General features: G+C 71.2%; 53 protein-coding genes and 2 pseudogenes (2 of these 55 only partly in view). 20 read left to right on the top strand and 35 right to left on the bottom strand.

Annotated elements, in window-relative coordinates:
• The 4 genes and pseudogenes from ACH4SI_RS18425 to ACH4SI_RS18410 all read right to left on the bottom strand — a co-directional run.
• On the bottom strand, positions 1-968 hold the 5' portion of the coding sequence (locus ACH4SI_RS18425; protein WP_398296796.1) for an SIS domain-containing protein. Its footprint begins 241 nt before the window's first position; only the first 968 of its 1209 coding nucleotides appear in the window; its start codon is at positions 966-968; its stop codon lies off the left edge, out of view.
• Positions 969-1250: 282 nt separating this feature from the next.
• Positions 1251-1655, bottom strand: coding sequence for a secondary thiamine-phosphate synthase enzyme YjbQ (locus ACH4SI_RS18420; RefSeq protein ID WP_398296795.1), 405 nt, complete (start codon positions 1653-1655; stop codon positions 1251-1253).
• Positions 1656-1668: 13 nt separating this feature from the next.
• Positions 1669-2205, bottom strand: coding sequence for a hypothetical protein (locus ACH4SI_RS18415; protein ID WP_398297136.1), 537 nt, complete (start codon positions 2203-2205; stop codon positions 1669-1671).
• A gap of 158 nt (positions 2206-2363) precedes the next feature.
• Positions 2364-2666, bottom strand: a pseudogene (locus tag ACH4SI_RS18410) (SIS domain-containing protein); the annotation flags it as partial.
• Positions 2667-2882: 216 nt separating this feature from the next.
• Between ACH4SI_RS18410 and ACH4SI_RS18405 the strand changes: the two are divergent.
• From ACH4SI_RS18405 to fxsT, 4 genes are all read left to right on the top strand, one after another.
• Positions 2883-3986, top strand: a complete 1104-nt coding sequence (locus ACH4SI_RS18405; protein WP_398296794.1) for a hypothetical protein — start codon at positions 2883-2885, stop codon at positions 3984-3986.
• A 199-nt stretch (positions 3987-4185) separates the two neighbouring features.
• The gene (locus ACH4SI_RS18400) at positions 4186-5634 is read left to right on the top strand and encodes a hypothetical protein (protein WP_398296793.1); all 1449 of its coding nucleotides are present in this window, start codon (positions 4186-4188) and stop codon (positions 5632-5634) included.
• Positions 5631-6809, top strand: coding sequence for an AAA family ATPase (locus tag ACH4SI_RS18395; RefSeq protein ID WP_398296792.1), 1179 nt, complete (start codon positions 5631-5633; stop codon positions 6807-6809). Before ACH4SI_RS18400 ends, ACH4SI_RS18395 begins: the two co-directional genes overlap by 4 nt.
• Complete coding sequence (gene fxsT / locus ACH4SI_RS18390; RefSeq protein WP_398296791.1) at positions 6806-11158, top strand: FxSxx-COOH system tetratricopeptide repeat protein; 4353 nt, start codon at positions 6806-6808, stop codon at positions 11156-11158. Before ACH4SI_RS18395 ends, fxsT begins: the two co-directional genes overlap by 4 nt.
• A gap of 24 nt (positions 11159-11182) precedes the next feature.
• Here fxsT and ACH4SI_RS18385 read toward each other — a convergent pair whose 3' ends face one another.
• The 5 genes and pseudogenes from ACH4SI_RS18385 to ACH4SI_RS18365 all read right to left on the bottom strand — a co-directional run.
• Entirely contained in the window at positions 11183-12967 is a 1785-nt protein-coding gene (locus tag ACH4SI_RS18385; RefSeq protein WP_398296790.1) for an HEXXH motif domain-containing protein, read from the bottom strand.
• Positions 12964-13140, bottom strand: coding sequence for a hypothetical protein (locus ACH4SI_RS18380; RefSeq protein ID WP_398296789.1), 177 nt, complete (start codon positions 13138-13140; stop codon positions 12964-12966). Before ACH4SI_RS18380 ends, ACH4SI_RS18385 begins: the two co-directional genes overlap by 4 nt.
• A 95-nt stretch (positions 13141-13235) precedes the next feature.
• Entirely contained in the window at positions 13236-13979 is a 744-nt protein-coding gene (locus tag ACH4SI_RS18375) for a DUF4232 domain-containing protein (protein WP_398296788.1), read from the bottom strand.
• A 166-nt stretch (positions 13980-14145) separates the two neighbouring features.
• Entirely contained in the window at positions 14146-14415 is a 270-nt protein-coding gene (locus tag ACH4SI_RS18370; protein WP_398296787.1) for a DUF1876 domain-containing protein, read from the bottom strand.
• A gap of 38 nt (positions 14416-14453) precedes the next feature.
• Positions 14454-15095: pseudogene (locus tag ACH4SI_RS18365) on the bottom strand (phosphoribosyltransferase); the annotation flags it as partial.
• Positions 15096-15185: 90 nt separating this feature from the next.
• On the opposite strand from ACH4SI_RS18365, the gene ACH4SI_RS18360 reads away from it, so the two are divergent.
• Together ACH4SI_RS18360 and ACH4SI_RS18355 are read left to right on the top strand one after the other, a co-directional pair.
• Positions 15186-15425: a hypothetical protein gene (locus ACH4SI_RS18360; RefSeq protein ID WP_398296786.1), complete on the top strand. Its 240-nt coding sequence runs from the start codon at positions 15186-15188 to the stop codon at positions 15423-15425.
• A gap of 6 nt (positions 15426-15431) precedes the next feature.
• A complete protein-coding gene (locus ACH4SI_RS18355; RefSeq protein ID WP_398296785.1) occupies positions 15432-16190 on the top strand; it encodes a DUF72 domain-containing protein in 759 nt (252 codons plus the stop codon).
• 17 nt (positions 16191-16207) lie between these two features.
• Here ACH4SI_RS18355 and ACH4SI_RS18350 read toward each other — a convergent pair whose 3' ends face one another.
• The 4 genes from ACH4SI_RS18350 to ACH4SI_RS18335 form a co-directional block, all read right to left on the bottom strand.
• A complete protein-coding gene (locus tag ACH4SI_RS18350) occupies positions 16208-17032 on the bottom strand; it encodes a carbohydrate ABC transporter permease (protein ID WP_398296784.1) in 825 nt (274 codons plus the stop codon).
• Positions 17029-17937: a carbohydrate ABC transporter permease gene (locus tag ACH4SI_RS18345; RefSeq protein ID WP_398296783.1), complete on the bottom strand. Its 909-nt coding sequence runs from the start codon at positions 17935-17937 to the stop codon at positions 17029-17031. Before ACH4SI_RS18345 ends, ACH4SI_RS18350 begins: the two co-directional genes overlap by 4 nt.
• Positions 17934-19349, bottom strand: a complete 1416-nt coding sequence (locus ACH4SI_RS18340; protein ID WP_398296782.1) for an extracellular solute-binding protein — start codon at positions 19347-19349, stop codon at positions 17934-17936. Before ACH4SI_RS18340 ends, ACH4SI_RS18345 begins: the two co-directional genes overlap by 4 nt.
• 119 nt (positions 19350-19468) lie before the next feature.
• Positions 19469-20578 carry a carbohydrate kinase family protein gene (locus ACH4SI_RS18335; RefSeq protein ID WP_398296781.1) on the bottom strand — a complete coding sequence of 370 codons (1110 nt, stop codon included), beginning with the start codon at positions 20576-20578 and terminating at the stop codon, positions 19469-19471.
• A gap of 121 nt (positions 20579-20699) precedes the next feature.
• Between ACH4SI_RS18335 and ACH4SI_RS18330 the strand changes: the two genes are divergently transcribed.
• From ACH4SI_RS18330 to ACH4SI_RS18300, 7 genes are all read left to right on the top strand, one after another.
• Positions 20700-21461, top strand: coding sequence for a DeoR/GlpR family DNA-binding transcription regulator (locus tag ACH4SI_RS18330; protein ID WP_398296780.1), 762 nt, complete (start codon positions 20700-20702; stop codon positions 21459-21461).
• The gene (locus tag ACH4SI_RS18325; protein ID WP_398296779.1) at positions 21458-22840 is read left to right on the top strand and encodes a 6-phospho-beta-glucosidase; all 1383 of its coding nucleotides are present in this window, start codon (positions 21458-21460) and stop codon (positions 22838-22840) included. The genes ACH4SI_RS18330 and ACH4SI_RS18325 overlap by 4 nt, the downstream gene beginning before the upstream one ends.
• Positions 22841-23116: 276 nt before the next feature.
• Complete coding sequence (locus ACH4SI_RS18320; protein WP_398296778.1) at positions 23117-23878, top strand: DeoR/GlpR family DNA-binding transcription regulator; 762 nt, start codon at positions 23117-23119, stop codon at positions 23876-23878.
• A gap of 65 nt (positions 23879-23943) precedes the next feature.
• Positions 23944-25299, top strand: coding sequence for an ABC transporter substrate-binding protein (locus ACH4SI_RS18315; protein ID WP_398296777.1), 1356 nt, complete (start codon positions 23944-23946; stop codon positions 25297-25299).
• The gene (locus ACH4SI_RS18310) at positions 25292-26257 is read left to right on the top strand and encodes a carbohydrate ABC transporter permease (protein ID WP_398296776.1); all 966 of its coding nucleotides are present in this window, start codon (positions 25292-25294) and stop codon (positions 26255-26257) included. The genes ACH4SI_RS18315 and ACH4SI_RS18310 overlap by 8 nt, the downstream gene beginning before the upstream one ends.
• Positions 26254-27129 carry a carbohydrate ABC transporter permease gene (locus ACH4SI_RS18305; protein WP_398296775.1) on the top strand — a complete coding sequence of 292 codons (876 nt, stop codon included), beginning with the start codon at positions 26254-26256 and terminating at the stop codon, positions 27127-27129. The genes ACH4SI_RS18310 and ACH4SI_RS18305 overlap by 4 nt, the downstream gene beginning before the upstream one ends.
• Complete coding sequence (locus ACH4SI_RS18300; protein WP_398296774.1) at positions 27126-28115, top strand: zinc-dependent alcohol dehydrogenase family protein; 990 nt, start codon at positions 27126-27128, stop codon at positions 28113-28115. Before ACH4SI_RS18305 ends, ACH4SI_RS18300 begins: the two co-directional genes overlap by 4 nt.
• Positions 28116-28349: 234 nt before the next feature.
• Here the strand turns inward: ACH4SI_RS18300 and ACH4SI_RS18295 are convergent, their stop codons facing one another.
• From ACH4SI_RS18295 to ACH4SI_RS18285, 3 genes are read right to left on the bottom strand one after another with little or no spacing between them, the layout of a single operon-like run.
• Entirely contained in the window at positions 28350-29117 is a 768-nt protein-coding gene (locus ACH4SI_RS18295; protein WP_398296773.1) for an HpcH/HpaI aldolase/citrate lyase family protein, read from the bottom strand.
• 57 nt (positions 29118-29174) lie between these two features.
• Positions 29175-30125 (bottom strand): phosphoglycerate dehydrogenase, encoded by a 951-nt coding sequence (locus ACH4SI_RS18290; protein ID WP_398296772.1) that lies wholly within the window; start codon positions 30123-30125, stop codon positions 29175-29177.
• 8 nt (positions 30126-30133) lie between these two features.
• Positions 30134-31570, bottom strand: a complete 1437-nt coding sequence (locus ACH4SI_RS18285; RefSeq protein WP_398296771.1) for an Nramp family divalent metal transporter — start codon at positions 31568-31570, stop codon at positions 30134-30136.
• Between the two features lie 162 nt (positions 31571-31732).
• On the opposite strand from ACH4SI_RS18285, the gene ACH4SI_RS18280 reads away from it, so the two are divergent.
• Positions 31733-32524, top strand: a complete 792-nt coding sequence (locus ACH4SI_RS18280; protein WP_398296770.1) for a DeoR/GlpR family DNA-binding transcription regulator — start codon at positions 31733-31735, stop codon at positions 32522-32524.
• Positions 32525-32597: 73 nt separating this feature from the next.
• On the opposite strand, the gene ACH4SI_RS18275 is transcribed toward ACH4SI_RS18280, so the two are convergent.
• Positions 32598-33143 carry a snapalysin family zinc-dependent metalloprotease gene (locus ACH4SI_RS18275; RefSeq protein WP_398296769.1) on the bottom strand — a complete coding sequence of 182 codons (546 nt, stop codon included), beginning with the start codon at positions 33141-33143 and terminating at the stop codon, positions 32598-32600.
• A 233-nt stretch (positions 33144-33376) separates the two neighbouring features.
• On the opposite strand from ACH4SI_RS18275, the gene ACH4SI_RS18270 reads away from it, so the two are divergent.
• Both ACH4SI_RS18270 and recQ read left to right on the top strand, forming a co-directional pair.
• The gene (locus ACH4SI_RS18270) at positions 33377-33922 is read left to right on the top strand and encodes a YceI family protein (protein WP_398297122.1); all 546 of its coding nucleotides are present in this window, start codon (positions 33377-33379) and stop codon (positions 33920-33922) included.
• A 34-nt stretch (positions 33923-33956) separates the two neighbouring features.
• Complete coding sequence (gene recQ, locus ACH4SI_RS18265) at positions 33957-35828, top strand: DNA helicase RecQ (protein ID WP_398296768.1); 1872 nt, start codon at positions 33957-33959, stop codon at positions 35826-35828.
• 148 nt (positions 35829-35976) lie between these two features.
• On the opposite strand, the gene ACH4SI_RS18260 is transcribed toward recQ, so the two are convergent.
• Together ACH4SI_RS18260 and ACH4SI_RS18255 are read right to left on the bottom strand one after the other, a co-directional pair.
• The gene (locus ACH4SI_RS18260) at positions 35977-38136 is read right to left on the bottom strand and encodes an OmpL47-type beta-barrel domain-containing protein (protein ID WP_398297120.1); all 2160 of its coding nucleotides are present in this window, start codon (positions 38134-38136) and stop codon (positions 35977-35979) included.
• Positions 38137-38195: 59 nt separating this feature from the next.
• On the bottom strand, positions 38196-40586 hold the full coding sequence (locus ACH4SI_RS18255; RefSeq protein ID WP_398297118.1) for a ThuA domain-containing protein: 2391 nt from the start codon (positions 40584-40586) through the stop codon (positions 38196-38198).
• A gap of 316 nt (positions 40587-40902) precedes the next feature.
• On the opposite strand from ACH4SI_RS18255, the gene ACH4SI_RS18250 reads away from it, so the two are divergent.
• Entirely contained in the window at positions 40903-41916 is a 1014-nt protein-coding gene (locus ACH4SI_RS18250) for a multicopper oxidase domain-containing protein (protein ID WP_398296767.1), read from the top strand.
• A 9-nt stretch (positions 41917-41925) separates the two neighbouring features.
• Here the strand turns inward: ACH4SI_RS18250 and ACH4SI_RS18245 are convergent, their stop codons facing one another.
• Complete coding sequence (locus ACH4SI_RS18245; RefSeq protein WP_398296766.1) at positions 41926-42636, bottom strand: FadR/GntR family transcriptional regulator; 711 nt, start codon at positions 42634-42636, stop codon at positions 41926-41928.
• A gap of 173 nt (positions 42637-42809) precedes the next feature.
• Here ACH4SI_RS18245 and ACH4SI_RS18240 point away from each other — a divergent pair, with 173 nt between their 5' ends.
• Positions 42810-44063 (top strand): SLC13 family permease, encoded by a 1254-nt coding sequence (locus tag ACH4SI_RS18240; protein ID WP_398296765.1) that lies wholly within the window; start codon positions 42810-42812, stop codon positions 44061-44063.
• A gap of 23 nt (positions 44064-44086) precedes the next feature.
• On the opposite strand, the gene ACH4SI_RS18235 is transcribed toward ACH4SI_RS18240, so the two are convergent.
• Positions 44087-44542: a lamin tail domain-containing protein gene (locus ACH4SI_RS18235; protein WP_398296764.1), complete on the bottom strand. Its 456-nt coding sequence runs from the start codon at positions 44540-44542 to the stop codon at positions 44087-44089.
• Between the two features lie 239 nt (positions 44543-44781).
• Complete coding sequence (locus ACH4SI_RS18230; protein ID WP_398296763.1) at positions 44782-45525, bottom strand: SDR family NAD(P)-dependent oxidoreductase; 744 nt, start codon at positions 45523-45525, stop codon at positions 44782-44784.
• A gap of 178 nt (positions 45526-45703) precedes the next feature.
• Between ACH4SI_RS18230 and ACH4SI_RS18225 the strand changes: the two genes are divergently transcribed.
• Positions 45704-48322: a PA14 domain-containing protein gene (locus ACH4SI_RS18225; RefSeq protein WP_398296762.1), complete on the top strand. Its 2619-nt coding sequence runs from the start codon at positions 45704-45706 to the stop codon at positions 48320-48322.
• Here the strand turns inward: ACH4SI_RS18225 and ACH4SI_RS18220 are convergent.
• The 13 genes from ACH4SI_RS18220 to ACH4SI_RS18160 form a co-directional block, all read right to left on the bottom strand.
• Entirely contained in the window at positions 48217-49290 is a 1074-nt protein-coding gene (locus ACH4SI_RS18220) for a DUF5937 family protein (protein ID WP_398296761.1), read from the bottom strand. The two genes, ACH4SI_RS18225 and ACH4SI_RS18220, sit on opposite strands and share 106 nt — an antisense overlap.
• A gap of 4 nt (positions 49291-49294) precedes the next feature.
• Entirely contained in the window at positions 49295-49543 is a 249-nt protein-coding gene (locus ACH4SI_RS18215) for a hypothetical protein (RefSeq protein ID WP_398296760.1), read from the bottom strand.
• Positions 49544-49608: 65 nt separating this feature from the next.
• Positions 49609-49740, bottom strand: a complete 132-nt coding sequence (locus ACH4SI_RS18210) for a DUF5937 family protein (protein ID WP_398296759.1) — start codon at positions 49738-49740, stop codon at positions 49609-49611.
• Positions 49741-49778: 38 nt separating this feature from the next.
• Complete coding sequence (locus ACH4SI_RS18205) at positions 49779-50093, bottom strand: gas vesicle protein K (protein ID WP_398296758.1); 315 nt, start codon at positions 50091-50093, stop codon at positions 49779-49781.
• The gene (locus ACH4SI_RS18200; RefSeq protein WP_361484548.1) at positions 50071-50271 is read right to left on the bottom strand and encodes a gas vesicle protein; all 201 of its coding nucleotides are present in this window, start codon (positions 50269-50271) and stop codon (positions 50071-50073) included. The genes ACH4SI_RS18205 and ACH4SI_RS18200 overlap by 23 nt, the downstream gene beginning before the upstream one ends.
• A complete protein-coding gene (locus ACH4SI_RS18195; protein WP_398296757.1) occupies positions 50268-51062 on the bottom strand; it encodes a GvpL/GvpF family gas vesicle protein in 795 nt (264 codons plus the stop codon). The genes ACH4SI_RS18200 and ACH4SI_RS18195 overlap by 4 nt, the downstream gene beginning before the upstream one ends.
• On the bottom strand, positions 51059-51448 hold the full coding sequence (locus tag ACH4SI_RS18190; protein WP_398296756.1) for a gas vesicle protein: 390 nt from the start codon (positions 51446-51448) through the stop codon (positions 51059-51061). The genes ACH4SI_RS18195 and ACH4SI_RS18190 overlap by 4 nt, the downstream gene beginning before the upstream one ends.
• On the bottom strand, positions 51445-51861 hold the full coding sequence (gene gvpO / locus ACH4SI_RS18185) for a gas vesicle protein GvpO (RefSeq protein WP_398296755.1): 417 nt from the start codon (positions 51859-51861) through the stop codon (positions 51445-51447). Before gvpO ends, ACH4SI_RS18190 begins: the two co-directional genes overlap by 4 nt.
• Positions 51862-51864: 3 nt before the next feature.
• The gene (locus ACH4SI_RS18180; RefSeq protein ID WP_398296754.1) at positions 51865-52116 is read right to left on the bottom strand and encodes a gas vesicle protein GvpG; all 252 of its coding nucleotides are present in this window, start codon (positions 52114-52116) and stop codon (positions 51865-51867) included.
• Positions 52117-52118: 2 nt separating this feature from the next.
• Positions 52119-52901, bottom strand: coding sequence for a GvpL/GvpF family gas vesicle protein (locus tag ACH4SI_RS18175; RefSeq protein WP_398296753.1), 783 nt, complete (start codon positions 52899-52901; stop codon positions 52119-52121).
• Positions 52901-53374 carry a gas vesicle protein GvpJ gene (gvpJ, locus tag ACH4SI_RS18170; RefSeq protein WP_398296752.1) on the bottom strand — a complete coding sequence of 158 codons (474 nt, stop codon included), beginning with the start codon at positions 53372-53374 and terminating at the stop codon, positions 52901-52903. The genes ACH4SI_RS18175 and gvpJ overlap by 1 nt, the downstream gene beginning before the upstream one ends.
• Before the next feature lie 30 nt (positions 53375-53404).
• Positions 53405-54334 carry an SRPBCC family protein gene (locus ACH4SI_RS18165; RefSeq protein WP_398296751.1) on the bottom strand — a complete coding sequence of 310 codons (930 nt, stop codon included), beginning with the start codon at positions 54332-54334 and terminating at the stop codon, positions 53405-53407.
• Positions 54334-54855 carry a hypothetical protein gene (locus ACH4SI_RS18160; RefSeq protein WP_398296750.1) on the bottom strand — a complete coding sequence of 174 codons (522 nt, stop codon included), beginning with the start codon at positions 54853-54855 and terminating at the stop codon, positions 54334-54336. Before ACH4SI_RS18160 ends, ACH4SI_RS18165 begins: the two co-directional genes overlap by 1 nt.
• Before the next feature lie 185 nt (positions 54856-55040).
• Here ACH4SI_RS18160 and ACH4SI_RS18155 point away from each other — a divergent pair, with 185 nt between their 5' ends.
• Positions 55041-55396 carry the 5' portion of a LacI family DNA-binding transcriptional regulator gene (locus ACH4SI_RS18155; protein ID WP_398296749.1) on the top strand. It continues 631 nt past the right edge of the window, so the window shows 356 of its 987 coding nt (coding positions 1-356); its start codon is at positions 55041-55043; the stop codon falls past the right edge of the window.

The raw sequence follows: 55396 nt of genomic DNA, 5'->3' as shown, positions 1-55396 counted from the left end.
CGTCCGGTGGCGCCGACGAGATGGATGGCGCAGTGCGGCTCGGGGCCGATGAAGTAGTCGACGTGGCCGCTCTCCTCGAGTGCCACGGCGCGGGTGGCGACGCCGGTGGCCTCGATGAGCTTGAGCATCCAGAAGTCACCGGCGCTGCGGAGGTCTGGCAGGGTCAGGACCGAGAGGGCGGACGGGGCCGCGTCGGGCCAGGGCAGCGGCTCGCGCTCGTAGGCCCGGGCGAAGGAGGTCAGCAGTGTGCCCACCTGGTGGCCGGAGCCCTCCGTATCGCGGGCGCACAGGTGGAGCACTCCGGCCGCGAGGGTGATGTATCCGCCGGCCGGGATGGTTTCCCGGACCGGTGGCAGCGGGACGGTGACTGTCCGGTGGGCCTCGCGTGCCAGGGGGGATGTGCCGTCGGTGGTGAGGGCGATGGTGTGACGGCCCGCCGCGCGGGCCGCCCGGAGCGCGAGGACGGTCGCCGCGGTGCCACCGGACTGGGAGACGCCGACCACGGTGTCGCACCGGGACGGGATCTCGCCGGTCCAGGCGATCTCGCCGGTCCAGGCGATGTCGCCGGCGGAGCGGGCCCGGTGGCCGAAGCGTTCCGCGAGGAGCGCGGCAGCCAGCGAGTCGCCCGAGCCCACGAACACCGCGTTGCCGAGGTCGGCGGTGCCGGAAGGATGGCGCGGGGAGTTCAGCTCGGGGGCGGATCGGGCGAGGGCGAGCACGACGAGCGGATCGGCGGCGGCCGGCCAGGACGGTGGCACGTACGCGGCCGTCATGCCCTCGTCGCGTACGACGCCGGAGGCGATCACGAGGTCGCCGGGGCGGATCCCGGGGTGCATGCCGCCCGATCCTCCCACCCGCAGATAGGTGGTCACCCCGGTGTTCTCCAGGAGTTCGTGCAGGACGAGTTCCGCCTCGGGCGACCCGGAACCCGCCGGAGACCACGCTGACGGACGCGCCGCCGTAGCCACCGCTGAAGGTGCTGAACATGCCGGACCGGCCGACGGGCCGTGGGGCGTCGAGCTTCGCCGCGATCTGCTCGGCCGGGTCCTGGTCGTAGCCGCACAGCGGATCACGGACGGTGAGGATGACGTACTCGCCGACCTCGGCCGGATCGACGCGGGTGAGCGCGGGCACCCCGTCGGTGTAGAGCCCGCGCAGCGGCACATGTGCCGCGTGGCGGTAGTCCTCGAGGATCTCGCGGCGGAGCGGGTCGAGGTGCGACAGGTCGTCGGGCGGCTGTCCGGGCATCGCTACCGTCCCACGATCTGCACGTGGAACTGCCGGTTGCGGGGGCCGTCGTGCTCCATGAAGTACACCTTCTGCGAGTGGCCGAGGAGTAGCGCGCCATCGGTGACGATGAGCGACAGCGACGTCCCGAACAGGGTGGATTTGATGTGACCGGCCGCGTCCTGCGGTGTGTCGTGCTGGTGCTTGAAGTCGATCCGGGTGGGGATCAGCCGGTTGACCTCGTCCATCACGTCGATCAGGCCGAGCGGATCGGGGAAGGAGATGATTCCCAGGCTCGCGGTCGTGCGCGGAAGCGCCACCACCGCGATCCCCTCGCTGATTCCGCTGTCGGCCACCGCGCCCGCGATCTCGTCGGTGATGTCGACGGCGCGGTTGCCGTCGGTGCGGAGCTGGAACGTCGCGACCATGGCAGGGCCCCTTTCAGATGTGGGCGGAAGGGATGGTGATCCGGCTCGAGCGGGTGGTGGAACCGTCGGCCGAGTCCGCCCAGTTGGCCCGGCCGCCGCGGCCGGGCCGCTCGCCGCGCAGCCGCATCAGTTCGTCGGCGAGCAGGGCGAGCGGAACGATGTGCACCAGCGGTTGCCACAGCTCGCGCACGCCCGTCGAGTACGGGACGTGGACGCCGGTCAGCGGCCGGTCGGAGACGGTGGCGGCGGGACGGCCGAGGCTCCGCAGCAGGGGAACCAGCTCCTCGGCCCTCGACCACTCCGCGCCGCCACCCGGGGCGGTGAGAACGACGGGGACCGAGGTGTCGGCGGTGAAGTACTCCAGGTGGACGAACTCCTCGACGTCCTGGTCCCGGGCGGCAATCCCCGCCGCCTCGAGGACCTTCGCCGCGCCGTAGCCGGCGGATCCCCGGGACGGCCCGGAGCCGAGGTACTGGATCTGCTCGTGGTCGGCCCACTCCTCGGCGAGGCGGGCGACCACGGGCGCGGCCAGGCCGACGGTCTCCTCCACCTGTCCGCGAGCGCGGCGAGTTCCTTGCGGAAGAGGCCCGCCTCGTCCATCGTGTAGCGGCCGCGTACCTCGCCGCTGCGGATGGCGAGGTGGTACAGGCCGAGCAGGCTCATGGCGTACGACCGGACGCCCGGCGCCGCCGCAAACGGCGGCGCGGCGACCGGCAGCACCCGGTCGGCGTCCGCACCGAGCCTGCTGCCGTCGCCCGCGGTGACCGCGACCACGAACTGCCCCTGGGCGCGGGCGGTCCGGGCCGCCTCGACGACGCGGGCCACCTCGCCCGAGTGGGAGACGGCCACGACCATGGGCTCGAACCTCCGGCCGCCGGAGAGGCCGGGAAGCCGGTGCCGCGCGGCAGTGAGGGCGTCGTCGGCGAAGCACGGTACGCCGGTCAGCCGTGCCCACGCGAACTGGGCCGCGCGGGCCGCGAAGAACGAGTCCCCGCAGCCGGTGAGGAGCACGAACCGCAGCGCGTGGTGGTCCGGCGTGCCGAGGGTGCGGCGGGCGTGATCCTCCACCTGCCAGGTGGTGTCGCGGATCAACTGGCCGAGTTCCGACCATCCAGGTGGCCGCCGACGCCGACTTCCCGCGCTTCCTCGATCGTCTCGTCACGACCCTTTCGTAGGCCAGTAGGGTTTTCGGCACGGTCGTGTTCATGTCGTTTCGAGGGGGGAACCGTGGGGGCTGGCGACACCGGGGGCGCGGGGCGGGCGGACGTCGTCGTCCTGACCGCGCTGGAGATCGAGTACCGGGCCGTACGGGCGCATCTGGACGACCCGCGCCCCGTCCGGGCGGAACGCGGCTCCCTGTTCGAGACGGGCGTCTTCCGCTCGGGGGCCCGGCCCGGCGGCCGGCAGGTGGCGATCCACATGACGGGGCCCGGAAACCCGGGCGCGGCGGCGCTGGTCGAGCGGGCGGCGGCGCTCTTCGCGCCGCGGGCCGTGCTGTTCGTCGGGGTGGCGGGTGGCGTCAAGGATGTCGCGCTCGGCGATGTGGTGGCCGCCGACGCCGTGTACGACTACGAGACCGGCAAGGACACCGAGTGCGGGTTCCTTCCCCGGCAGAAGACCCATCAGCCCGCCTACGGACTGGTGCAGCTGGCCCGTAACGTCGCGGCGTCCGGTGACTGGCAGCGGCAGATCTTACCCGGCGGCGCCACCACGCCGCTCCCGCGCGCCCACGTCAAACCGATCGCGGCGGGCGGCCGGGTCGTGGGGCACGAGCGCTCCGACGTCGGCCTCCGGCTGGCGGCCGTCGCCGGGGACGCGATCGCGGTGGACATGGAGGGCTTCGGCTTCCTCGCGGGCGCGTACGTCAACCAGCAGCTCGACGCGCTGGTCATCCGGGGCATCTCCGACCTGCTGGGCGACAAGGGCGAGGCGCACGACGAGCACTGGCAGCCGGTCGCGTCCCGGCACGCGGCCGCCTTCGCCTTCGAACTGATCGGGCGGCTCCCCGCCGCGGAGGCGGCGCACGGCGCGCCCGCCCGGCGCCGCCGCAAGCTCACCATCCAGCAACTCGGCGGCCTCGCGGACCTGTTGCTGGAGGTCCCCGGCCTGTCCTCCCCCACCCGCTGGCAGCAGCTCCTCGACGAGCTGCCAGCCGTCGGCACCGCGGTCGGCCGGCAGTCGGCGAGCCGCGCGGAGGCCCTGGCCCTGCTGCGCACCTGCGAGGCGCACCGGGCCTTTCGCGAGCTGGTGTCCGTGGTGGACGTCCTCGCCCCCGACACCCCGGCCGCGGCCGAACTCGCCCGCCGCGTCGACGAACTGGGCCTGGACTGACCGGGCCGCCCAGAGGGCGGGAAGTGTGTCACCGGGGGCGTGCGGGGCATACAAGTTGTCCGGAGTCCGCGCGGGCGACGCTCGCCTGTGGCAGGGTCTCCGGCGGGATCATCGGCGGCGGGGACCGGTGATGGGGGTACGGGGGAGGCACGGCATGGCGGCCATGCGGGAAGGCGGCCTCAGATCGGTCCATCATTTGGTGTCGGCCTTGAAGGAGTTCCGCTGTCTGACGGATCCGGATTCGCGCGCGTTATGCCTGGACCTGGTCGCCATGGAGATGGAGCTCACGTCCGTCCCGGTGCGCGGCCATCGCGTCACCGACTACTTCCTGGTGGAACTGGCCCGGGAGTGTCTGGAGAACGTGCGGATGATGCGCGCGCTACGCGCGTCGCTCGCGGTGATGGCGCCGGGCACGGACGCCATGGAGCACCTCGATTCGGTCGTGGAGCAGATGACGGCCCGGCCGGTGCTTCCGGCACCGGCCGCCGGCGGACTGCGGTCGCTGCTGGAAGATCTGGAGTTCGAGCACCTGAGCCAGTTGTGCCGGGCCGCGGCGGGTCCGCTCCAGGACGTTCCGGCGGTCACCGGCCCCTGGCACGCCTTCGAGGAGCTGGGCCGGATGAACGCGCGGCCGGACGGGCTGCCGCCGGGCCTCGCCCTGGTGGAGTATCTGGCGGCGTCGGCCCAGCCGCTGCGGAAGGCCGACGCGCTGCGGGCGTGGGCCGATGAGCAGGCGCGGGAGCTGGACCTGACCTCGCAGTTGAGATCGCTGCGCCAGCAGGTGGGGCATGCCGCCCCGGCCGAGCCGGACGACGCGTATCTGGTGATCCGGCTGCTGCCGCAGGAGGAGCCGGGCCGCTACGAGCTGTCGTCCTGGCACAGTTACGACCCGAGCGGCTGGCATCCGGCCCGCGGCCCGGTCACCCAGGTCACCTCCGCCACCGCCGAACGGGCGGTGCAGGAGCTGGTGTACGCGGCGGAGGAGGAGTGGAAGGACGCCCGGTGCATCCATCTGGAGTTCCTGCTGGGCCCCGATGACCTGAATCTGCCGGTGCATCTGTGGCGCAAGGAGCTGGACAGCACGATGGCCACGCCGCTGTGCATGGACTATCCGGTGGTGGTGCGCAGCCTGGAGCGGAGCCAGACCAGGCGCTGGCACCGCCCGTGGAACCAGCGGTGGCAGCTCTTCACCGGCCGGCCGGAACTCGCCAGACAGCTCATCGTCGAGGACCAGGATCCGGACAGTCCGCGCTCCGGCGACCCGGCCGCGCTGCTGGCCCGGCTCCAGGCGGATCCGCACGTCGTGGCGCTGATCCTCAACTCGCCGCCGGGCGGCGCGGGTGAGGGTTCGCGCGAGGCGCTGGCGGCCTGGCGGGCGGGAATCCCGCTGGTGGCATGGGATCGCCGGCCCACCCGGGATCCGGCGTTCGTCCAGCACTTGAGACAAAAACCGGACGAGGCCAGCGGGGACCTGGCACGGCTCCGCGAAGCCGTGACAAAGTTACGTCTGGACGCCCATACGATCGACTCCGCGGAGCGGGAGCACCACCCGGGGCAGCATGTGGTGCTCGTCTGGGACGACCCGACCCGGCCCGTGGAGACGCAGGGACGCATGACCGGGCCGGACGAGGGGTTGGGCAGTCGATGAGCGACGGAGAGCCTGCACGGCGGCACAACGGACGGATCCCGGGCGGCGAGGGCTCCGCCTCCGGTCCCCTGCCGTCCGGCATACCGCGTCCCTGGTGGATCTACCAGGGCACCGGGCGCCCCCTGCACGACGTCAGTCTGGAGGACATCCTTCCGCCCCCGCCGCCCTGGCGCACCTTCGGCGGGGTCTCGGCCGGCCCGGTGGACGGCGGTGATGCCGACGGCGCGTTATCCGACCCGGACGAGCCGCCGACCGAGCCCCCGGCGCCGCCGGAGGACGTCCAGGACACCGCCCGCCGGCTCGGCGCGACCCCGCTCGGCCTGCGGTCCGACGCCGAGGAGGCGGACGTCGTGAACGCCGCGCTCATCCTGCGGCGCCCGCTGCTGGTGACCGGCCGCCCGGGCACGGGCAAGTCGACGCTGGCGTACCGCATCAGCCGGGAGCTGGGCCTGGGCCGGGTGCTGCGCTGGCCGATCACCACGCGTTCCACCCTGCGGTCCGGTCTCTACGGCTACGATGCGGTCGGCCGTGTGCACGCCGCGGCGGCCGGACAGGCGGCTGAGGAGGACGGACACGAACCCGGACCGGAGGACATCGGCGACTTCCTCCAACTCGGCCCGCTGGGCACGGCGATGCTGCCGCACCGCCTCCCCCGCGTCCTGCTCATCGACGAATTCGACAAGAGCGACATCGATCTACCCAATGACCTCCTCGACATCTTCGAGGCCGGCGAGTACTCCATCCCTGAGCTGGTGCGCATCCGCAGGCGGCGCCCGGCCGTATCGGTCCTCACCGACGACCCCGACCGCAGCACCGTCATCGCGTCGGGCCGGGTGCGCTGCCGCGCCTTCCCCGTGGTCGTCATCACCAGCAACGGGGAACGGGAGTTCCCGCCCGCGTTCCTGCGCCGCTGTCTCCAGCTGCGGCTGCCCGACCCGGACGCCGACCGGCTCGCCGCGATCGTGGCCGCTCATCTGGGCAGAGCGGACGACCCGCGCGCCCGGGAACTCATCGACATGTTCCTGGAGCGCAGCCGCCACGAAGGCGGTCTCGCCGCCGACCAGTTGCTCAACGCGGTGTATCTGGTGACGGCCCGTTCCGAGGCTCCGGGGCCCGAGTGGGAGGAGCTGCTGCGCGCCGTCTGGCACCGGCTGGACGCCGCGGGCTCGACATGACACATGACCCAGGCGGCGGGTCCGGCGAGCACGGCCCACGGGACCTCGACTGGCAGCAGATCGCCGATGCCTTCTGGCTGGCCGTCTGCAAGGCCGAAACCGACCGCGCACCCGGCCGGCCGTCGCCCGGCCCGCTCCCCGCGCCCCCGCGGGGCGACCCCCCGCCGCCCGCCGACCGGTCCCCCGAACCGCCGCCGGAGGACGACGGCGGGCCGCGGCCCGAGCCCGAACCGGCCGTCTCGGCGCCGCAGCCCGTGGAACTGATCGAGGTACCCGAGGCGCCGGAGGACCCGGGCGGGACGGAACCGGCGCTGGTCACCGACGTCATGGTGCCCGCGCCCCGGCCGTCCGCCGCCGGACCACTGGTCGCCGAGCGCGCCGTCTCCCGGGCGCTGCGCCCCCTCAAGCGCACCTCGCCCTCGCCGGTCGAGCTGGAGGTGGACGAGGAGGCCACGGCCGAGCGGGCCGCGCGCGACGGGCTGTGGCTGCCGGAGTGCGCGCCCGTCCAGGAGCGGTGGATGGACGCGGTGCTGGTGCTGGACTGCGGCAGCTCCATGGTGGTGTGGCGGCGTACGGCGGCGCGGCTGGTCACCGTATTGGAGCGGACGGGTGCCTTCCGGGACGTTCGGGTACACCGGATGAACACCGATCACCCACTGCCCGCGGACCCTCACGACTCCCCGGTGGACGGCATGTCACCGCGCGGGAAGCGCGCGGTGCTGGTGCTCACCGACGGCATCGGCGCGGCCTGGGGCGACGAGAGCGCGCAGCGCGCCCTGGGGCGCTGGGCCCGGCGCGCGTCGGTAGCCGTGCTCCATGTGCTGCGTCAGGGCCGCTGGCACCACACGGGGATCGCACCGGAGCGGGTCCGGGTGAAGGTTCCCGAGCCCGGCGCGCCCAACGGGGCCTGGCGGCCGGGCGACGGCGGCTCCTGGCCGGGCGGCGAACCACCGGTGCCGGTGCTGGAGCTGGACGCGCGCTGGCTCGGCAACTGGGCGCGGCTGGTGGGCCGTCCGTCGGACCGGGGCCATGACACCCTGGCGCTGCTGCCCGGGGCGCCGGCCGACCCCTGGGATCCGGAACCGGAGCCCAGCGCCTGGGACCGGGTCTTCCGCTTCCGCTCCACCGCGTCGCCGAGCGCCTTCCGGCTGGCGGCGCGGCTGGCTGCGGCGCCGCTGAACATCCCCGTGATGGAGTTCGTCCAGGGGATCCACCAGCCGGAGGGCAGCCCCGGCGATCTGGCCGAAATCCTGCTGGGCGGCCTGTTACGCAAGCTCGGCACCGCCGATCCGCTGGACGAGACCGGAATTGGCTACGAATTCCACGACGGAGTACGGGAACTGCTGCTGTCCGCCGGGCTGCGGGACGAGTCGCTGTACACCCTGCGCAGCGTCCTGGACCGGCTGGGCCGCCGCTGGAAGCCGCTGCATCTGCTGCGCGATCTGCTCAACCATCCCTCGGGGCCGGTGCGGGATCTGCCCGACACCGAGCGCCTGATGCCGTACATACGCCTCCAGGAAAAGGTCTACCAGGCGCTTTCCGGGCCCTATCTCGAAGGCGCGCGCTCCTTTCGCGCCCTTGTCCTCGCGCGCCAAGCGCTCCCCCGCACGGGCGAAAGCCGCCCGGAGCCCTTTGAAGACGTACCCAACTGGGGAAATGTGGTACCCGAGGTTGCCGTGACTGACTCCAGGACTCCCCGACCCCGTCCGTCGTCCCAAGCCGACGATTCACCATCCCCGCCGGCGCACGGCACGCCGGGTACGGCGGGGGAGCATTCGAGAGGAACCTTCGTGTCCGTGACCGCTGCCCGGTCCCTGCCCGCCGTGGAGGAGCGCCGTGCCGGGGAGCCCCCGGCCATCTGGGGCAATGTGCCGCCCCGGAACAACAACTTCACCGGACGGCGAGCGCTGCTCGACACGCTCCACGAGCGGCTGCGCAGCGAGGGTACGGCCGCCGTGCTCCCCGAAGCACTGCACGGCCTCGGCGGCGTCGGCAAGTCCCAGATCGCGTTGGAGTACGTGCATCAGCACGCCGCGGACTACGACGCGGTGTGGTGGATCCCGGCGGAGCGCCCGGAGCAGATCCGCCAGGCGCTGGTCCAGCTCGCCGACCGGCTGGGCCTCCAGGCGGGCATGGAGGCGAACACGGCCGTGCCCAGCGTGCTCGACGCGCTGCGGACCGGGCGTCCCTGCCGCAACTGGCTGCTGGTCTTCGACAACGCGGAGGAGCTGGAGACGGTCCGGCCGTTCTTCCCCGCGGGCGGGCCCGGCCGGATCCTGGTGACCTCGCGGAACGCCCAGTGGTCGCGGGCCGCCCGTACCGTCGAGGTGGATGTCTTCGAGCGCGAGGAGAGCATCCAACTGCTGCTGCGGCGGGGTCCCGAGCTGCCGAACGAGCAGGCCGACCGGATCGCCGAGACCCTGGGGGACCTGCCGCTGGCGATCGAGCAGGCGGCGGCGTGGCTCAGCGAGACGGGAATGCCGGTCGACGAGTACCTCCAGGTCTTCGAGGACGAGCGGGCCGACGTCAGCACCCGCCGCAACGAGCTGCTGGCCGCCGGGGTCCCGGTCGACTATCCCGAACCGGTCGCCGCCGCCTGGAACATGTCGCTGCGTCGGCTCGCGGAGCACCACCCGGGCGCCCTGCAACTGCTCCAGATGTGCTCCTTCTTCGCCCCCGAGCCCATTTCGCGCCGGCTCTTCTCGGGCATCCGCGGTGTGTCCCTCTCCCCGGAGCTGTCGGAAGTGCTCCAGGATCCGATCAAGCTCGGTCATGCGATCCGGGAGATCAACCGCTACGCCCTGATCAAGATCAATCACCGCAGCAACACCATCGAACTGCACCGGCTGGTACAGGCCGTGCTGATCGGCCAGATGTCCCCGCAGCAGCAGGCCGACATGCGGCACAGCGCCCACGTGCTGCTGGCCTACGGCGACCCCAACGATGTCTCGCCCGCCAGCTGGGGCCGCTACGCGGACCTGCTGTCGCACGTCCGGGCGTCCCGCGCGATGGACTGCGACGACAAATGGGTGCGCCAGATGGTGCGGAACCTGGTCCGGTTCCTCCATGTCTGGGGCGACCACGAGGGCGCCCTCGAACTCGGCAGCCGGGTGCGGGAGAAGTGGCTGGCCTCGCTCGGCGAGGACAACCCGGAGACGCTCGCCCTCTCCCGTACGCTCGGCCATGTCCTCATCCTCCTCGGCCAGTTCGAGCAGGCCCGGGAGCTGAACAGCCGGACGCTCGAACTGACGCGTGCCGGCGACGGCGACGACCACGAGAACACGCTGGTCACCATCGGGGCGGTCGCCAAAGATGCCCGCTTCCAAGGTGATTACGCGCGCGCCGTGGAGCTGGAGGAGGACCGCTGGCGGCGGACCATCCGGCTGTTCGGCGACGAGGACCCGTACACCATCGCCGCTGCGAACGACTACGCCCTGGCGCTGCGCCACGCCGGGGACTACCCCCGCGCCCGCGAGGTGGGCGAGAACGCCCACAACGTCGCCAAGGTCGTCCTGGGCGAGGACTCGCTGCTGACGATCCTGCTGGAGTCCAATCTGTCGATCGACGTCCGGGAGAGCGGCGACTACATCACCGCCCGAACCATGCTGGAGCAGACCTGCGCCCGGGTCCGCCGACTGCTTCCGCAGAACGCGCCGATCGGGGTCATGGCCCTGCGCAACCTCGCCGTGGCCCGCCGCAAGGCGGGCGACCACGAGGGGGCGCTGGAGGTCACCCGGGAGGTGCTGGAGCGGTACCGGCTGCGCTACAGCGAGCCCAGTCTCCATATCTCGGCGACCTCGCTGAACCTGTCCATGGACCTGCGCCAGACCGCCGACCTCGACGGTGCCCGCGAGCTGGGCCACAAGTGCGTGGACGACATGCGGTCCGCGCTCGGGCCACGGCACCCGGTGACACTGAGCGCGGCCATCGACCTGGCCGTCACCCTGCGGCTGCTGGGAGAGACCGAGGCGGCGCTCGCGCTCAACAAGGAGACGCTGCCCCTGCTCGTCGAGGGGCTGGGGGCGGAGCATCCGATCACCCTGGCCTGCGCGATCAATCTGGCCAGCGACCACTACACACTGGCGGACTACCAGGAGGCGCGGGAACTGGACACCGAGACCCTCGCGGCCTGCCGGACACGGCTGGGCGAGGACCACCCCACCACGCTCGCCTGCGCGGTCAATCTGTCCGGGGATCTGCGCGCGCTCGGTGAGGGCCGGTCCGCCGAGGAGCTGCACAACGACTCCCTCGCCCGGATGCGCGCCGTCCTGGGCCCGAATCACCCGGCCACGGTCGCGGCGGCCCGGGGCATCCGCGCCGACTGCGACGTGGAAGCGATCGCCTTCTGACACCGACTGCCCGCGCCCCGATCCTCAGAGGGCCGTCCCGATCCAGGTCGCCAGCGCCACCGGATCGGGCACCGCGCCGCTGGTGCCCCGTAGCGCGCGATGGACGGCGAGGACCACCTCGGGGGCACGGAGCAGCGCCGCCTTGGCCGCGCCGTCCGGCAGAGTGAGGGCCAGCCCCGCCCAGGCCGCGACATCATCCGGGGCCTGGGCCAGTCTGCCGCGGTAGCCGCGCAGTGCGGCCGCCCGGTCGCCCCTGGCCCAGGCGAGGTCGGCCTCGTCAGGGGCGTCGTCACCGCCGCCCTGCCCAGCCCGCAGCCGCTCCGGTGCGCAGAACCGGAGCCTGGCGAGCGCCGTCCGCGGCACCGTCTCCGTCGCGGCGAGCTCGACCGAGGCGGGGGGCAGCTCCCGGGGCGGCGTACCGTGCGTCCGCCAGGCCCGCACCCACCGGGCGAGCCCCTCGGGTTCGGGTCGCAGATGGCGCATGCGGTACACGAGCCGGTGGTCGACGACCAGTTCCGCTGCCAGCCGCCGGGGTACGGACGGGACCGGCTCCGCGAGCCAGTCGGCCAGCCGCTCCGCCACGTGATCGAGAAAGCTCCTGCCCAGGGGCGTCAGTTCGGCGTGGGTGCGCAGCGTCTCCAGCCCGTGGGAGGTCTGCTCCCGGCGGAGGGCGAACTCGAACGCGGCGGTGTCCCTGGCGGGCCCTTCCTCCGTACGGTGCAGGCGGTCCTGCCAGAAGCCGGTCACGCCCAGGAACGCGTACACCCCCTGGAGCATTCCGCGCAGCGGCCTCGGGTCCAGCCGCCAGGGCGCGTGGTGGACCTCCTCCCGTCCCCCTTCGATCAGGGGCACCAGATCCATCAGGGCGCTGAGCTTGATGTGCTGGGCCTCGTGCACCAGCGCGGCGGCCAGCTCCGGTTCGTCCACGGGGCCGTTCATCAGGACGCAGCCGTGCGCCTCGGGGGACGAGGCGCTGAACGGTTCGGGGTGGGCCGCGTACGGTACGGGGACGACGGAGGCGACGCAGGCGGCGACCCCCGACGGGTCCACGTTGCGCTGCTCGGCGACCAGCCGCCAGGCGCCCGCGAAACGTTCCTGCCAGTGCTTCCAGGCGTCATCGGTCAGCCGGTCCGGCGGTCTGCGGCGGAAGAAGTCGCGATAGGGGTCGACATCGTCGAGGAACGGGGAGCAGATGTGCCCCCGGTGGTCGCCGTGCAGCCGTCTGAGCCCGCGCCACCCGGGGGCGTCCTCCGTGAAGCCGGAAGCGGGCAACGGCACCGTGTGCGGCCCGGCCACCACCGCGGCCCCCTCTCCCGTACGCACGACCTCGGCGAGGTGGCCGGGAGGATCCGGCACGAGGGCGAATCCCAGCGCGGGCAGCATCACCCCGCCGTCGCACACCACGACCGTGATACGGAAGTCGATGCCCGCGAGGAGGGCGGCCGAGGCCGCCACCGCGTACAGATAGCCGGTCTCGCCCCACAGCGGCGCGTCCGCCGGTTCCTGGCCGCGCAAGCGCCGCAGGCACCGGCTGAGCCACACCCCCGTCTGCGGATGCAGCAACAGCCGTTCCACTGCGGCCGGGGAGCGGCGCTCGGCGCGTATCAGCAGCCGCCATGCCTCCCCGGCGGGGGGCAGGGGGCCGGGAAGGGCGGGATGCGTGGCGGCCACGTCGACCAGGGCCCGCAACAGCAGCATCGCCCGACTGCGCTGACCGGATCTCAGCTCGGCGACCGAGGACGCGCTTCCCGAACCCGCGGCCAGCTCGGTGAGGCACTCCGCCGATAAGTGGTGGCGGGAGTCCGTCAACTCCCGCAACTCTGCCCCGCATCGGAGGCGCTGGCCGCCGTCGCCGGGTTGCGGACGGCGCCGATCAGCCGCAGTGCCACCGCGGCGATCCCCTCGTCCCGGTCGAGGTCTTCCAGTGTCGCTCCCGAAAGGTCCAGCAGCTCCGTCTCGACCTCGGTCGCGACTCGCTCCATGACACCGCCCTCCTCCGGACGTTCCACACCACTCAGTGAGGCATCCCTATGGTGACCTACCCCTATTGATTGCGAAAGGGTGAACACGGCCAGCGTCAGGCGCCCTTGCCGGAGCGGACCGACTCGACCTCGAACACGCCGCCGCAGACGCGGAAGGAGTGCGCCGGCACCGTCATGGAGGTGAGGGAGTCCGGCGGATAGGCCCGGATCCGGGCGGGGGTGCGCCGGCACGGTTGGTCCGTCGTGCCCTCGTTGAGGGTGTGCAGCGCCGCGGAGGCGCTGCCGCCCGGCGGCAGGGAGACCGAGGAGCGCGCCGCGCCGCGCCGGGTGGCGGGGTCGCCGATCGCGGCGCCCGCGGAGTCCAGCAGAGAGACGCCCGGGAAACCGGTGAGCGTGCAGGACGCGGTGGACTTGTTGGTGAGCACCAGCGGCATGTAGACGTTGCCTGCGCCGACGTCCTTCCGCCCGAGGGAGAGCCCCAGCTGCTCGGTGGAGCATATGCGCCGGGTGCCCGGACGCGACGCGGCGGTGTGCGCCACCGTGGCCGAGGAGGAGCCGGACGGGGGGTGTGTGACGGGGTGCGTCGCGGAGCGCGATGCCCCGGAGTGCGATACGGAGGGTGTCGTGCGCCCGGTGTGCGCTGTCGACTGGGTGACGGACGAGGCGGGCGCGTCACCGCCGTCCGCTGTACCGGACGAGCCGGGCGGCGCGGACCCCTGGCCTCCGGTGTCGGCGCCGCAGGCCGTCACCACGGCCATCGCGCCGACGAGGAGCGCGCATAAGGGCCATGGTCGGGACCGCCGGGGCCTGGGCGTCGTGGTGTCGTTCCGTTGCGCCATGATCGACCTCCCGGGGTCGTATCCGCTCTCTTTTGGCTCCCCCTTCCCCGCATGGACGCCCTTATGTCTGTCAGGAAAATTGATCACATTCCCCGGCAATTCCTCACCGTGATCCGCGCGGCGATCCGCCGCGCCCCGGTGACCCGGGAGCCACCGGGGTCGCCGGTCACATCACCAGGTGTGCCTTGCTGTGGGTGACTTCCTCGATGTCTCCGCCCGCCTTGCCGATCAGCCGGTGGGCCAGGTTGCTCAGTGCCCTCGCCGCCGCGATCTCCTCGCCGACCCGCGGCTGTGCCGGGTCGTCGGGGTTGCGGTTCGCGCGGCCCTGGGCGAGCATCTCGGTGCCGTCGTGCATCCGCAGCCGGACGACCGCTTCGGTCAGCGGACCGATCTCACGGAATTCCATCTCAATGTCGCATCCCACGATCGTCTCCATCACGATCACCTCCTGCGTCACCTTCCAGGATGCGCCTCCCCCCGCTGTCCGGTCGACCTGGTCAGCAGTTCCATCACCTCGGCGTCGCCGGTCTGGGCGAAGTCCTCGTACCACTCGCCGACCGCGGAGAAGTCCGGGGGCGTGGACAGGCACACCACCTCGTCCGCGTCCTCGCGCAGCGACGCGGCCGCGTCCGGCGGTGCCACTGGCACGGCCAGGACGGCCCGGGCCGCCCCCTGGGCCCGCGCGACCCGGCAGGCGGCCCGTGCCGTGGCGCCGGTCGCGATCCCGTCGTCCACGATGATCACCGTACGGCCCTCCACCGGGATCCGCGGCCGGTCGCCGCGGAACCGCCGCGCCTGCCGGACCAGCTCGGCCTGCTCGGTCCGCTCCACCTCGGCGATCTCTTCCTCGTCCGCCCGGCTCATCCGGATGATCGCCTCGTGGACGACCCGTACCCCGCCTTCGCCGATGGCGCCGAAGCCCAGCTCGCGGTGGAAGGGGACGCCGAGCTTACGGACGATGATCACGTCCAGCGGTGCGTTCAGCGCCCGGGCCACCTCGAAGGCCACCGGCACCCCGCCCCGTGGCAGCCCCAGCACCACGGGCTTCTCCTCGGTCAGCGGCCTCAGCCGCTCGGCGAGGCGCCGTCCGGCGTCCACCCGGTCAGTGAAGATCATCGCTCACCCCCGGCACGGGTTCCTCTCCTTCGAATCAAGCGGACAATTCCCCGGGCCGCAAACCGGCGGCGGCTCCGGCACCCTGGAGGTATGGAGCACGCCACAAACCGGGGCGATTCCGGTTACCCCGTCTACGTCGAATCATTCGACTCCGACAGCCGTTACCGGCGGGTGCGGCTCCGGGGTGTGGGGTGCGAACCCCTCGAAAGGGAGGAGTTCGCACCGCGCGTCCGGCAGGTCTTCCCCGGCATCGACCTCGACGACCCGGATCAGGTCCACTGGGCCGACCGGCCCGGACAGTGGCCGCGGTGGCATCCGGGCGAGGCATGAGCGCGCATGGGCGTCCTGGTCGGCACGTCGGGTTGGCAGTACAAGGACTGGCGCGGTGTCCTCTACCCCGTCGGCTGCCCGCAGCGGCTGTGGCTGGAGGAGTACGCCAGGGGCTTCACCACGGTCGAGAGCAATAACGCGTTCTACCGTCTTCCCGATCACGATCAGTTCGCCGCCTGGCGGGATCGCACGCCCGGCGGGTTCGTGATGGCGCTCAAGGCCAGCCGCTATCTCACCCACATCAAGCGGCTGCGCGACCCGAAGGAGCCGGTGGCGCGGCTGATGTCGCACGCGGACGGGCTCGGCGACCGGCTGGGCCCCGTCCTGCTCCAGCTCCCGCCGACCCTGCGGGCCGACCCCGGCCTGCTGGACACGTGTCTGGCCTGCTTCCCGGCCGGTACCCGGGTGGCGGTCGAGCCGCGCCATGACTCGTGGTGGACCGATGAGATCCGGGCGCTGCTGGAGGACCACGGCGCGGCGCTGTGCTGGGCGGACGTGGGCTCGCGCCCGGCCGCCCCGCTGTGGCGGACCGCCGGGTGGGGGTACGTACGGTTCCACGGCGGCCGGGCCGAGCCCGCACCGCGCTACGGCCGCCAGGCGCTCGCCACCTGGGCACGCCGGATCCATGACACCTGGCCCGGCGAGGCCGACGTCTACGCGTACTTCAACAACGACACGGGCGGGGCGGCGGTCCACGACGCCGTCGTCTTCGCCCGTGCCGTCGCCCGGCTGGGCCGCGCGGTCAGCCGTACGCCCGCGCCCTGAACGTCATACCGACACGGCTATTCCTTGACCGCGCCGCCCAGCATGCCCTCGATGAACCGGCGCTGGAGCGCCACGTAGACGACCACCACCGGCAGCGCGATCAGCACCGAGGCCGCCGCGAGCAGCGCCGCGTCCGAGCTGTGCTGTCCCTGGAAGAAGGCGAGGCCGAGGGGAACGGTCCGATGGGCCTCGTCGCTGACCATCACCAGCGCCATCAGGAACTCGTTCCACGTCCACATGAAGGTGATGACGACCATGGTGGAGATCGCCGGACGGCCCATCGGGACCAGCACCCGCCACAGCGTGGTCCAGCTGTTCGCCCCGTCGATCCGGGCCGCCTCGATCACCGCCCGTGCGCTGCCCCGGAAGTACGTCCGCATCCAGAACACGCCGAACGCCAGGGACTGGGCGGTCTGCGGAAGGATCAACGCCCAGTAGGTGTCGGTGAGCCCGGCGTACCGCAGATCGAAGTAGAGCGGGACGACCAGGGCCTCCTGGGGCAGGGTCAGCCCGATCACGAAGAGGTGGAACAGCAGGGTGGAGCCGGGGAAGCGCATCACCCCGAAGGCGTACGCGGCGAGCACGGCCAGCACGGTGGTGGCCGCGACCACGACCGTGGTGACCAGGACCGAGTTGCCGAGGTAGGTGCCGAAGTGGCCACGGCTCCAGGCGTTGGCGAAGTTGCCCCAGTGCGGCGCGCCGTGCGGCAGCGAAAAGCCGGTGTCCAGGGAGCCCTGCGGGCCGAAGGCGGTGGAGAGGATGCCGACGACGGGGACGAGTGAGATCACGGCGAACAGGGTGAGGAGGGCGTACGTGACGCCGCGTTCCAGGCGTGTGGTCATGCCCGCCGCCCTTCCACGAGCCGGGAGACCGTGACGGTCAGGGCGAAGATCAGGGCCGTGAGGGCCACCCCGACGGCGGCGGCCGAGCCGACCTGGCCCGTCTCGAAGGCCCGGTGGTAGACCTCGTAGGCGGGTACGGAGGTGGCGTTCCCGGGGCCGCCGCTGGTCGTGACGTAGATGAGGTCGAAGTTGCGCAGGCCCGCGATGATGGTCAGGGTCAGCGCCACCGCGATATGGGGCCTGAGCCCCGGGAGGGTGACGGCGAGGAACTCCCGGACCGGCCCGGCGCCGTCGATCCGCGCCGCCTCGTACAGCTCGCGCGGAATGCGCTGGACCCCGGCGAGGAAGAGGACCATGCACAGCCCGGTGCCCACCCAGGTGCCGATGACCCCGACGGCGGGCAGCGCCCAGGTGTAGTCGCCGAGCCACGGGCGGGTCAGCGAGCCGAGACCGACCGCGCGCAGGGTGTCGTTGAGCAGCCCGTCGGGGGCGAGGATGGACCGCCAGGCCACGGCGACCACGATGAGCGCCAGGACCTGCGGCAGGAACAGGACCGTGCGGAAGAACGTCATGCCGTGGATCCGGACCCGGGACATCGCGGCCGCCAGCAGCAGCCCGATGGCCACCGGCAGGGCCGAGTAGAACACGAGCAGCAGCAGGGCGTGGGCGAACGGGGCGCGCAGCGCGGGGTCGCCGAACAGGTCGCGGTAGTTGTCGAAACCGGCCGGAGTGGCGGCGGTCAGCCCGTCCCAGTGGAGGGACGACAGCCACACCGACTGCCCGAAGGGATAGAGCAGGAACACCGCGTACACGAGCAGCGCGGGCAGGATGTAGAGGTAGCCGACGGCACGCGGCTCACCGGGCGCCCGGCGACGGTAGCCCCTGGTCAGGGCGGTGGGTCTCATCGCGACCCCGCCGCGTGGCGGCGCCGTTGTTCGCCCATGAAGGCGCCATAGTCCTTCTGCAGGGTGGTGGCCAGCTCGCCCGGGGAGGTCTTGCCGCTGACGACGCCCTGGAGGGCGGCCGAGAGCGTGTCGTAGAAGGTGGGCGTGGCGTAGTCGAGGTACGGGACGAGGCCATCGGCGGCGCTGAGGCGCTTCCAGCCGTCGATCATCTGGCGGTCCACGGTGTCCGGGGCGACCCGGGCCGCGGCCGGGCCGGGGACGGCGGGCAGCACTCCGTGCCGGGTCATGACGTCCGAGGCGTGCGCGCTGGTGAGGAAATCGAGGTAGGCGGCGGCCACTTCGGGGTGGCGGGAGCGGGAGGTGATGGACCAGGCGAGGCCCTGGCCGCCGGTGGTGACGGGGGCGCCGCCGGGCTTCGCGGGCGGCGGGGGCATGAGCCCGAGCCGGTCGCCCATCGACTTCTTGAGATCGGCCAGCAGCCAGGTGCCGGTCATCAGGTACGCGCCGTCGCCGGAGGCGAACTTCTTGGCCGCGTCGTCGTATCCGAGGCCGTTCGCGCCCTTCGGCAGATACCCGCGCTTCATCCAGTCGGTGACGGTCGCGGCGGCGTTCCTGGTGGCCGCGGTGTCGAAGCCGGTACCGCGGCCGAGGACGGTGTCGCGGGTCGCGGCGGCCGCGTACTGGTCCTGGAGCACCCCGAAGGTGTGAATCGCGGGGTACTTGTCGAGGTTGCCGAACTGGACGGGCAGTTCGCCCCGCTCCTTGAGCCGGGCGAGTCCGGCGGTGAACTCGCCCCAGGTCCTCGGCGGATTCAGGCCCGCCTTCCGCAGCAGGTCCTTGTTGTAGAAGAGGCCGACGAACTCGCCGGTCTGGGAGATGCCGTAGAGCCGTCCGCGGCCGAAGTCGGTGCCGTCGACGGAGACCCGGTTGAGGCCCAGGAGGGTGTTCGGGTAGCGGGTGTTCCAGTCGTAGATCCCGGCGTAGTTGTCGAGCGGGGCGAGCAGCCCGGCCCGGACGAAGGAGACCATGTCCGGGTAGCCCTGGTTGGCCTGGATGACGTCGGGCGGGTTGTTGCCGGAGACGGCGAGCTTGAGCGTGGTCTTCAGATCGGTGAAGCTCCGCGCCACCCGCTTGATCCGCACATGGGGGTACTTCTTCTCGAACTCCCGGTTCAGCTGGGTGATTTCACCGTTCGTGCCGCCGCGGATCTCCTGGTCCCACACGGTCAGCGTGGTCCTTCCGGCCGCTCGCGGGTCGGGTACGGCGGTGGCGACTCCGGTCCCGGATCCGGCGGCCCCCGAGCCGTCGGTGCCGGGCACACATCCCGCGGCGAGCAGGGTGGCGCCGAGGGCGAGGACGGCCGATAAGGCTCGTGGGGGCCGGTGGCGCGCCCCGCTGCGGGGACATCCCATGCGGTTCTCCTGTCTGCGGGCGTCGTCGTACGGGCGTCGTCGTACGGGCGTCGTCGTACGGGCGTCGTCGTACGGGCGTCGTGCTGCGGGCTCTCCTGGGACGTGCCGTCGTACGGGCGTCAGGCCCCGCGGGCGCCGGCCGCCCGGAAGCCGACGGTGGGCAGGGCCCGCGGCCGTGGCCAGTCGTGCGCCCCGGCCGGGATCAGGCCGTCCAGGAAGCGGTGGCGCGCCACCAGTTCGCGGTCCGCCGAGCGGGCCGTACGGTCCCACCACGCGGCGACCTCGGCCCAGCCGGGCGCGGCGAGCGCGCCGCCGAAGTGCTGGACGGAGAGGGCGGCGGTGAGGTTGGCGAAGGCGAGCCGGTCGGCCAGCGGCCAGCCCGCGAGCGTTCCGGTCATGAAACCGGCGACGAACACATCGCCCGCCCCGGTGGGGTCGAGCGCTTCCACGGCGAGACCCGGCACCTCAGCGCTCTCCCCGGTGAGGGAGTCGATGCCGACGGCGCCCCCGGCTCCCCGGGTGACCACCGCGATCGGCACCAGCTCGGCCAGGGCGCGCACCGCCCGTTCGGGCGTGTCGGTGCGGGTGTAGCGCTGTGCCTCGGTGGCGTTGGGCAGGAACGCGTGGGTGTACGGCAGGTCGGGGAGGGCGGCCAGGTCCCAGCGGCCGGACTCGTCCCAGCCGACATCGCCGAAGACCTGGGCTCCCTGGGCGTGCGCCTGGCGCACCCAGTCCTCCTGGCGGCCCGGTTCGTAGGCGGTCACACAGGCCCGGGAGCGGGGCGGCGCGAGCCGGGTGGCGGGAGGCGGGGCGGGGTGCTCGTGGGTGACCATGGTGCGCTCGCCCTCGTAGGCCATGGACACGGTGACCGGCGAGTGCCAGCCGGGGACGCGCCGGGAGTGGCTGAGGTCGACGCCCTCGTCGTGCGCCAGGCTCTCCCAGCAGTAGTCCCCGTAGACATCGGCGCCGAAGGCCGCGGCGAGGGTGGTGTGCAGGCCGAGCCGGGCGAGGGCGGTGGCCATGTTGGCGATGCCGCCGGGGCTTGAGCCCATGCCGCGGGCCCAGGACTCGGTGCCGCGCACCGGGGCGTGGTCGAGGCCGGTGAAGATGATGTCCAGGAAGACGGTGCCGGTGAGGTAGACGTCGTGCTCGGGGTCGGCCGGGGTCCGCAGCGCGGCGAGCGGGTCGATCGGCTGTATCGGACCGGAGGCTGCGGACGTGGGGCTCACCTGCGTGCCTTCCCTTGTGCGTCATGACGTCGGATGAGCGACACCATGCACCTCGTCTGGGTTTTGTGCAAGAGGTCGGTCATGGTCGCGCAGAGTCGCTCAGGTGGAGTACGTTGCCATCATGCTGCGAGAGACCCGCCACGAGAAGCTGCTGAGCATCCTCGGCGAGGAGGGCGTGCTGCCGATCGGGGAGATCGCCGCGCGCCTGGAGATCAGCGAGGCCACGGCCCGCCGGGACCTCGCCGAGCTGGGCCGGGCCGGCCGGCTGACCCGGGTCTACGGCGGCGCGGTGGCCGCCTCCACCCCCGACGAGGAGCGCCCGTTCGGCGAGGTGGCGATCGACGAACCGGAGGAGAAGGCGGACGTGGCCCGGCGCGCTGCGGCGCTGGTCACGGACGGCGATGTGCTGCTGCTGGACATCGGCACCACCACGCTCCAGCTCGCCCGGCTGCTGCGCGGCCGTCCGGTCACCATCGTGACCAGCAATCTGGCGATCTACGACGAGCTGCGCGACGACCCCGAGGTGACGCTGATCCTGCTCGGTGGGCAGGTGCGCGCCAACTACCGTTCCGTGGTCGGCTTCCTCACCGAGTCCAACATCCGCCAGCTGCGGGTGGGCCGGCTCTTCCTCGGCGCGAGCGGGGTGCTGTCCGACGGCAGCGTGCTGGACAGCACCCATGTGGAGGTGCCCGTCAAGCGGGCCATGCTCGCCTCGGCCCGGGAGGTGGTGCTGCTGGTCACCGCGGGCAAGTTCCCGGGCGACACCGGGCTGGCCCGGATCTGCGGTCCGCGGGAGATCGACACCCTGATCACCAACAAGACCGCCGATCCGGCGACGCTCGATGTGTTCCGCCAGGCCGATGTGGAGGTAGTGACCGTATGAGGCTGACCGTGCTGGGTGGCGGCGGTTTCCGGATGCCGCTGGTGTACCGGGCCCTGCTGAAGGACACCGGGGACGACGCCGGGCGCTGCACCGAGCTGGTGCTGTACGACACCGACGCCCGCCGGCTGGACGCGATCGGCGCGGTCCTGGCCGAACAGGCGGAGAACCACCCCGCGGACCGCCCCGCCGCCCCCGCGGTGCGGGCCACCACCGACCTGGACGACGCGCTGCGCGGCACCGACTTCGTGTTCTCGGCGATCCGGGTCGGCGGCCTGGAGGGCCGCGCCCACGATGAGCGGATCCCGCTCGGCGAGGGCGTCCTCGGGCAGGAGACCGTCGGCGCGGGCGGGGTGCTGTACGGGCTGCGCACCCTGCCGGTGGCGACCCGGATCGCCGAGCGGATCGCCGCCGTGGCCCCGGACGCCTGGGTCATCAACTTCACCAACCCCGCGGGCATGGTCACCGAGGCGATGCGGCGGGTGCTGGGCGACCGGGTGATCGGCATCTGTGACTCGCCGGTCGGGCTGTGCCGCCGGGCGGCGCGGGCCCTGGGCGCGGACCCGGACCGGGCGTCGTACGACTACGTGGGCCTCAACCACCTCGGCTGGCTGCGGGGTGTGGTGGTGGACGGCCGGGACCGGATGCCCGAGCTGCTGGCCGACGCCGGGGCGCTGGAGTCCTTCGAGGAGGGCAAGCTGTTCGGGGCGGAGTGGCTGCGGGCGCTGGGCGCGCTGCCCAACGAATATCTGCACTATTACTACTTCAACCGCGAGGCGGTGGCCTCCATCCGGCAGGCCCCGGCCACCCGGGGGGAGTTCCTGCGCGAGCAGCAGGCCCGGTTCTACGAGACGGCCCGCACCGCCGGCGGCGGGGTGCTCGCGGCCTGGGAGCGGACCCGGCTGGAGCGCGAGGCCACGTACCTGGCCGAGAGCCGGGAGGCCAGCGGCGGCTGGGAGCGCGACTCCTGCGATCTGGACGGCGGCGGCTACGACCGGATCGCGCTGGCCATCATGCGCGCCATCGCCCGCGACGAGCGCACCACGCTGATCCTCAATGTCGCCAATCGCTCCGCCGTTCCCGGGCTGGACGCGGACGCGGTGGTGGAGGTGCCCTGTCTGGTGGACGCGGGCGGGGCGCGCCCCATGGCCACCGGTGCGGTGGCCCCGGACCAGCTCGGGCTGATGCTGTCGCTCAAGGCGGTCGAACGCTCGACGATCGAGGCGGCGGAGGCGGCCGCCGCAGCCGGGACGACCCGGGCCGGGGGCACCGCGGCCGCCCGGGGCGCGGCCCTGCGCGCCCTCGCCCTGCACCCGCTGGTCGACTCGGTCAACGTCGCGAGCCGCATTCTCGACGCCTCGGGGCTGCCGGCGTCCGCGTAACACATGTCCGAACGGGCTTTCCCTAGACCTTGATCACGCCCGAACGGGCTATGTTTCGGCCATGTTTTCGGAAGCGGGCACGATACGGGCACACCTTGCGCCGATCCAGGCGTCCGCGATCCTCACGACGCACCCACTTACCTGAGCTGACCTGCTGAGATAACGTTCGCGAAACGGGCACACCCGGTCATGATCCGTCCCGCGCCAAGCCTGGCCACTCCGGTTGCGTGCTTGTAAAACTTCTGGCCAAGGCCGAAGAGAAGCAGGTGATGCGGTGTGGACGCGGAGGAACGCCGTCGGGAGATCCTCGACATGGCGCGGCGTGCCGGAGTCGTCGACGTCGGCAAGCTCGCCGCGGACCTCGGGGTGTCCAAGGAGACGGTGCGCCGCGACCTGCGGGTGCTGGAGCAGCACGGTCTGGTCCGGCGCACCCATGGCGGCGCGTACCCCGTGGAGAGCGCCGGCTTCGAGACCACCCTCGCGTTCCGCACCACCATGCACGTCCCGGAGAAGTCGCGGATCGCGACCGCGGCCGCCGAGCTGCTGGGCGACGCCGAGACGGTCTACATCGACGAGGGCTTCACCCCGCAGCTGATCGCCGAGGCCCTGCCCCGGGACCGGCCGCTCACCGTGATCACCGCGTCCCTCGCGACCGCGAGCGGGCTCGCCGGCCACGAGAACACCACGGTGCTGCTGCTCGGCGGCCGGGTCCGCGGCAGCACGATGGCCACCGTCGACCACTGGGCGACACACATGCTCTCCGGCTTCGTCATCGACCTGGCGTTCATCGGCGCCAACGGCATATCCCGGCAGTACGGGCTCACCACCCCCGACCCGGCGGTCAGCGAGGTCAAGGCGCAGGTGGTCCGGGTGTCCCGGCGCAGGGTGTTCGCCGGGGTGCACACCAAGTTCGGGGCCGTCAGCTTCTGCCGGTTCGCGGACGTGTCCGACTTCGAAACCATCGTGACCGACACCGGGCTGCCCGTGACCGAAGCCCACCGGTATTCGCTACTGGGCCCCCAGATCCTCCGGGTCTGACCCCACCTTTCCCCCCTCACATCCCCTTCCCTCTCCCTCCCCACGTCCCTCCGATTGGACCCGTTATGCCAGTCCTGACTCTTCGTGCTGCCCGGATACCGGTCGTGGCCCTGACCGCGGGCGCGCTCCTCGCGGGGTGCGCCGGTATGGGCGGCGGCAGCTCCGGCGGCAACACCATCAATGTGCTGATGGTGAACAACCCACAGATGATGGATCTGCAGAAGCTGACCGCGAAGCACTTCACCAAGGAAACGGGCATCAAGGTCAAGTTCACGGTGCTGCCGGAGAACGATGTCCGCGACAAGATCAGTCAGGACTTCTCCAATCAGGCCGGGCAGTACGACGTCGCCACGATCAGCAATTTCGAGGTGCCGTTCTACGCCGAGAACAGCTGGCTGATGCCGCTGGACGACCATGTCGCCAAGGACAAGGCGTTCGACCAGAAGGACATTCTTCCGCCGATGCGGGAGTCGCTGACCGCCGGTGACGGCCAGTTGTACGCGGAGCCCTTCTACGGCGAATCGTCGTTTCTGATGTACCGCAAGGACATTTTCGCCGAGAAGGGCCTGAAGATGCCCGCGCGGCCCACCTGGAACCAGGTGGCGGACCTCGCGGCCAAGGCCGACGGCGCCCGCAAGGGAATGAACGGCATCTGTCTGCGCGGGCTGCCCGGCTGGGGCGAGCTGATGGCCCCGCTCACCACGGTCGTCAACACCTTCGGCGGCACCTGGTTCACCAAGGACTGGAAGGCCCGGCTGACCTCGCCGGAGTTCGTCAAGGCGACCAAGTTCTATGTCGACCTGGTGCGTAAGCACGGCGAGGCCGGCGCCTCCCAGTCCGGCTTCGCCGAGTGCCTCAACAACCTGACCCAGGGCAAGAGCGCCATGTGGTACGACGCCACCTCGGCCGCCGGGTCGCTGGAGGCCGCCAAGTCGCCCGTCAAGGGCAAGATCGGATACGTCCAGGCGCCGGTGAAGAAGACCGACAGCTCGGGCTGGCTCTACACCTGGGCGTGGGGCATCCAGAAGGCCTCGCGCAACTCCGACAAGGCGTGGAAGTTCATCTCCTGGGCCTCCAGCAAGGAGTACGAGAACCTGGTCGGCAAGACGTTCGGCTGGTCCAACGTGCCCGCGGGCAAACGGGCCTCCACCTACGCCAATCAGGACTACAACAAGTCCGCCGGCGCCTTCTCCGAGGTCACTCGAAAGGCCATCACCAGCGCCAAACCGCGCGATCCCGGGGTGCAGGAGCGGCCGACCATCGGCATCCAGTTCGTCGACATTCCCGAATTCGCCGATCTCGGCACCAAGGTCGCCCAGGAGATCAGTGCCGCCATCGCCGGGAAACAGTCCGTCGACGAGGCATTGAAGACGTCGCAGAAGCTGGCCGAGAAGGTGGGCGAGGAGTACCGAGATGAGTAATCCGACAACGGCGGCCCCCGTCCGCGGCGAGCGCCCACCGACCATGGCCACCGCATCCCGGAACACCTCCCGGCCGCCGAGGAACCGGGCACGGGAGTGGGCCACCCGGGCACCGCTGATGCCCGCGCTGATCTTCCTGATCGTGGTCACCCAGCTGCCGTTCGTGGCGACGCTGGTGATCTCCCTCTTCGACTGGAACTCGTTCCGCCCCGACAACCGCAAATTCGCCGGGCTGGAGAACTACCAGACCGTGGTGAGCGACGCGGCGCTGCGCGAATCGATCCTCACCACCGTGCTGCTGACCGCCACCGTGGTCATCATCAGCGTGGTGCTGGGGCTGGCGCTCGCACTGCTGCTGGACCGCAAGTTCCGCGGCCGGGCACTCGTCCGGACGATGCTCATCGCGCCGTTCCTGCTGGTGCCGGTGGCCTCGGCGCTACTGTGGAAGCATGCGCTGTACAACCCGGAGTACGGGCTGTTCAACGGCGTCCTCAACTGGCTGGGCGGCCCCCAGCCGGAGTGGCTGAGCGATATGCCGCTGATGGCCGTGGAGGCGTCGCTGATCTGGCAGTGGACACCGTTCATGATGCTCATCCTGCTGGCCGGGCTGCAGAGCCGGCCGCTGGACATGATCGAGGCGGCCCGGCTGGACGGCGCGGGCAACTGGCAGATCTTCCGCTTTCTGACCCTCCCTCATCTGCGGCGCTATCTGGAGCTGGGCACCCTGCTCGGGTCGATCTACATCGTGCAGAACTTCGACGCCGTGTTCACCCTCACCCGCGGCGGACTCAACACCGCCAACCTCCCCTACACCATCTACGAAACCTTCTACAACGCCCACGAGTACGGGCTGGCATCGGCGGCGGGTGTGCTGGTCGTGATCGGCACGATCATCATCGCCACCTTCGCGCTGCGCGTGGTGTCGTCCCTCTTCCGTGAGGAGGCGTCCCGCGCATGACCTCCCTGACCGCTCCTGCCGTGACCGCTGTTCCACCGACCGCCCGGCGGGCCAAGCGCCGCGGTGCCGCGCTCGGCCTGCTGGCCTGGTCCATCGGCATCCTGTTCGTCCTGCCGGTCCTGTGGATGCTGCTCACCTCGTTCCACTCCGAGAGCGACGCCGCCACCAACCCGCCCTCGCTGGCGGCCCCGCTGACCCTCGACGGCTACAAGGCGTTCTTCGGCGTGGACGGCGGGGCCAGCCCCTGGCCCGCGCTGCTCAACTCGATGGGCACGTCCCTCTTCTCCACCCTCTTCGTGCTGGTGCTGGCCCTTCCGGCCGCGTACGCGCTGTCGATCCGGCGGGTCCGCAAGTGGACCGACGTCATGTTCTTCTTCCTGTCCACCAAGATGCTGCCGGTGGTGGCCGGGCTGCTGCCGGTGTACCTGTTCGCGAAGGACATCGGCTTCCTGGACAACGTCTGGCTGCTCGTCATCCTCTACACGTCGATGAACCTGCCGATCGCCGTGTGGATGATGCAGTCCTTCCTCGCCGACATCCCCGTGTCCATCATCGAGGCCGCCCAGATGGACGGAGCCCGGCTGACGACCATCCTGTGGCGGGTCGTCGCCCCGATCGCGGGCCCCGGCATCGCCGCCACCTCGCTGATCTGTTTCATCTTCAGCTGGAACGAAATGCTGTTCGCCCAGGTGCTCACCGGCGTGGTCGCCCAGACCGCACCGGCCTTCCTGACCGGCTTCGTCACCAGCCAGGGGCTGTTCCTGGCCCAGGTGTGCGCCGCGTCGATCGTCATCTCCCTGCCGGTGCTCGCCGCGGGGTTCGCCGCCCAGGACAAACTCGTCCAGGGCCTGTCGCTAGGAGCAGTCAAATGAGGGCCGCCGTCATCGAAGCGCCCGGCAAGGTCACCGTCGCCACGGTCGCGGATCCGGCCCCGGGGCCCCGCGAGGTCGTTGTCGACGTGGCGGCCTGCGGGCTGTGCGGAACCGATCTGCACATCCTGCAGGGCGAGTTCGCGCCCACCCTGCCGATCGTCCCCGGCCATGAGTTCGCCGGAGAGGTCGTCGGCATCGGCAAGGACGTCACCGAGGTGGCGGTCGGCGACCGGGTCGCGGTCGACCCCTCCCTGCACTGCCACGAATGCCGCTACTGCCGCATCGGCCGGGGCAACCTGTGCGACAACTGGAACGCCATCGGGGTCAGCGTCCCCGGCGGCGCCGCCGAGTTCGCCGTCGCGCCGGTGGCCAACTGCGTACGGCTCCCCGAGCACGTGGACGTCGGCGACGCGGCCCTCATCGAGCCGCTGTCCTGCGCGGTGCGCGGCTATGACGTCCTCCACGGCAACCTGGGCGCCGAAGTGCTCATCTACGGCTCCGGCACGATGGGGCTGATGATGCTGGAGCTGGCCAAGCGGACCGGCGCCACCAGCGTCGACGTCCTCGACGTCAACCCCGAGCGGCTGTCCACCGCCAAGACCCTCGGCTGCTCCCGGGCCGCGGGCTCGGCCGACGAACTCGACCAGCCGCGCGGCTGGGACGTGGTCATCGACGCCACCGGCAACCAGGCCGCCATCCAGGACGGGCTGGGCCGGGTCGCCAAGGCGGGCACGTTCCTGCAGTTCGGGGTCTCCGACTACGCGACCCGGGCCACCATCGAGCCGTACAAGATCTACAACCAGGAGATCACCATCACCGGCTCGATGGCGGTCCTGCACAGCTACGAACGCGCCGCCGGGCTCTTCGCCTCCGGTGCCCTCGACCCGAAGATCTTCATCAGCCACCGGATGCCGCTCGCCGAGTATCCCGAGGCGCTGGAGCAGTTCCGCTCCGGCCAGGGCCGCAAGATCGTGGTCGAGCCGTAGTCTCGCGTCATCGCGTACGGATGACGGCCCGGGCCCGCACCGCGGGGCCCGGGTCGTCGCCCTGCCGTCACTGCCGTCACTGCGGACAGGCGCATTACCCGACCGCCCGGAGGCTATGCCTCGCCCGCGGTGCCGCTCCCCAGCCCTCCCCCGCGTCCCGGAACCCGGCCCCCGGCGCCCGACCGCCGGGGGCCGGTTCGGGAAGGGGGGTGGGGGAACAGCTCCGGCGCGGGGCTAGGCGGTGGCGTCGCGGAGGTGGGCCGCGGCGGCCTGTTCCAGGTGGACCAGGTCGCAGCTGACCGTGGCGAACGTGAAGCCCTGGGCCAGCCGCTTGGCCGCCGTGGCGCCGTCCGGGCAGTGGATCCCGGCCGCGATCCCGGCCGCCTCCGCGGCCTGCGCGACCTTCGCCAGGGCCGCGTCGAACTGTTCCGCCACGGCGGAGTCCGTGGACGTCCGTCCGCCGAGGGCGATCGTGAGGTCGGACGGGCCGATGTAGACGCCGTCCAGCCCCTCCGTCGCGCAGATCTCCTCCGTGTTGCCCAGACCCTCTGCCGTTTCGATCATCACGACGCAGGCGACCTGCTCGTTCGCCTCGGCCGGGGTGGGGCCGACGCGCAGGCCGGAGCGCATCGGGCCGTAGCTGCGGACACCGAGCGGGGGGTAGCGGCAGGCGCTCACCGCGGCGGCGGCCTGCTCGGCGGTGTTGACCAGGGGGACGATGACGCCGCGGGCGCCCGCGTCCAGGGCCTGGCCGATCCAGAAGCCGTCGTTGGCCGGGACCCGGACCATTCCGGCGGCGGTGCCGCGGGCGTCGACGGCAGTCATCGCACCGAGGGTGCCCTTGTAGTCGAGCAGACCGTGCTGGGCGTCGACGCAGATGTAGTCGTAGCCCAGCCCGGCCAGCCGCTCGGTGCCGACGGGGTTGTCGAGGACGACCCAGTAGCCGAGGATCCGCTGGCGTGCGCGGAGCCGGGACGCGAAGTCGGCGGGGGAAGTGTTCATGGTCTAAAGCTTCTCTCGATTTCTCTCGTCGGGTCGACAGGGCGTAGGGAAGAGACGTCACACCACGGCGTTCACCGGGTCCTCGCCGCGCAGCACCCGGACCACATCCACGGCCACGGCGCTGCCCATCGCGGCGTTGGCCTGGTGGGTGAAGGCGGAGCAGTGCGGGGTGAGCACCGTGTTCGGCGCGGTGAGCAGCGGGTTTCCGGCGGGGGGCTCGGTGGCGAACACGTCGATGCCGGCCGCCGCGATGTGTCCGCTGTGCAGGAGATCGGCGAGGGCTGCCTCGTCGACGAGCCCGCCCCGCGCCGTATTGATCACGCAGGCGCCGGGCTTCATGGCCTCCAGCCGGGCGCGGCCGAGCAGCGGCCCGCCGGAGGGCACCGGCAGGTGCAGGGTGACGGCGTCGCTCGTGGCGAGCAGGTCGTCCAGGGGTACGGAACGCACGCCCCGCTCGGCGAAGACGGCCTCCGGCAGATGCGGGTCGTACGCGACGATCTCCATGTCGAAGCCCCGGGCGCGCCGGGCGACGGCCTGCCCGATCCGGCCGAAGCCGACGATGCCGAGCGTACGCCCGGCCAGTTCGGGGCCGAAGAAGCGGTCCCAGCGGCCGGCGGTGACGGAGGCGTGGGCGGGCACGATGTGGCGTACGGCGGCCAGCAGCAGGGCCATGGCCATGTCGGCGACGGCGGTGGTGTTGGTGCCGGGCGCGTTGACCACGCGGACACCGCGTTCGGCGGCCGCGGTGAGGTCGATGTTGTCGACGCCGACCCCGTGCTTGGCGACGACCTTCAGCCCGGGGGCCGCGTCGAGGACGGCCGCCGTCACCGGGTCGAGCCCGACGACGAGGGCGTCCGCGCCCGCCGCCTCGTCGATCAGCTGCGGCTCCGCCAGCGGATGCGCGGCGCGCGCGGTGCGCACCGGGACACCGGCCTGTGCGAACACCTCCCAGGGGGCCCGGGCGTGCTGGCCGAAGCTCGGCGTGGTCACCAGGACGTCGTGTCCCATGGTCCGGTTCAACTCCCCACCCCGAGGCCGAAGACCTCGAGGACCGAAGAGATTCCGAGCGCGCCGATGGCCGCGCTGCTCAGCACGAGCGCGCAGTTCAGCGCGATGTTGCGGCGGAAGCGCGGTGCCACCTCGGTGGCGCGCAGGCGCCATACGGCGATGACGACCGCGACCAGGAAGATGCCGCCCGCGATGCCGCCGGCCTGCACCATCAGCACCGGCTCCTGGATGAAGAGGTAGCCGGCGGCCCACAGCGGCGGCAGCACGACGGTGAGCACCCGGATCGTGCGCTGCCGTGTGGTGACGTTCTTCCAGTCGAGCAGGCCGAGCAGCCCGAGGGTGCTGGTCCACAGCCGGGGCACGCTCGCGGTGGAGGCGATGATCGTCGAGTAGAGGACGGCGATGGTGCCGGCCAGGAAGAGGTACTTGCCCCAGGGGCCGAGGGTGTCCGTATACATCCGGGACAGCGTGCTGATCATCTCGTTGCCCTCGGGCACCAGGCCCTGCCGGTGCAGGATGGCCGCGCCGATGATGTAGAAGGACAGCGTGCACAGGGTGCAGATGAGCCAGGAGACGAGGGCGTCGGTGCGCATGACCCGGATCCAGCCCTCGGCGCGCTTGGCCCGCGCCTCGGTGCCGTCGTCCGGACCGGCCCAGCGCGCGTAGCCCTTCTCCAGACACCAGTACGTGTACGTGGTCATCTCGTCGGCGCCGACGCCGGTGATGCCGAACATGGCGACGGCGAAGCCGAGGGTGCCGGCCGGGATGGAGAGGGTCAGCCCGGAGCCCAGGTCCGCGCCGCCGTAGGGGAATTCGGTCCAGGGCAGTCCGACGGCGAGGGCGACCGTGGAGAGCGTGAAGATCACGACGGTGACGAACCCGGCCTTCTCCACCAGCCCGTAGCGGTTGGTGTACATCAGCCCGACGACGGAGACGACCACGATGACGGTCCACGCCGTGAGCGAGGTGTGGCCGAGCGGATCGCCGCCGCCGATCGGGGCGAGGATGCTGAACGCCGCCGCGGTGCCGCCGATCATGCCGCCGCGCTGGAGCATCTTGGCGAAGTCCATCAGGATCCACAGCACGTTGATCCAGCCGACCCGGCCGACCTTGGGCGCCACTTGGCTGTAGCCGGCCAGCGCGGTCTTGCCGGTGAGGATGGTCCAGCGGGCCAGCTCCATCTGCACCCACACCTTGACCAGGGCGCTCGCGATCACCAGCCACAGCAGGACGAAGCCGGCCTTCGCGCCGAGCGAGGTGGTGGTGATCAGCTCGCCGGAGCCGACCACCGCCGCGGAGAGGATCATGCCGGGCCCGAGGCGCTTGACGGTGCCCTTGAGGTCGCTCGGGGGCTCCAGGACGTCCCCCGCCCGCAGTGCGTACGGATCGTCGGACGCGGGTTCGCCGCCCGCTCCGACGTCGACCGGCACACTCTCCGCCTTCATGGGCCCTCCCGCTAACGTGCGTGTTGTGAGCGGAACGCTCGCATGCTTGCACGTAACGCGCAAGAGTCTGCCCAGTGTCCGCAGCGAAACAGCGCGGAATGCGCAGACTGATAGTGTTGCCCATCAATCACGCAGAGTCGCGGAGAGGATGGCGGGCGGAAAATGACATCCAACGGGGAAGGTGAGCGGCGACTGCGCGCCGCCGACCGCCGGGAACTGATCGCCCGCACGATCCGGACCGATGGCACGGTCGTCGTCGAGGAACTGGCGCGTTCCCTGGAGGTGACCCCCTCCACCATCCGCCGGGACCTCGCCCTGCTCACCGAGCAGGGCGCCATCGCCCGCACCTACGGCGGCGCGATGAGCGCGGGGCACACCGCCGAGCCGACGCTCGGGCAGCGCAGCGGGCTCGCGGTCGCCGAGAAGGACCGCATCGGACGGTGGGCGGCCGCGCGGATCGCGCAGGGCGACACCGTCATCCTGGACGCGGGCACCACCACCGGCCGGCTCGCCCACCATCTGCGCGCCCGCACCGACGTCACCGTGATCACCAGCGGGTTGACAGCGCTGCGCGCGCTGGCCGAGGTGGACGGCATCGAGCTGATCACGCTCGCGGGGACGCTGCGCCATGTCAGCCAGGGCTTCGTCGGCCCGCTCGCCGAACTCACCCTGTCCCGGCTCACCGCGGACAAGGTCTTCCTGGGCGCCGACGGGCTCGACGCGCGGCGCGGCATATGCGAGGCCAGTCTGCAGCAGACCTCGCTGAAGGAGATGATGGCCGACCGCGGCCGGGAGGTGTACGTGCTCGCCGACAGCAGCAAGCTCGGCCAGTCCCCGTTCACCGCCTGGGCCCCGCTGGACCGGCCCTGGACGCTGGTCACCGACAGCGGCGCCACCGACGACCAGCTCGCACCGTTCCGCGCCCTCCCCGACACGGAGGTGATCACGGTGTAGACGGAAGCGGGCGGGCCGGGAGTCTCCACCCGGCCCGCCCATCCGTTCTTCCCGGTAACTCCGGTGAGCCCGGTCAGTGCTTGTACGTACCCGCCGTCGCGCCGGATGCCTCCATGAGTGCGAAGGCGTCCTCGACCTCGGCCTTCTCGGCCGCGTTGGGGTTGGCGTTGGTGCAGGACGTACCGGCACTGGCGCCGGACATCAGGCTGGAGCAGGGCCCCGGCTTCACATCGGGCAGGCCCAGGATGTGGCCCATCTCGTGCGAAGCGATCCGTACGGTGTTGTGGCCCTCGTCCACGGCCTGCCGTCCGAAGTAGATCGTGCCGCTGCCGAGGGCGGTGACGGAGGCACGCGGCCAGCCGTTGTCGGCGACGACGCGGAGGTCGGCCCGCTGGCCGGAGGCGACCGGCTTGAGCTGCACGTTCTTCACGCTCTGATTCCAGACCGCCGCACCCTTGGTCACCGCGTCCTTGAACTCGGCGGCCCCGCCGGCGTCGTACGTGACCACACGCGCGGCGGCATCGGGTGCGGGAGCGGCCACCGCCTGGCCGCCGCCCGCCAGGGCGAGCACCGCCGCGATCGCGACAGGCAATGCGCGGACGAGTCTGCTGGATGTCACATTGGCCTCCTCGTGGGGGGAATCCATCTGGACGTGCATGTGACGAGCCGTCATGTCTCAACGGCCACTGTGCCCACGCCCACACCCATCCAACCCGCTCCCCCTCCGTCACGTCACACCGGGGTCGGCGCACGGCGGTTGGCAGATCTTCGCGCCCGGGGCCTCCCGCCGCGCCGCGTGTTCTCCGTAGGCTGCGGGGAAACGTGTCCCACTCCGACAAGGACGTGATCTCCATGGCGGACACCGCCGACCCCGCCCGTTCCCCCGTCTCGCCGTCCGCCGTCGGGGCGGGCCGCTGGATCCTGGACCCGGCCGGGACCACGGTGCGCGTGCGGCACCGGACGTTCTGGGGGCTGGTCACCGTGAGCGGCGTCTTCACCGGCGTCAGCGGGGAGGGCGAGGTGCCGGCCGACGGCCCGGCCCGGGGCTCCCTGACCGTCGACGCCGCGTCGCTGGACACCCGGAACGCCAAGCGCGACGACCATCTGCGCAGCGCGGACTTCCTCGATACGGACCGCCACCCCGAGATCGTCTTCGTGGTCTCGGGCGCGGTGCCCGGCGAGGGCGCCGCCGTCCGGGTCGAGGGTGAGCTGACCGTCCTCGGCAACACCCGCCCCCTGTCCTTCACCGCGCGGCTCACCGAGGCCACCGCCGACGCCGCCACGCTCACCGCCGAGGTCCCGATCGACCGCACCGACTTCGGCATGACCTGGAACCGGCTGGGGATGATGCCGGGCGCCGCCGCGATGACCGTCACCGCGCGGTTCACCCGCCGTTGACCGGGGCCCATGCCGGGACCTCTAGAATCGCCGGATGGCTCTTCCCGAAAGCGGACCCGACATCGTCAACGGCCCCGATGGCAGCGAAGCCCTGCGCGTGCTGCACCGCGTCTTCGGCTATGACGCGTTCCGGGGAGGCCAGCAGGAGATCATCGAGCATGTGATAACCGGTGGTGACGCACTGGTCCTCATGCCGACCGGCGGCGGCAAATCGCTGTGCTACCAGATTCCCTCGCTCGTGCGGAAGGGCGTCGGGGTGGTCATCTCGCCGCTGATCGCGCTGATGCAGGACCAGGTCGACGCCCTGCGGAACCTCGGCGTGCGGGCCGGGTTCCTCAACTCCACCCAGGACCTGGACGAGCGGCGGCTGGTGGAGGCCGAGTTCCTGGCGGGCGAGCTGGACCTGCTCTATCTCGCGCCCGAGCGGCTGCGCGTGGAGTCCACCCTGCGGCTGCTGGACCGGGGCACGGTCTCGCTGTTCGCCATCGACGAGGCGCACTGTGTGGCCCAGTGGGGGCACGACTTCCGGCCCGACTACCTGGCCCTGTCCGAGCTGCACGAGCGCTGGCCCAGCGTGCCCCGGATCGCGCTGACCGCGACCGCCACCAAGGCCACCCACGCCGAGATCGCCTCCCGGCTGAAGCTCCAGGACGCCCACCACTTCGTGGCGAGCTTCGACCGCCCCAACATCCAGTACCGGATCGCCCCGAAGAACGAACCGAAGAAGCAGCTGCTGGAGCTGCTGCGCGCCGAGCACCCGGGCGACGCCGGAATCGTCTACTGCCTGTCCCGCTCCTCGGTGGAGAAGACGGCCGAGTTCCTGGTGAGCAACGGGATCGCCGCGGTGCCCTACCACGCGGGCCTCGACGCCCGGGTCCGCGCCGAGCACCAGGCGCGCTTCCTGCGGGAGGACGGCCTGGTCGTGGTGGCGACGATCGCGTTCGGCATGGGCATCGACAAGCCGGACGTGCGGTTCGTCGCCCATCTGGATCTGCCGAAGTCCGTCGAGGGCTACTACCAGGAGACGGGCCGCGCCGGGCGGGACGGGCTGCCGTCCACCGCGTGGCTGGCGTACGGGCTCCAGGACGTCATCCAGCAGCGGAAGATGATCGACACCTCCGAGGGCGACGACGCCCACCGGCGCAAGCTGGGTGCGCATCTGGAGGCGATGCTGGCCCTGTGCGAGACCGTCGAGTGCCGCCGGGTGCAGCTGCTCGCGTACTTCGGCCAGCAGAGCACCGCGTGCGGCAACTGCGATACGTGTCTGACGCCGCCGGAGTCCTGGGACGGCACCATCCCCGCGCAGAAGCTGCTGTCGACCGTGGTCCGGCTCAAGCGGGAGCGGAACCAGAAGTTCGGCGCCGGACAGGTGATCGACATTCTGCTCGGCAAGAAGACGGCCAAGGTCATCCAGTTCGACCATGACGCGCTGTCGGTGTTCGGCATCGGCACCGAGCTGCGCGAGGCCGAATGGCGCGGTGTGGTGCGGCAGTTGCTGGCCCAGGGGCTGATCGGGGTCGAGGGCGACTACGGCACACTGGTGCTCACCGACGCGAGCGCCGAGGTGCTGGGGCGGCAGCGGGAGGTCAGGCTGCGGCGCGAGCCCGAGAAGGTGCGCGCCGGGACGTCGAAGGCGGGCGCCTCCGGGTCGTCGTCGAAGTCCCGCAAGGCCGCGGCCGATCTGCCGGAGGAGGCCGTGCTGGTCTTCGAACGGCTGCGCGCCTGGCGGGCGGCGTCCGCGAAGGAGCAGGGGGTGCCCGCGTACGTGATCTTCCATGACGCGACGCTGCGCGAGATCGCGACCGCCCTCCCCTCGACGCTGGACGAGCTGGGCGCGGTGAGCGGCGTCGGCGAGAACAAGCTGCTCAAGTACGGGCAGCAGATCCTGGACACGCTGGCGTCCTGAAGCGTGGGCCAAAGCCCCGCCCCGCTGGTCGGGGCGGGGCTTTGGCATGTGGTGAGCAAGGGGGTTACCGATGAGTATTACCTCGGGTAACCTCGCAGTGATGGTGGCCGCCGGGGACTGGGGTGCTCCGGCGGCCACTCACCTGGCGTCACAGCTCCTGGATCCGGATGTTGCGGAACGAGACCACATCGCCGGTGCTGTGGTTCTGCAGACCGATGTATCCGGAGGCGAACCGGCGGCCGTCGGTGCCCGGGTCGTCCGAGCGCGGCGGGGTGAAGTCCTGGCCCCCGGCGTTCTCGAACTCATTGATCAGCACACCGTTGCGGTAGATCGAGTAGTGCTGGCCGACCACCCGGATCTCGTAGTCGTTCCAGGTGCCCTTCGGCGTCACGCCCGCACCGCCCAGCCCGACCCGGTCGAAGCCGTAGATCGAGCCCGTCTTGTACATGTCGCCGTCGGGACGGTCGTTGATCTGCACCTCGTGCCCGTACTTGATGGCGACCCACTCCGGGCGGGACTCCTCGGGGTGGTCGTTCACATCCGGGAAGCGGACGAAGACGCCGCTGTTGGCGTTGCCCGTCCCCGGGGCGTCGTCACGGAACTGCAGCTTCAGCGAGAAGTCGTCGTAGGTGCGCCGTGGGAACCACAGCATGCCCATGCCGTCGACCGTGGAGCTGCTGGTGATGGTGCCGTCGTCGTTCAGCCCGAAGGCGCCACCGCCCACGTGCTGCCACTGGTCGAACGACTTCTTCGTACCGTCGAAGAGGTCGCGGTAGCCCTCGCTCTGGCCGGGCTTGCCGATCCCGGACTCGTCGGCGGCCTTGTTGATGGCCTCGTTCTCGCGCCGGTCGATGACGCCGTCGGAGAGCAGCTTGCCGGTCACCGAGGTGACGTGCTTCAGGAAGAGGGCGTGTGAGGACCAGTCCTTCTCGTCCTCGATCAGCTCGTTGATGGTGCAGCGGCTACGGGTGATGCGGTTGGGGACGCCGGTGTCGACCGTACCGACGATCACGGTGAGCCGCTCGTCCCACTCGGGGCACGCGGGGGCGGGCACGCCGCCGCCCTCGTCCACGGTGAACGCGAGCTGCTTGGCCGTCGAGGTGTTTCCGGCCTTGTCGGTGGCGCGGTGGGCGAGGGTGTGCCGCCCGACCCGGTCCACGACGACGGGGGTGGTGTACGCGAGGTACGGGCCGCCGTCGAGGGAGTACTCGGTCTTCGCCACACCGGAGCCGGCGTCGGTGGCGGTGATGGTCACCTTGGCGCTGCCGACGTAGTTGCCGTCCGAGTTCTTGGTGCCCTCGGCCTTCGCCGTGGTCTCGGGCGGCGTGGTGTCCGTGCTCGGCGGCGCGACCACGGTGAAGCTCACCGTTTTCACCGCTGAGGTGTTCCCCGCCCGGTCGGTCGCGCGGTAGCGCACCGCATGGGAACCGCGGGTGTTCACCGTCACCGGTGCGGTGTACTTCGTGAAGTCGCCGCCGTCCAGGGCGTATGCGATGGTGTTGACGCCGGATCCGGTGTCGGAGGCGGTGACGGTGACGGTGGCCGTGTCGTAGTAGTCACCGTTCGGTGCCTGCTTTCCGGACACCGTCGCGGAGGTCTCGGGTGGCGCGGTGTCGTCCGTCGGCGGGGCCACCACGCGGAACTCGGCCGACTTCACCGCGGAGGTGTTTCCCGCCTTGTCGGTGGCCCGGTAGCGGATGGTGTGGGTGCCCACCTCGTGCACCATCACCGGGGCGGTGTACGGCTGGAACGCCCCGTCGCCCACCGCGTATTCGATCCGGTCCACGCCCGAGCCCGCGTCGGTGGCGGACACCGTGACCGTGGCCATGCCGATGTACGCGCCGTCCGCGTCCTGCTCGCCCGCGACCTTCGCCGAGGTCTCGGGCGCGGTGGTGTCCTCGCCCCCGCCGCCCTCGGTGACCACCAGGATGCCCTGCATCTGGCCGTGGCCGGGGATGGTGCAGTGGTAGCGGTAGCGGCCCGGGGTCAGGGTGACCTCGACGGAGTGCTTGCCGCCGGTGTCGTCCGCGGGGTTGGCGAGGATGTTCAGCGGGACGTCGTTGTTGTACTCGGGGTCCGACACGTCGAACGTGAGCGTGTGCGGCATTCCCATGGTGTTGCCGGTGGCGGCGCTGTTCTCGAAGACGATGGTGGTCTTCCCGGCGACCGCCGTGGTGGGCGCCGAGACGTACTTGGTGATGTCGTCACCCGCGGTCCAGGTCAGGGTCTGCTGTGCGGCCTTACCGGGTGTGTTCTGCGCGGACGCGGCCGTGGCCGTGGACAGTCCCGTGCTCAGTCCGAGGACCATGAGCAGCGCGGCGAGCAGCGCCGTCCATGATCTGCCGCGGGATCCTGGTCGCCGTCGTCTCACCGCTGCTCCGCCTTCCTGGCCACGTCCTTGGCGAGCGGGGTGGGCTCGCCGCCCTTGTAGGTGATGTGCCACAGCGCCGACTTGGGGTCGGAGGTGAAGAAGCCGCGCCCGTAGTCGAGGACGTAGAGCGAGCCGTCCGGGGCGAACTTCCAGTCCATGAGGTTGCGGATGCCGTCGGCGCCCACCGGAATGATCTTCTTGAGGGATTCGGCGTGCACGGGCAGTCCGCCCTTGCCGACCGTCCTGGGGTCGGTCACCACGGCGTGGCGCGGCTGATCGCCGTCGTAGAAGTCGCCGACGAACCACTTGCCGTCCCAGTACGCGGGCCACTTGGTGGTGCTGTTGCTGTTCTCGTCGTACCGGTAGACCGGGCCGTTCATGGTGGCCTGGCCGCCGCCCTTGAGCCAGGGCAGCAGGAACTTCGCCTCGGACGCCTGGTAGCTGGGGATGCCGTTCGCGTCGCGAGGATAATCGGGGGCGCCGCCCTGCGGCGAGTACCAGATGGTGTTCCCGGTGACCGGCGGCAGGTTCACCAGGCCGTTGTTGTTGGGCGAGTCGTTCTTGGGGTGGTCGCAGTCGTACCAGCCCAGCGGTTTGCTCGGGTCGGGCAGGTTGCGGTCGCGGTACGGCTGCTTGTTGCCCATGCAGAACGGCCAGCCGTGGTTGCCGGCCTTGGTGATGGCGGCGAAGGTGTCGTACTTCGCGGGGCCCCAGGTGGTGCTGGGCTCGCCCGCGTCGGGGCCGACCCAGCCCGCGTAGAGGATGTCGGTCTTCTTGTCGACGAAGATCCGGGCCGGGTTGCGCACACCCATCACATAGATCTCGCCGCGGGTCTTCCCGCCGCCCTCGTCAGGCTCCTTGCCGGTGAACAGATTGCCCTCGGGGAGGGTGTACGTGCCGTCGGCCTCGGGGTGGATCCGCAGGATCTTGCCGTTGAGGTTGTTGGTGTTCCCGGCGGTGCGGCGGGCGTCGGCGAAGGACATGCCCTTGTAGTTCGGCTGCGGGTTGTTGCCCGAGTAACCGTCGCTGAATTGCGAGGAGTTGTTGTCCCCCGTGGCGATGTAGAGATTGCGCTTGGAGTCCCAGGCCATGCCGCCACCCGCGTGGCAGCAGCTGTGGATCTGCACCGGCCAGGACAGCAGCACCTTCTCCGAGCCGAGGTCGAGCTTGTCGGTCTTGAGGTTCAGGGTGAAGCGGGAGACCCGCCGCTCGGCCATCTGGGTGTCGCGGTTGATCCGGGAGTGCGGGGTGTAGTGCAGATACACCCAGCCGTTGGTGAGGAAGTCCGGGTCCAGCTCGATGCCGAGCAGCCCTTCCTCGTTCTTGATCAGCTCATCGCCGCCGCCCTTGTTGCCGAAGACGGTGAGCGCGCCGGCGAGCGTGACCTTGCCGGTCCTGGGGTCGTAGATGTGGATCTGGCCCTGGCCCTTGCCGATGTCGGGGTCGTTCCAGTCCGTGACGACGGGCGCGCTGTTGTCGCCCCCACCTCGGCCGATGTAGAGCACCCGGCCGTCCGGGGCGGTGACCAGGCCGTGCGGCTCGCCGATCTGGTCCGACTGGCCGGGCTGGTTGGGCTTGGTGACCCGCTCGGCCTTGTAGTTGGCGGTGATGGTGGCCTGACAGTCGGCGCGGGCGAGCCGGGTGGTCCACAGCAGCGCGCCGCGCAGATGGGCGCGGAAGTCCGTCTCACGGAAGCCGGCAGCGGTGCCGCCCATGCCGGTGTAGAAGGACCGGCCCCCGTCGTAGTCGCGGCACCAGGAGATGGGGTGGTCCCAGCCATTGGCGCCCGCGCCCGGCTGGTAGCTGCTCTCCCGGACCCGGGCGACGGTGTGCACCTGGCCGGAGGGGTTCGTCTTCCAGTTGAGCCAGGTGTCGGGGCGCTTCCACTCCAGCGGCAGGTCCCTGGTGGCCGGGTGGGTGCGGTCGCCGACCTCGACGACGGCCCGCTGGACGGTGGCGGGGCTCGTGGTGGCGGGGCGGGCGCCGATCAGTCCGGTGAACCAGTCCGAGTACGGCTCGTTGCGGGCCGCGTCATGGATGCCGAGGAAGCCGCCGCCGGCCTCCATGTACGACTCCAGGCCCGCCTCCTGCTCCGGGTCGAGCACATCGCCCGCGCCGGTCAGGAAGACGACCGCGTTGTACGTGCCGAGCTTCGGTGTCGTGAAGACGGAGGCGTCGGCCGTGGCGTCGACCGTGAAGCGGGTGGCCGCCGGGCCCTGGTTGCCGATGCGTTCGATGGCCTCGATACCGGCGTCCACGGTCGGCGCCTCGTCCCCGGCCGAACCGTGGAACACCAGCACCTTGACGTCGTCACCGCCCGGCGGGGACGGCAGCGCCAGCCGGGGGCGCTCCTCGGGGCGGGCGGCGGCGGGGGTGCCGCCGAGCATGGTCGCGGTGACGGCCCCGAATAAGAGTGCCGCCAACGCCGCGCGTCTCCTCCGCGGCCGACGCTTCGTCAGCCGGAGCCTTTTCGAGGGCTTTTGGTACGGTTCATCCCGCATGAGTAACCCATCCCTCTCCGGTACCGGATACACCGCGAAGGAAGCTAGACCCCTTTTCGCGGTCCGCCAATAGCTATGACCGCAACTCGACGAACTTTGTCCTGAGTGTGGATGAACGGGCGTCCTCCGGCTACCGTGATGCCATCCCCGGGGCACGTGCGCATCGGCAACACCCGAACGACCGCACCGAGTTGGGAGAGCGATGAGCGACGCACCCGGCACCATGCCCAGACGCGGCTTCAGCCGCCGGCTTCTCGCCGGTGGCGCGGCCGCCGCCGCGATCGGCGGCCCGCTGCCCCTCGCCTCCCCCGCCGCCGCCTCGTCCGCTTCCGCGGACGGCCGGCAGCGCCGCGTGGCCACGGCGCCGGCCGGGGGCGCGGTCCGCCGCATCACGATGTACGCGGAGAAGCTGCCGGACGGGCAAATGGGCTACGGCCTGGAGAAGGGCGAGGCGTCCATCCCCGGTCCGCTGATCGAGCTGACCGAGGGCGACACCCTGCACATCGACTTCGAGAACACCATGGACGTCACCGCCAGCCTCCATGTGCACGGCCTGGACTACGACACCGCCAGCGACGGCACCCAGCTCAACCGCAGCGCCGTGGAGCCGGGCGGGACGCGTACGTACACCTGGCGCACCCACGCCCCGGGCACCCGCGCGGACGGCACGTGGCGGCCGGGCAGCGCGGGCTACTGGCACTACCACGACCACGCGGTCGGCACCCCGCACGGCACCGGCGGCCTCCGCAAGGGGCTGTACGGGCCGGTGGTGGTGCGCCGCGCGGGGGACGTCCTGCCGCAGAAGCAGTTCACCATCGTCTTCAACGACATGACGATCAACAACAAGTCAGGCCATGACGCGCCCGAGTTCAGGGCGACGGTGGGCGAACGCGTCGAGATCATCATGATCACGCACGGCGAGTACTACCACACCTTCCACATGCACGGTCATCGCTGGGCGGACAACCGCACGGGCATCCTGGAGGGGCCGGACGACCCGAGCCGGGTCATCGACAACAAGATCACCGGCCCGGCCGACTCGTTCGGCTTCCAGGTGATCGCCGGGGAGAACACCGGCGCGGGCGCGTGGATGTACCACTGCCACGTCCAGAGCCACTCCGACATGGGGATGGCGGGACTCTTCCTGGTCGCCAAGCCCGACGGCACGATCCCGGGCTACGACCCGCACGATCTGACGGCCGGCCACCGGATGTAGCGAGCCCGCTCAGGAGGACCCGTCCGGGTCCCAGTTGAGCAGGCGCACCTGGGCGACGGTACGGACGTGGCGGCGCATGGCCGCGGCCGCGGCCTTGGAACGGCCCTCGGCGATGGCGTCCAGGATCTTCCGGTGCTGGGCGAACGACCGCTTGGGGCGGCCCGGCTGACGCAGCGACTCGGCACGGCTCTCGCCGATCTGCTCGGCGATGGAGCGCATGAACTCGGCGAGCAGCGGGCTGTGGGCGGCCGCGGTGACCGCGGCGTGGAAGCGGCGGTCGCCCTCGACGCCGTGGCGGCCCGTCGCGATCTCGTCCTCCATCCAGTGGAGCGCCTGCTCCAGGGCGGCGAGGTCGTCGTCGGTGCGGCGCTCGGCGGCGAGTTCGGCGAGCTTGGTCTCCAGCGCCTCGCGGGCGTCGAGCACATCGGGCAGCCGCCGCCGGCGCTCCACCAGGCTTTCCACCGACTCGGTGTCGAGGCTGTCGCGGAGCAGCCGCATGCCGCCGCCCTGGCGCACCTCGACCAGGCCCTGCACCTCCAGGACGACGATGGCCTGCTTGACGGAGGCGCGGCTGATGCCGAGCCGCTCGGCCAGCTCCCGTTCGGTGGGCAGCCGGTCGCCCGCGCGCAGCCCGCCCTCCTCGACATAGGCGCGCAGCCGCTCCAGCACCTGCTCGTACAGGCGCTGACGGTTCATCGGGCGCAGTGCGTCGTCGGCCATACGAGCTTCCCCCTGCTGCGGCTGGCTGCTGCGGTTGGTGACGGCTCCCCTCCGCAGCGTAGCACCCAGTGGTCGATTGGCTCAGCCAATGTGCCGCACATGTATTGACTGTTGAACCACCCCGCACGCAACGTGTGTCGCGGCTGGGCCACTTGTGACGGGAGCGCGCTCGAATGTCCGACGAACTGATCTCGATACTCGTGCTGGTGGTGGTCTTCGTGATCGCCACCACCAGATCGATCAACATGGGCGCGCTCTCCTTCGCCGCCGCCTTCGGCGTGGGGGAGCTGGTCGCCGGCTTCGACGCGGAAAAGATCTTCGCGGGTTTCCCGGGCGATCTGTTCGTGGTGCTGGTGGGCGTCACGTATCTCTTCGCACTGGCCCGGGCCAACGGGACCACCGACTGGCTGGTGCACGCCGCGATCCGGCTGGTGCGCGGGCGGGTGGTGCTGATCCCGTGGGTGATGTTCGCGATCACCGGCGCGCTGACCGCGATCGGCGCGGTGAGCCCGGCGGCGGTCGCGATCGTGGCACCCCTCGCGCTGAGCTTCGCGGCGCGCTACGGAATCAGCCCGCTGCTGATGGGGGCCATGGTGGTGCACGGCGCCCAGGGCGGCGGCTTCTCCCCCATCAGTATCTACGGCTCGATCGTCAACGGCATCGTGGAGCGGGAGAAGCTGCCGGGCAACGAGGTCACCCTGTTCCTGGCCAGCCTCGTCGTCAACCTGCTCATCGCGGCCGTCGTGTTCGTCGTCTGCGGCGGGCTGAAGCTGCCCCGTACCGACACCGAGGCCGAGTCGGAGGAGGCGGCCGCCGACGCGGACACCCGGCTCACCCCGGCCCGGATCGCGACCCTGGTCGCGCTGGTGGCACTGGTGGTAGCGGTCCTCGTCTTCGACCAGGACGCCGGGCTCACCGCGATCACCCTCGCGGTCGCGCTCAGCGCGTTCTGGCCCGACCACGGCAAGCGGGCCGTCAACGAGGTCACCTGGCCGACCGTGCTGCTGATCTGCGGTGTGCTCACCTATGTCGGGGTGCTGGACGAGATGGGCACCATCACCTACGCGGGCAACGCGGTCACCGACATCGGCATCCCGCTGCTCGCGGCGCTGCTGCTGTGCTACATCGGGGCGATCATCTCCGCCTTCGCCTCGTCCGTGGGCATCATGGGCGCACTCATCCCCCTCGCCGTCCCCTTTCTCTCCCAGGGGCACATCGGCGCGGTGGGCATGATCGCGGCGCTCTCGGTCTCGGCGACGGTCGTGGACGTCAGCCCCTTCTCGACCAACGGCGCGCTGGTGCTGGCGGCCGCACCCGATGTCGACCGGGACCGGTTCTTCCGCCAGCTGATGATCTACGGCGGCATCATGGTGGTCGCCGTGCCCGCCGCCGTCTGGCTGACGATGGTGGTCCCGGGCCTGGGCTGAGCGCCCGGCCCGGGACCGAAGGGTCAGCACATCTTGTAGTCGGCCCGGCTGCTGTTGTACGAGCAGGTGTCGACCGTGGTGCCGCCGCTCTTGCGGAGCGTGGCCTTGTCGCTGGTGTTGTTCCAGACGTAGGCGCGGCGGTCCTGGTACTTGGTGGCGGAGGTGTCCGAGCCGACGCCGGTCCGCACCGTCACCGTCTTGCCCGCGCCGAGGGTGTACGAGGGGAAGGTGTACGCGTGGCGGCTCGCGTCGACGACCACCCAGCCCTTGAGGCTCACCCCGCGCGAGGTGGAGTTCTTGATCTGCACGTACTCGGCGTTGAGGCTGCTGTTGCTCCGGGTGTCCGAACCGGGAGAGTCGTAATAGATCTTGTGCAGATGCACGGAGCCGGCGGCCCCGGCGGGCGCCGCGGGATACAGCAGCGCGATGGCACAGCCCGCGGCGATTGCCGCGCCGGCCCTGGCGGCGTTGTGGAACATGACGTCTCTCCCCTTGCGTCGTGTAGCGGTGGTGCGCACACAGACGGACGGACGGCCGCGCCCGAGATGGTTGGGGAGTCACGAGGTGACTCCCTCGGTGCGGCCGTCCGTCCGTCTTCCCCCCACCTGTGTGAGCAACCAGAGTGGCCCGTGGGGCTCCGTGGCGGCAGGGCTGCGCGGCCCCTGATCAGGGGCCGTCCGGCCCTTGTGGCGCGACGGGGAGATGATGCGGGGGCGCGTCAGCGGCCGTACTGCGCCCCGCCGTTGATGTGCAGGACCTGCCCGGTGACATACGCGGCCTCCGGGGAGGCCAGATAGCGGATGGCGGCGGCTATCTCGGCGGGCACACCCGGCTGCCCGGTGAGCGTCTGCCCGATCTGCTGCGCGATGAACTCGGGAGTGCCACGCTCACCGAAGAACTCGGTGTCCTCGACGTAGCCCGGGGCCACCGCGTTGGCGGTGACGCCCTCCGCGCCCAGCCGCTTGGCCAGTTCGAAGGTGTAGGTGTGCAGGGTGGCCTTGGTGCCGCCGTACGAACCGGGGCCGCGCAGCGCGGCCACCGAGGAAAGGTGCACGATCCGGCCACCGGGGCGGGCGATATGCGGAATGAGGGCTTCGGTCAACAGGACGGCGGTGAGCACATTGGCCGCGAAGTTGCGCTGGTACTGGTCGGCGATGCCTTCCAGGGTGCCGTCGTTGCCGGGTGCGACATTGCCGCCCGCGTTGGTGACGATCACGTCGACGGGGCCGTCCGCGGCGATGTCGTCGGCGGCGCGGCGGGCCTGCCCGGGGTCGCTCAGATCGGCGCCGGTCCAGGTCACCAGGCCGTCCCCATGAGCGGCGTTCAGCTTGTCGGCCGCCGCGCGCAGCACTTCGGTCCGGCGCCCCACGATGACGACGCGGTCGCCGTCCGCGGCGAAGGACTCCGCGGTCGCAAGACCGATGCCCGTACCGCCGCCCGACACCACGATCCGTCGCCCCATTACGGCCTCCATCGTGCAAATCGTTGAATCTCGATCATATGTATGAATCGACGCTAAGCAGAAAGCGCTTTCTCGTCAAGGGTGTTGGCTTGCGTTCAGTATTGACAGGTTCTGTCGCCAATGGCCGAATGATCGGCGCCCCAGCTTGTTCCAACAGCTGTTCCGGCAAGGAGGACATGTGCGTTTACGTTCGGCTCTCGCCAGACCCGTCCGACCCGTCAGATGCCTCATCGCCGCGCTCGTCCTGACGCTCGGCGTACTCGGTCTGCTGACCGCCCCCGGCCCCGCCGCGGCCGACGACCGCGACCCCGATCCCGCCATCAACGGCCTGCGCGGCGACTACTACCTCCAGTCCGCCCCGGGAGCCTTCGACTTCCACGAACTCAAGGCGACCACCCTCGACACGGCCCTCGACTTCGACAACCTGGAGCCGCGGCTGCAGACCGCCACCGGGCGGTCCGACGACGTCAGCGTCCGGTGGACCGGCCGGCTCGTCCCCGAGCGCTCCGGGACGCACACGTTCTCGATCACGGGCGACAACGGCTTCCGGCTGTGGATCGACGGCCGGCCGGTCATCGACCACTGGGTCGACGACTGGGACAAGGAACAGGTCTCCGGCCCGGTCGAGCTGACCGCGGGCCGCGCGTACGACATCAAGGTCGAGTACTTCGAGCACTACGGCGGCTCCAACCTCCACCTCGGCTGGACCCCACCCGGCCAGGCCAAGGAGCCGGTGCCGGCGTCGGCGTTCCGGCTGCCCCCGGACTTCGGCTACGAGGGCCCGGTGAGCAGCGCCGTCCAGCCCGACGGCCGGACGCTGCTGATGGACTTCACCCGCCCCCTCGCCGCTCCCCCGGCCGGGCTGACCGGCCACCTCAAGGCGGTCGTCGGCGGCGCGGCCTGGCCACTGGGCCGTGCCCGGCTGGACCCGGCCGACCCCTCGCGGCTGCTGCTCGCGCTCAAGGAGCCGGTGGTGGGCCGTGGCGGCGAGGCGATCGTGCGCTACGACGGCGAGGGCGGCCTGACGAACGACAAGAGCGCCGTCGGGCAGTTCCTCGCCTTCGGCGGCAACACCTCGACGTACCAGCTGAGCACCCCGTGGGCCAAGGACGTCGGCCCGGACAACGCCCACCCCGAATACCCGCGCCCGCAGCTGACCCGCGACCGGTGGAAGAACCTCAACGGCACCTGGCAGTTCGCCGCCGCCGAGCAGGGCCAGTCGCCCCCGTTCGGGCAGCGGCTGCGGGAGAACGTCCTGGTGCCGTATCCGGTGGAGTCCAAGCTGTCCGGGCTGGAGCGCCACGAGGACCGCATGTGGTACCGGCGCACCTTCACCGTCCCCGCGGACTGGAAGGTCGGCGACGGGCAGCGGCTGAAGCTGAACTTCGACGCCGTGGACTGGCAGGCACAGGTCTACGTCAACGGCACCCGCGTCGCCGAACACCGCGGCGGCTACGACCGGTTCAGCGCCGATGTCACCGACGCCCTGCGCCCCGGCCGCACCCAGGAACTGCTCGTCGGTGTGTACGACCCGACGGACGCCAAGGATGGCGAGAACCCGCCGATGGGCAAGCAGCGGCTGGACCCCAGCGGCATCTTCTACACCCCGTCCTCCGGTATCTGGCAGACGGTGTGGATGGAGCCGGTGGCCGCCGACCACGCCGACAGCCTCAAGCTGACTCCCGACGTGCCGGGCAAGGCGCTCACCGCGGAGGTCCGCGGCGTGCGGGGCGGCGTGCCGGTCACCGCGACCGCGTACGAAGGGAAGCGCGTGGTCGGCAGTGCGACCGGGCGCACCGGCTCGGCCCTGACCGTGCCGGTGCCCTCGCCCCGGCTGTGGTCCCCGGACGATCCGTATCTGTACCGGCTGAAGGTGACCGTCGGGCGGGGCGCGAAGGCCGACCGGGTGACAAGTTACTTCGGCATGCGCAGCATCGCGGTCGAGGAGGTCGACGGCAAGCGGCGCATGGTACTCAACGGGAAGCCGTTCTTCTCCATGGCCACCCTCGACCAGGGCTTCTGGCCGGACGGCCTGCACACCGCGCCGACGGACCAGGCCCTGGCGTACGACCTGAAGATGCACAAGCGGATGGGGTTCAACTCCGTGCGCAAGCACATCAAGGTCGAACCCGACCGCTGGTACTACTGGGCCGACCGGCTCGGCCTGATGGTGTGGCAGGACATGCCCGCCATGAATACGATCGCGCCGTCGGAGCAGGCGCGGGGCCAGTACGAGCGCGAGATGAAGGCAATGATCGACCAGCACATCAGCAGTCCGTCGATCGGCGTCTGGGTCACCTTCAACGAGGGGTGGGGCCAGTACGGCGGGCCGAAGGTGCCCGCGCTCGCCAAGGGCTGGGACCCGTCCCGGCTCATCGACGGCGCCAGCGGCTGGAACGACACCGGCAACGGCGACCTCGCCGACATCCACGCCTACCCGGGCCCCGGCGAACCCCGCCCCGACGCCCGGCGGGCGGGCGTCATCGGCGAGTACGGCGGTCTGGGCCTTGCCGTACCGGGGCACGCCTGGCCGGTGCAGCACACCTATGTGGGCGTGGACCAGGAGCAGTACACGGCCGAATACCTCAAGCTGCTGGACAAGGTGCGGCAGCAGGTCGCCTGCCACGGGAACAGCGGCGCGGTCTACACCCAGATCACGGATGTGGAGGGCGAGCTGAACGGACTCCTCACCTATGACCGCAAGAAGGTCAAACCCGATGTGGAGCGGTTGCGCGAGGCGCACCGGTCCCTGATCCGCGCGGCGAAGGACCCGGCGTCGATGGAGTGCACCGGGTAGTCCGTACGTAAGGTGTGGCGCCCCGCTCGTGATGACGGGCGGGGCGCCGTCACCCTTGAAGGCCACCGCGCACCGCGCCGACGTGCGCGTCCAGCGTCACGGCATCGCCGATCCTCAAACGGGAACTGCGCGACACCTACAGACACCTCGGCGCTCACCTGGAGGTCCCGGACGACGGCCTGGTCGTGGTCGACGGCGACGTCATCGGCGGCCGAAGGTGATGCTGTTCGACGAGCCGAGTGCCGTTTCCACGAGTCGTTCGAGCGGCCCGAGCCGCTGGTGGCGGGCGAGGTGTACGAGATCGAGATCCCGGCGCCGGACACCGCCAACCGCTTCGGGGCCGGACACCGGGCAGCACGTCCTGCCCGAGCCGCAGCAGGGTGCCGGTGGCCAGCCGGTGGTACACGTACTTGCCCTCGCGCTCCGATTCGACGAGCCCGGCGTCCCGCAGCTGCCGCAGGGTGCGCGAGACCTGCGTGTCGTCCAGCCCCAGCCGCTGGGGTGGTGGTGATCGGCTCGCCCAGCAGATGCCGGCACAGCTCCATCCGGCCGAGCGAGGCCAGCGCGGACATCCGGGCCCGCAGTTCCGCCGGAGTGAGCTGCCCGTGCGCCTGCCCCTCCACCGCGGCGAACTGGATCACGACGGGATGGGATACCTCGTCCTTGACGGTCAGATGCGGCCATACATGGATGGAAGGGACCAGGAAGAGCGGGCGCGGCCCGATGTCGATCTCGTCGACGGCCAGCTTGTCGTAGCGCACCCGCGTACCGCCCTGGGAGACGACCGCGGTCGGGCTGAGCCCGGCCAGCACCTCGGCCAGGCCGCTTCTGCGGCCGTCGGTGCGGAACCGCACCACGGCCGTCTCCAGCCGGTCGCGCACCGCGCGCCATTCGGCGGCGAAGAACGCGGTGCCGCAGCGCTCCAGGAAGTCGATCAGCCGGGTCCGCGTGCCCTCGGGCGAGGCCATCAGCTCATGCGCCAGCTCGCCGCGCCGGAACGACCGCCGCTCGCACCTGGGTGATGAAGCGGTAGGCGGCCTCCGGATCGTGTCGCAGGCTGTGGACGTCCGGCACCCGCTCCCGGAAGCCCAGCACCCCCTGCGCGCACAGCTCCGTGAACTCCTCCAGCGGCAGCTTCTCCAGCAGCCGCAGCTCGTCCTCGAAGGACCGGTCCAGCGGAGCGTCAGCGGGAACAGCAGCCGGCAGCGCAGCCGCGCCCACAGGGGCGACAGGGCGCTCATCTCCTGCGTGAGCGCCACGTCGAAAGTCGTGCCGAGGCGGCGCGTTCAGCGCTGTGCCTCGGGGTGGTGGTCCGGCTCGGCCAGGATGTGCAGCACCGACATGAACTCCGCGAGCGGCGGGCGCCCGACGTGGACGTCGGGCGCCCGCGCTGACCGGAGGTTGAGCGTGACCCCCACCCGCGCAGCGTACAGCCGTCACGCGGGCAGGTGGGCGATCAGTCGCGGGGCAGGAGCGGGCCGAGCGGGCCGAGGTCCAGGTTCAGATCGTCCTCGGTGAGCCCGAAGTGTTCCCGCAGCTCCTCCATGTTCTTCTCCAGCGCCATCAGCGTGAGCCCGAGCTTCTCGATCTGCTCGTCGCTGACGCCGCCCTGGTCGACGCGGCGCAGCGCCTGCCGTTCCATCAGTTGGCGCAGCAGCTCCACGATGGTCAGTACGAGACCGGCCAGGCTCTTGCGCACCGACTCCTCGTCCACCTCGAGCCGGCGGCGGCGCTCGGGAGGGCGCTCGTCAGGGCGGCGCTCGATGCTCATCCGCGTCTTCCATGTCTTCTATCCGTACGGAAGCGATCAGCGCGCGAAGGGAAATGCGCACCAGATCGATGTCGGCGATGCTCAGGGTGATCTCCCCGGCGATGACGACGCCCCCGGCCAGCACCCGGTCGAGCAGATCGACCAGGGCCACCTCGCGCCGCTCGATCGCGTGGGTCACGACGCCTCCTCACGCTCGGGCGGCGCGGTGAACGAGTACGGCGGCCACGGCCCGCTCAGCTCCAGGTCGACGTCCGGGTACCGCTCCCCCAGGCCGGTCACCGCGGCGGTGAACTCCTCCGTCCGGTCGTCCGGCACCAGGTAGGAGTTGTTCAGCACCATCCAGCCCTCGTACGCGGCCAGCCGCGCATCCTGCGGCGGATGGGTGGCGGTCGCCGCGGCCAGCGCGGCCAGGGCGGTGTGGATCTCCTCCGCCCGTTCGGTCGCACGCAGATGGGCGGTCTCCTTGTCGTCCCGCTGGGCGCGGCGGCGCAGCAGATAGTCGGTGCCGGGGCTGTCGCCGCCGGATGCCACCTCGTCGCCGGGGTCGGGCAGGAAGGCGCGCGGGTCGACGTACGCCTTGACGCCCCACTCGGTGCGTCCGGCCACCCGCGCCAGCGTGGCCGTGAAGTCGTCCCGCCGCTCCTGGAGCATCGTGCGGACCCGGCCGTCGTCGTGGTAGATCGTGGCGAACCGCAGCGGAATGACCTGGCCGTATCCGGCGGCCCGGCCGATGACCCGGTGGTGGGCCCTGGCCGCCCGCTCCAGCCAGGGCAGGTCCTCCAGGTGGGCGCGCAGCGGCTCCTCGCCGAAGTCGTCCAGCGGTACGGAGCCCACCACGGCGGCCAGTCCGGCGTTCCCGACCAGCCGCACCGGTTCGTCCGCCACGCCGGTGAGCCCGGCCGGGGCGGCGCTCTCCTCGCGGGCTGCGGTCACCGCGTACAGCCAGGTGGCAAGGGCCTCCTCGGTCACGGTCCGTCCTCCCGTCCCCGGTCGCGGTCGCGGTCACGCTCCGGTGCGCGTTCCGTGTCGCGGCCGGACTCCAGCTCACCAACGCGCCGCCGCAGCCGCTCGTTCTCGTCCAGGACGTCGCGGGCGCCGGAGGAGAGCGTGGGGTCGTGCTCCCACCAGTCGATGCCCATCTCCTTGGCCCGGTCCACGGAGGCGATCAGCAGCCGGATCTTGATGGTCAGCAGCTCGATGTCCAGCAGGTTGATCTGGATGTCCCCGGCTATGACGATGCCCTTGTCGAGCACCCGCTCCAGGATGTCGGCCAGGCTCGCCGACTCCCGGCGGGCCGGTTCGGGCGGGCCGCCCGTGCGCCGGCTCGGCACGTTCCAGTCGGCGCCCTGGCTCATGTCCGCTCCTCCGACCTGCCGCGGTAGTAGCGCCGGGCGCGGCGGTACGAGACGAGTCCGCCCTCGCCGTCGACCTCGACCCGGTACTCGGCGAGGATGTCGGTGGAGTCCGGGATCCGGTGGGTCTCCAGCACTTCGACGCCGATGAGCCAGCCGTCGTCGTGGCGTTCCACCGAAGTGATGCTCTCCGGGTCGTGTCCGATCAGATCCCGCAGCTCGCGGGCGGCGCTCCGGGCGGCCGACCGGGCGGTGGTCGCGGGACGCCGGGCGTCGCCGGAGCGGCCGCGGGCGTCGGCGGAGGGGCGCCGGGCGTCGGACGCGGAGCGACGGGTTTCGGACGCGGGGCGCCGGGCGCGCCGGGGCCGCTCCCGCTCCTCGCCGTGGTCGCGTCCGTCCCGTTCCTCGCTGCCCACGGCTCACACCTCCAGGCCCCCGCCGGGCGGGCCGCCGGCCATCAGCCTGCGCACCAGTTCGTCCTCCTGCCGGGCCGCCTCCTCCTCGGTCAGCTCCCCGGAATCCCGCCGCTCCGCGACCTCTTCCAGGCGCTGCTGGATCACCCCGGGGTCGTACAGCTGCCGGTGGGCCTCGTCGTGCAGCTGCTCGGCGATCCAGACGACGCCGCGCACCGGGGCCAGCGGCCAGGTGACCAGTCCGCTGAACAGTCCCATGGCTATTCGCCCTCCTTGGCCGGGCTCATCGCGTCGGCCACGAAGTCGTACGGGGCCAGGGGCCCGAGCAGGCGGATCCGGACCCGGCCGTTCCAGTGCTTGCCCAGCTCCTCGGCGGCCTGCTCGAAGGCCGTCCGCCGTGCGTCCTCGACCAGGAAGGAGGCGTTCACCAGACCTTCGGCGGAGGACGGTTCCGTGCTCAGCGAGGCGAGCGCGCACGGGCTCAGCCTGCGGTCCACCTCCAGCGCGTCCACGGCCCGTTTGGCGGCGATGGCGTCCATGACCAGCTGTCCCAGCTGGATGCGCTGATCGTACCCGGCCTCCTCCGGGAGCCCCTGAAGCTCCTCGCGGAGGCGCCCGGCCTCGGGCTGCTCGGCCAGCACCTCGCGCAGCACCGCGTCCTGCACATAGCGGGCGCGCAGGGTGAACTGGGAGCGGCCGCGCAGCCGGTCGAGGGCGCGCGCGAAGTCGTCGTGCCCCGCGCTGAGCAGTTCATCGGTCACCGCGGTGGTGTCGCGCACCACCGTGCCGAACCGGAACGGCAGCACCGGGGAGGACCTGGCCGCCAGGGAGTCCAGCACCCGGGCGTGGGCGCGCAGGTCCTCGGGGGTGCCCAGCGGCTTGTCCAGGGGCACCTCACTGACCACGGCGGCCTGGCCGCCGTGGCGCACAAGGGTCACCGCCGCGTCCGGATCTCCGACGGCGCCCAGGTCCTTCACCGCGTCGTCGCTCCGGTCGCCCGGTACGACCCCGTATACGTAGCAGGCACGTCCGTCCTCGGCCATCACCGCTCGCGCTCCCTGCTCGAACTCCGCCGGTGCCGTTCACCGGATTCCCGTCGTCGCCCTCCTTCGCGCTCCCTCGCCTCGTGCTCGTACTCCTCGGGCTCCTCGGACTCGTCGCTGTCCTCGCCCTGGAGCAGGTCGGAGACGGTGTCCTTGACGCCTTCCAGGGCGCCCTTGGTCTTCTTGCGCCCGCCGCTCTCCTGGATCTCGTCCATGAGGCCGGGCAGGCCCTTGGTCTCGGTGCCGCTGCGGGCGAGGTCGAGGCGGTTCGTCGCCTCGGCGAACCGGAGGTAGGTGTCGACGCTGGCGACGACGACGCGGGCGTCGATCGTCAGGATCTCGATACCGACAAGGGAGACCCGGACGTAGACGTCGATGACCAGTCCCTTGTCCAGGATCAGGTCGACCACGTCGACCAGGGCACTCGAACTGGCCCGGTCCAGATACTGACTCTGCTGGCTTGCTACGGTCACCACGCTCACCTGTTCCGGGGGCGGGACCCGTCAGCGCCGCGAAGGCCGCGCCGGCTCCTCGTCCTCCTCGTACTCCTCCTCGTAGGCGTCCTCGTCGCCGTACTCGCCCTCGGGGGGCTCCTCTTCGGACTCCTCCGCTGCGGGCTCTTCCTCTTGGCCCTCTTCGCCCTCTTCGCCCTCTTCGCCTTCGACGACCTCGCCGTCGCGGATCTCGCCGCGCCAGCCCTCGATTTCGTCCGGGTTCAGCAGCACCTCGGCCATCGCGTGGCGGCGGAAGTGCTTCAGCTCAAGGCGGACCCGGCGGCCCTGGGCGCGCCACAGGTTTCCGGTGCGCTCGAAGAAGCCCTGGGGGTAGTACTGGAGGACGACGAGGACGCGGGTCAGCTCGGGGCCCAGCTCGTGGAAGGTGATGGCACCGTTGACGTGGCCCTTCTCGGCGCGCGACGTCCAGATGATCCGCTTCTCGGGCACCTGCTCGACGATCTCGGCGCGCCACTTGCGGTGCGACCAGAAGACCTGGGCCTTCCACTCCATCTCGGTGTCGGACTCCTGCTGGACGTCCTCCACCTTCTTCATGAAGGTGGGAAAGTCCTCGAACTGGGTCCACAGGTCGTAGGTGAGATCGATCGGGGCACCGATGTCGATCTCCTCGACGATGTTGGTGACCTTGAGCTTCTTGTCCTTGTCGCCGCCCTTGCCGCCGTCCCCGCCGCCGAGGCCCGGGACGATGTCCTTGGCCTTGTCCACGGCCTGCTCCTTGACCTGGTGCAGCCCGGCCTTGACCAGCGGCTTCACGGGGATGTGGGGTCCGCCGTCGCCGAGGTGGGTCACCGAGGTCAGGGCCTTCTCGCCGAGTGCGGTGACCAGGTTCTGTGCTTCCTTCATCAGCCGCTCGGTGGGCAGCTCCTTGGCGAGCGTGCCGAGGGCGCCCGTGCGCCCCTCGTCCGATCCCTCAGCCATCACCGATCACCCTTGTCGCCCTTGTCGCCCCCGCTCCTTCTGGCCTCGCCACCACGGGCGCCCTCGGAGGCGGTCCGCTTGCGTGGCCGCTCCGACCGGTCGCCCGAGGGACGCGTCCGACCCCCGCGCTCGCCGCGCTCGCCGCGCTCCCCGCGGGATGCCTCACCGCGCGACCGTCCGCCGTTCCCGCGCCGCTCGTGCTGCTCGTCGTCCTCCGCGTGCCCGTCCGGACCGTGGCCGTCAGGACGCAGCGACGAAGCACGCCGCTCCAGCCGGTCGCTCAGCGCGTCCATGCGGTGACTGGCCGCCGACAGCGCCGCCGACCGCCCCGCGGATACCAGCTCACCGCGCAGCCGCCCGATCTCGGAGGACGCCAGATCCTGCACGCCGCCCGGGAGGTGTCCGGACGTGAGACGCCGACCCGCCGCCATCCCGGCGAGGGTGAGCGCCAAGCCCACTCTGTGGCCACGCCCGAAGAGGTAGCCGCCGGTGAACGCCAGTGCCACCTGGCCGTTCTTCATGATCGCTCCTCCTCCTGCCGTCGAACTGAGACACCCATATGGGCTCATTTACCAAGTATGGTGCATTTCGCCCATTCGGCCATCAGGGGCTGCGCGATCTCTTGACGTCGGCTACGGGCCCGAGAACACTCCTGACTACGTAGTCATGACTACGTAGTCAGACGCCCTGAGAAGGGAGAACGCGCATGCGCAGAGGCCGTGGGCCGGGGATGAACGAGGTCGCCCGGGCCGCCGGGGTCTCCCAGAAGACCGTCTCCCGGGTCGTCAACGGCGAGCCCTACGTCAGCGCGGAGGTCCGCGACCGGGTGCTGCGGGTCATCCGTGAACTCGACTACCGCCCCAACAACGCCGCCCGCGCCCTGATCCGCGGCACCTACCACCGGATCGGCGTCGTCTCCCTGGGCAGCGCGCTGTCCGGACCCGCCTCGGTCCTGATGGCCCTCGAACAGGCGACGCGCCGCTCCGGCTACTCCTTCGCCCTCGCCAGCACCCTGGAGAATCCGGACGGTGGCTACACCGCGGCCGTGGAATCCCTGCTGGA

The organism is Streptomyces sp. NPDC021212 (assembly GCF_044332925.1).
Taxonomy (GTDB): Bacteria; Actinomycetota; Actinomycetes; order Streptomycetales; family Streptomycetaceae; genus Streptomyces.
Note: the sequence above shows the minus strand (reverse complement) of the source record. Positions and strands in the feature narration are given on the sequence as shown.

What these genes read in the sequence shown, in the direction of transcription:
- ACH4SI_RS18420 (WP_398296795.1), bottom strand. Translation starts at nt 1,655, where the DNA reads ATGGTCGCGACGTTCCAGCTCCGCACCGACGGCAACCGCGCCGTCGAC.
- ACH4SI_RS18395 (WP_398296792.1), top strand. Translation starts at nt 5,631, where the DNA reads ATGAGCGACGGAGAGCCTGCACGGCGGCACAACGGACGGATCCCGGGC.
- fxsT (WP_398296791.1), top strand. Translation starts at nt 6,806, where the DNA reads ATGACACATGACCCAGGCGGCGGGTCCGGCGAGCACGGCCCACGGGAC.
- ACH4SI_RS18380 (WP_398296789.1), bottom strand. Translation starts at nt 13,140, where the DNA reads ATGGAGCGAGTCGCGACCGAGGTCGAGACGGAGCTGCTGGACCTTTCG.
- ACH4SI_RS18375 (WP_398296788.1), bottom strand. Translation starts at nt 13,979, where the DNA reads ATGGCGCAACGGAACGACACCACGACGCCCAGGCCCCGGCGGTCCCGA.
- ACH4SI_RS18370 (WP_398296787.1), bottom strand. Translation starts at nt 14,415, where the DNA reads ATGGAGACGATCGTGGGATGCGACATTGAGATGGAATTCCGTGAGATC.
- ACH4SI_RS18360 (WP_398296786.1), top strand. Translation starts at nt 15,186, where the DNA reads ATGGAGCACGCCACAAACCGGGGCGATTCCGGTTACCCCGTCTACGTC.
- ACH4SI_RS18355 (WP_398296785.1), top strand. Translation starts at nt 15,432, where the DNA reads ATGGGCGTCCTGGTCGGCACGTCGGGTTGGCAGTACAAGGACTGGCGC.
- ACH4SI_RS18350 (WP_398296784.1), bottom strand. Translation starts at nt 17,032, where the DNA reads ATGACCACACGCCTGGAACGCGGCGTCACGTACGCCCTCCTCACCCTG.
- ACH4SI_RS18345 (WP_398296783.1), bottom strand. Translation starts at nt 17,937, where the DNA reads ATGAGACCCACCGCCCTGACCAGGGGCTACCGTCGCCGGGCGCCCGGT.
- ACH4SI_RS18340 (WP_398296782.1), bottom strand. Translation starts at nt 19,349, where the DNA reads ATGGGATGTCCCCGCAGCGGGGCGCGCCACCGGCCCCCACGAGCCTTA.
- ACH4SI_RS18330 (WP_398296780.1), top strand. Translation starts at nt 20,700, where the DNA reads ATGCTGCGAGAGACCCGCCACGAGAAGCTGCTGAGCATCCTCGGCGAG.
- ACH4SI_RS18325 (WP_398296779.1), top strand. Translation starts at nt 21,458, where the DNA reads ATGAGGCTGACCGTGCTGGGTGGCGGCGGTTTCCGGATGCCGCTGGTG.
- ACH4SI_RS18315 (WP_398296777.1), top strand. Translation starts at nt 23,944, where the DNA reads ATGCCAGTCCTGACTCTTCGTGCTGCCCGGATACCGGTCGTGGCCCTG.
- ACH4SI_RS18310 (WP_398296776.1), top strand. Translation starts at nt 25,292, where the DNA reads ATGAGTAATCCGACAACGGCGGCCCCCGTCCGCGGCGAGCGCCCACCG.
- ACH4SI_RS18305 (WP_398296775.1), top strand. Translation starts at nt 26,254, where the DNA reads ATGACCTCCCTGACCGCTCCTGCCGTGACCGCTGTTCCACCGACCGCC.
- ACH4SI_RS18300 (WP_398296774.1), top strand. Translation starts at nt 27,126, where the DNA reads ATGAGGGCCGCCGTCATCGAAGCGCCCGGCAAGGTCACCGTCGCCACG.
- ACH4SI_RS18295 (WP_398296773.1), bottom strand. Translation starts at nt 29,117, where the DNA reads ATGAACACTTCCCCCGCCGACTTCGCGTCCCGGCTCCGCGCACGCCAG.
- ACH4SI_RS18290 (WP_398296772.1), bottom strand. Translation starts at nt 30,125, where the DNA reads ATGGGACACGACGTCCTGGTGACCACGCCGAGCTTCGGCCAGCACGCC.
- ACH4SI_RS18285 (WP_398296771.1), bottom strand. Translation starts at nt 31,570, where the DNA reads ATGAAGGCGGAGAGTGTGCCGGTCGACGTCGGAGCGGGCGGCGAACCC.
- ACH4SI_RS18280 (WP_398296770.1), top strand. Translation starts at nt 31,733, where the DNA reads ATGACATCCAACGGGGAAGGTGAGCGGCGACTGCGCGCCGCCGACCGC.
- ACH4SI_RS18270 (WP_398297122.1), top strand. Translation starts at nt 33,377, where the DNA reads ATGGCGGACACCGCCGACCCCGCCCGTTCCCCCGTCTCGCCGTCCGCC.
- recQ (WP_398296768.1), top strand. Translation starts at nt 33,957, where the DNA reads ATGGCTCTTCCCGAAAGCGGACCCGACATCGTCAACGGCCCCGATGGC.
- ACH4SI_RS18260 (WP_398297120.1), bottom strand. Translation starts at nt 38,136, where the DNA reads ATGGTCCTCGGACTGAGCACGGGACTGTCCACGGCCACGGCCGCGTCC.
- ACH4SI_RS18255 (WP_398297118.1), bottom strand. Translation starts at nt 40,586, where the DNA reads ATGCTCGGCGGCACCCCCGCCGCCGCCCGCCCCGAGGAGCGCCCCCGG.
- ACH4SI_RS18250 (WP_398296767.1), top strand. Translation starts at nt 40,903, where the DNA reads ATGAGCGACGCACCCGGCACCATGCCCAGACGCGGCTTCAGCCGCCGG.
- ACH4SI_RS18245 (WP_398296766.1), bottom strand. Translation starts at nt 42,636, where the DNA reads ATGGCCGACGACGCACTGCGCCCGATGAACCGTCAGCGCCTGTACGAG.
- ACH4SI_RS18240 (WP_398296765.1), top strand. Translation starts at nt 42,810, where the DNA reads ATGTCCGACGAACTGATCTCGATACTCGTGCTGGTGGTGGTCTTCGTG.
- ACH4SI_RS18235 (WP_398296764.1), bottom strand. Translation starts at nt 44,542, where the DNA reads ATGTTCCACAACGCCGCCAGGGCCGGCGCGGCAATCGCCGCGGGCTGT.
- ACH4SI_RS18230 (WP_398296763.1), bottom strand. Translation starts at nt 45,525, where the DNA reads ATGGGGCGACGGATCGTGGTGTCGGGCGGCGGTACGGGCATCGGTCTT.
- ACH4SI_RS18220 (WP_398296761.1), bottom strand. Translation starts at nt 49,290, where the DNA reads ATGGCCTCGCCCGAGGGCACGCGGACCCGGCTGATCGACTTCCTGGAG.
- ACH4SI_RS18205 (WP_398296758.1), bottom strand. Translation starts at nt 50,093, where the DNA reads ATGAGCATCGAGCGCCGCCCTGACGAGCGCCCTCCCGAGCGCCGCCGC.
- ACH4SI_RS18190 (WP_398296756.1), bottom strand. Translation starts at nt 51,448, where the DNA reads ATGAGCCAGGGCGCCGACTGGAACGTGCCGAGCCGGCGCACGGGCGGC.
- ACH4SI_RS18180 (WP_398296754.1), bottom strand. Translation starts at nt 52,116, where the DNA reads ATGGGACTGTTCAGCGGACTGGTCACCTGGCCGCTGGCCCCGGTGCGC.
- ACH4SI_RS18175 (WP_398296753.1), bottom strand. Translation starts at nt 52,901, where the DNA reads ATGGCCGAGGACGGACGTGCCTGCTACGTATACGGGGTCGTACCGGGC.
- ACH4SI_RS18165 (WP_398296751.1), bottom strand. Translation starts at nt 54,334, where the DNA reads ATGGCTGAGGGATCGGACGAGGGGCGCACGGGCGCCCTCGGCACGCTC.
- ACH4SI_RS18160 (WP_398296750.1), bottom strand. Translation starts at nt 54,855, where the DNA reads ATGAAGAACGGCCAGGTGGCACTGGCGTTCACCGGCGGCTACCTCTTC.